This is a genomic window from Halobellus inordinatus (assembly GCF_024464655.1).
GTDB classification, from domain to species: domain Archaea; phylum Halobacteriota; class Halobacteria; order Halobacteriales; family Haloferacaceae; genus Haloquadratum; species Haloquadratum inordinatus.
Genome location: NZ_JANHAV010000013.1, coordinates 1 through 48,282 on the forward strand (window position 1 = coordinate 1; position 48,282 = coordinate 48,282).

Below are 48,282 nucleotides of genomic sequence, written 5' to 3' on the forward strand. Positions count from 1 at the left end.
ATGCAGATCAACGAAGGTGCCAGTCGGCACTGGCACCTTCTGATGGCTGCCTACAGTCTCGTTCGTCTTGATCCTGAGTCGAGCGCCTTGGGGACGGTTCGCTCGAAAGCGTCATCGCTTCGAGCGAGCCTCGAACACTCCCTGAAAGAAACCGTGTACAATCTCCTCTCGTGGGTTCGAGACAACGATGATCGTGGCGTCGATGACCTCATGGAAGAGATCGACCACCTCTTCGTTCACTCAACCGCCGCTAACGTGCAAAGCTGAGATCCTTAACTAAACACGACCATTCAGTAGCGGGCCAAGCTTTTCCGACCACACGGATCGGTTCTTAGACATTGTCGCTGACAGTTCCAACGATGCGAAGCGACGGGATGCGCTGGACAAATTAGCACGTCAGGAGGACGGCGATACGGCGCTGGCGTATTGTGTTGTGGACAAATCCCTCCACGGAGGAGATCATTTCATCCGTGAAGAAGCGATTGAGAAGATGGAATATATGCGAGCCGAAGAAGAGCTGGATAAGCTGCTTGATGACAATATCGACGATCGGTATAAACTTGCAGCAATTGAGGCACTCGGCTCAATCGGGGCTGATGGGAAGTTGGGCGAGATTGCTCACCACTTCGATGGCAAAAACGAGAAGTTGAGTCGCAAAGCCTTCCAGTACCTCTAGCGACACCCCCTGCCTTCCATCCAGCGGTCATTTTTCCAAGCAATAAATGTGTTCTGATGATTAATTTGAAGCTATGGATGAGGTTTTTCCCAATCTCTATGTTGGAACATTGAGTGATGCGGGTGACCGCTCTCTGCTTCAAGAGCATAGTGTTGACAGAGTTGTTTCGTTGACGTACGGGGACCCTGAGTCTGGGTTCCCTGACTTTGTTTCAGTTTTTCAGTGTGCGATGATGGATGGGCCTCGAAACGACGTCGACGTGTTCCGAGAAGCGGTTGACCACGTTGTGTCTGGCCTAGAGTCTGGCGAGACTGTGTTGGTGCATTGTAGTCGTGGTGCTTCTCGTAGTGTTTGTGTTGCTGGTACAGCCGCTGCTATTCATACGGAGATTCAGGTGGAGACTGCTCTGTTGCGGGTGGTTGAACGTCGGAATGGTAGCGAGCCGCATAACGAGCTGGTCCAGAATGCCGTGCAGACCCATCAGGAGTTAGCTGAAATAGACGCTCTACACTCAAAGACTGAACGTCGTCACTGTGAGCGAGTAGAGTAGGGAGGTAGAGTAGGATAGGGTCGGACAGTTCACGGTTTTCGATGTTGTTGAGTGAACACATATCGTCGAAACAACGATACCGACAGCACGACAGTAAATAGATAGCTCTTATGAGTTCCCATCCCCCAGCAGTTGACGCCGTATCCGGAACACCACGAATCGTCCACATTAGCGACCTTCACGGATATCTTACGGACGCTCGCAGTGCCCTCACAACAATCGGTGAAACCGATCAGTACCCTCCGCTTGTAACGAGTGACAACGATGGGCGACTCCACTGGGCAAGGAACGAGTATGTCCTCATCGTTAACGGCGACGTCGTAGACCGAGGGCCAGCAAGCAAGGAGTGTTTGCAACTCGTGTGGCGTCTCCAACGCGAGGCACCACCGGGACGTGTTCGCTACCACCTCGGAAACCATGAGTTAGCGATCTTACTCCCGACGTTCGTCCATTGGCCACGGGCTTATTCAACCACTCTCAGCGACGAGGAACAGAGGGCGTTCCTCACTCGTGTGGCTGAGGGGGATGTGACAGTAGCGTATGAAGGCTATGAGTACACATACAGCCACGCCGGTCGCAACAAAGCGTTCCAAGCCGCTGACGTCAACGCCCAGGCCCAAGCTGCTGCGAGCGAACTCTTAGCCGAGGGGTTCGACCAAGCAACACAAAAGCGGATTGCGTCGCATTACGCCACAGTCTGTCAACTCGGTCGCAACGGCGGTCGAGGAGCCGACGCCGGTCTCTGCTGGATGGACTTCGCGCATCTTGAGCCATCAGCTCCGCCACAGGTCGTCGGCCACTCAAAACGCTTGAAGCCCGTTCGGAAAGGGAACGTCGTCTGCGGGAATGTGATCCGTGCGAATAATGGCACTCCTGGCGGTGAAGGAGTCTTAATCGAAGAGCCAACAGGGCTTACAGCGATTCGACGTTCACCCGATGGCGGAGTACGCGTGGCACATAATATATGAGTAATGAGTAGGTAATGGGGCTCCTCTACAGATACGCAAGGCGGGTGCCTCAGGGCTTGACCTCAAGACGATTCACTGTCGGCGACTATGGTATTCTCCCACGGTGGATCCGTACGAAGGTGTCTTCATTGAGAGGGGTTCGTATTGTTCGGATGGATTATGCTATCCGTCCATATGTATTCGTATACCACTCGATAAATCGCTCAATCCCGGTCTCGAGATCGACACGTGGTGACCAATCAAGCGTCTCATTGGCACGTGTCGTATCTGTGATGTAGACTCGTTGGTCCCCTTGCCTCCAATCCTCGAATGTCACATCGATTTCTCGCCCTTCGATGTCGCTTAATCGTTCAAGAACCTCTAGGAGTGAGACCGAGCGGTTTGGTCCTCCACCAATATTGTATACTGACGGCTTTCCGGCCGGATCAGACAGAAATGCGTCGTAGGCTCGAATAAGATCATCGACAAACAAGACGTCACGTACTTGCTTCCCATCTCCATAGACCGTTATTTGATTATCACGAATGGCGCTGAGAATGAAGTGTGCAAGCCATCCCTGTTCTTCTGTACCAAATTGTCGGGGACCATAGATACAGCTCATCCGAAAGGCAGCAGCGTCAACGATACCACGTTGAGCGTAGTCTTGGATATAGAGATCAGCTGCTAGTTTCGAGGTGCCGTAAGGTGTATGCTTCGTATTATCTACCGGAAACGACTCTGGAATGCCGTCGGCGTATTGGGGACTATCGAATTGATATCGGGTATCAGCTTCTTTGACAGGAATTTCGTTGACGTTTTCGCCGTAGACTTTGTTTGTGGAGGCAAATACGACTGCTGGATTTGTGCTCGCAGCGCGTGCCGCTTCGAGTATATTGAGGGTGCCTCTTGCGTTGATGTCAAAATCACGGCGCGGGTTTCGGAGGCTTTCAGTTACGGCTACCTGACCAGCTGTGTGGATAATAGCATCGTGGCCGTCGACGAGATCGACCATCCGATCAGCGTCTCTGATGTCAGCCTCAACAAGCGCGATGTCGGGACAGTTGTCAGATAAATACTGCCAATTGTGTTTCGTAGTGTTTGCTCGCCCTGGCTCGTCGGCGATCATTTGTTCCCGGGAGCGGGAGTCGACAACAGTGACATCTACCCCTTTCGCATTATAATATGCCGCTGCGTGGCTGCCGACGAACCCTGCGCCCCCTGTGATAAGTACGTGCTCCACCATTTGCTTATTACATCAAATCCTACAGGGGTAGGCGTGAAAATAGTTCGGCGTTGTTGACATCCTCCGTGCAGTGACTGAGGCACCGTCCATCGGTTCCAGTCCCGGAGTATTCGCCTCAACCGCCTGTAAGGACTGGATCATCGAAAGCTAAAAGAATTGTATTTGCTATATCGTTTATACCAACTCAATGAGAGACGAATATGTAGGATCGGCAACGTTCGCGGACGTTGCAGAGCTACGGCGATTCTGTGGCCCCATCGATGAGACCATCCAGCAGGAACTCAACCGGGGAGCGTACAACCTTGACACTGTACTTGATTCCAAAACGAGAGGAGAACTACACCGGGCTGTGAATTCGTCCCTACCTGTCGTAGATTCACTATCAGCAGATCTGACGATTGAGGTTGAAAAAGGGTTATCCAAGCTCACATTTCGGATGGAAGAAACAGAGTTAGAGGTAGATAACCCAGTCGGGATTTGGGCGTGTCGATGTGACGATCCGACCGAGAGTGACTGTCCAATACATACACATCCTCACGGTGATGCTGTTTTTAATACACTCACTGAAGACATCATTCGGGTTCACTACGACGGAATTGATATCTGGTGGGTTGTGACGCCGTCGTTGTTTCCATTATCGAGGGATCCGATCTATGCTTACGAAAATCTGCTTGCCGATGGGATCGCGACAGCGAATATATCGTCAGTTTTAGATATTGGTTGCGGAACCGGATTTCTCGGCACAAGTATCGCAGCGAGTAATCCAAACGTCGAAGCAGTCCGATTTGGAGATCAGCTTCTGATGCCGGTTATGATCAGTAAGCTCAATCAGCAACGCAACAACCCAGATCAGTCGTGTTACCCTGCATTAACGGATGGATTCAACGCTCAAATTGGGTGGGATCACCAACCAACCAAATTGGCGGATGTCTGTGTTTGTAATCCCCCGTATCTTCCCGTAGCAGACGGTGAGGTCAAAACCGAGTTCTCTCCTGGATTCGTCGACTCTGGGCTATTAGAGGAAGTTATTCGTCGTGGCGATGATGTCGCAGACACCGTCTATCTTCATATCTCTGACCTAGCCCGGTCGGAAGCTGCTGAAGCTGCAGCGGAATATAACGCGGAGCTAAACGTTGTTGGTGAAAAACGGACTGTCCCGTTTCGGCTCACTGCCGCACTCGATTCTCCCACCTATGTTGAACACCTACTTGACTGCGGTTTACAAGAGCGCCGCGCCGACAAGTACCAGTACTGGCACGACCTAGCTACCTACCGTATTGACTATAACTGACTTCCTTTTCTACCCTACTCGTTCGCGTTGTTTGATCTGTGAGAAAAAGGGTCTTAGCGCCTCAATTCAGGTAAATCACGGTTGAGAACAATCTGCTATGCTACAGTAGCAGGAGACCCTGGAAAACGGCGGATTTTTTATGTGGACGTAAGTCTGTCAGGGTATGACTTCCACACTCTTTATTCACGTACAAGATGTCCCTCTCACCGAGACAGACGCCGCCACCGAGAGCTTCGATAACAGCCTCTTTGCAGACCTCGTTGGTGCTGACGTGGGGTTCCCCGTGACTATCAACGGAGACACTTTTCTTGAACGTGACCCAGGCGGCAACCCTCCACACCGTGGTCACTACCGTGGTGCGTACTCCCAGATCAGTTCCGCCTACCACGAAAATTTCTGTGTGACCGCCGATGCACTTCTCACGGACCGTGTGAAGTTGCTTGATGATACAGTCGTTTCTATTGAAGATTATGACGCCATCGTCGTCGGCCACTACTGGGCATATAATTACTATATTCTATATTTACTCGAACAGTATCCGGAGAAGTCAATCATTGGAATCCAAGAAGAATCAGTACAAGACGTCTCGCGGTATTCATCACTGCTGTCAGTGTATCACCGCCGAGTCTTAGACAACATAGATGGGTACATCGTGGAAAATGACCAGTTTGAGCAGTACGTCCGACAATTCACCGATGACGTACTCAGGGTTCCGCTGCACGTTCCAGAGGGACAATTCGAGTCTGTCACAGGATCCAATACTCGGACAGGAGAGGTTTGTCTCGGCATCACTTCTTGGAACATCGACTTCTCGAACTTTTATACGAATATCGCAGTTCTCGACCGGCTTCGAGATGATGGCTATCAGCTTAATGGGGAGCTGTTGGGCGTGCAGGATTTCCAAAAACGGATGACGGCAGACTATGATGAAATTGAGTTCGTGACGACGACAGGGTATGTCGAATCTAACTTTTATGAGTACATCTCACAATACGAATTCGGGATCCACTTGACCACAAGAGCAACCTCGGGTCGCGTCTCTGCAGAATTCGCTGGGGTTGGTGTTCCCCTCATTGGGAATAAGAACAATGACTTACAGCAGCGGTGCTGGCCAGACCTCAGTATTGACCCATTTGATATTGATTCCGCAATTGAACTCGGGACTCGGTTGCTAGAAGATGACGCCTTCTACGACCAGTGCGTGCAACGAGCGTCCGAGACGGTCCAAGAACTGCAGAACTATGAAGAGACTGCTACCGAGGTGAATGCCTTTCTTAACAGCGTCGCGAATTAGCCAATGACAGTCAAACAAATCCTCCAAAGTGTGATATAACCAATACGTAGTTTTACTAACCGACGCTCTTACGTGTCAACCGGAAGATGAAGATATTTGCTGACACTGCTGATGTCGAAGCCATTCGAGAGGCCCACGCCTGTGGGTTCATCGACGGGGTAACGACAAATCCTCAGCTCGTTGCAGATACTGACCAAAGTTACGAAGCGGTCGTGCGTGGGATTGACGAATTTCTTGAGGGACCGATCAGCGTACAAGTCACCGCGAGCAGTGAAGCGGGGATGATCGAGCAGGCCCGGGAGTTCGACACGTGGGGAGACGATATCGCAATTAAAATCCCAATGACAAAACCGGGGTTAAAGGCACTGGATACTCTCAGCGATGAGGGATACAAAACGAACGCAACGGTTCTATTCTCTCCAGTCCAAGCGTTATTCGCTGCTAAAAATGGCGCAACCTTTGTCTCTCCGTGGTGGGGGGATGCCAACGACGCTGGTTTCAACGGATTCGATCTTGTTCGGGACGTCATTGAGATATACGACAGCTACGATTTCGATACGGAAGTGCTCGTAGCAAGTATTCGAAACCCACGCTATGTGGCTGAATCCGCAAAAATCGGAGCTGACATCGCAACAATTCCTCCCTTTGTCTTCGATATGTTCTGGGAGAATCCGATGACGGGTGCGTTCATCGATAATATAATGGACCACTGGGGTGACAGAGGCGATCCTGCTGAAGGTGCCTGATAACCTCTACAAATCGTGAACTACCCCTGCCTACTCGCTCGCGCTGACGCGCTCGCTGCTTGAAGAAGGGGTCTTGCCCGCCTGGGTTTAAATAAAATACCAAAGCCGAGTACCCCTCCACCGTGACGGGGTAATCATTCACTCTTGGAAGGAGACAATCGGTGCCTGACCACCATCGACGCGGAGTTCGTGTCCATTGATGTAGTCACTTGCAGGGGCTGCGAGAAATGCAGCGGCTTCAGCGATCTCTTCCGGCTCAGCAAACCTACCTAACGGGTTCTGATCGGTAATGCGTTCTCGCTGGGTAGGAGATAAATCCGCGGTCATTCTCGTTTTTGCATGTCCTGGTGCAACGGCGTTAACTCGAATCCCGAACTGACCAAGTTCGAGAGCGAGGTTTTTAGTCAGTCCGAGAAGTCCGAATTTCGCCACATCATATTGAGGTGTGAATCCCACTCCGTTTTTTGTATGTATTGAGGTGATATTGATGATCTTCCCGTATTCCTGCTCAGTCATCCCACTGAGCACGTGTTTAATACAGTATATCGAACCCCAGAGATGTGTCTCGAGATGGTTCGACCACAACTCGTCATCTGGCTCTGCTATCATTGGGGCCGCACCACTTACTCCAGCGTTATTCACCAGAATATCAACATTCCCGTATTTTTGTTCAGTCTCTTCGACCATCGCTTCAACCGCCGCCTCATCAGTAATGTCTGCTGCGATTGTATGTGCGGAGCCACCGTTCTCAGTAATCGCTGTGACCGTCTCCTCTGCGGGCCCACGTTCAATGTCGTTGACAACTACTTTTGCACCGTTCGCTGCGAGTGTCGTTGCGATCGCACGGCCGTTTCCTCGTCCTGCTCCTGTTACGAGGGCGACCTTCTTGGAAAGATCGACGTCCATCGTACGAAACTATCTGGCATCCAATATAATTTCCCTGAATCGAGGCGCGAAGGCTTATCCTCAACGGACGAGCGAAGCGAGCAGGTCCGCTAGGCTAGTTTACGAGAGTCAACAAGTATGGGGTCACCAGATTCGATCGCTTCGTACAGTGCATCGACAACGTACATATCCACTAACCCGTGTTCTCCATCTGCATATAGAGCCGTTCCAGAGAGCACGTGATCGGCGAAATACGCAAACTCCTCAGTCATTTCGTTGACCCATTCAGAATCGAACGCAGCGCTTGCTCCTCCGCGTTCAACAGTGAGATCTGTTTCCATCTGAAACGCAGGTTCAAAGTTGAGCGAGCCCTCAGTTCCGATAATTTTGAGTTGACTATCGGAGTACGCGTTTTGGCTCGCTATAAAAGAACCCTGTACGCCGTCATCAAACTTAATCATAAATGAAGTTCTCTCATCCGGTAGGTCATCAAATGCTTCATTGGGCGATTTTCCCCAAGCAGTCACCTTAGATGGGCTTGCATCCAGTAAGAACCGGGTTGTGTTTATCAGGTAGACGCCAATATCAGTTAGTGTTGTTCCGGGGCCAACCAAATCCGAATTTAATCGCCACTGGTCTGGGTTTGGGAACGTGTCTAATAGGTCTACAGTAAAATTCCCAACAACTTGAACTGGAGTACCTATAATTCCTTCCTGGAGAAGAGTGCGTGCACGCCGCACACTTGGATTCGTATGCATACGATAGGCAACCATAAGCGGCACATCCTGCTGGCTACAGACATTCACCAACTCTTCAGCACGGTCAACCGTCGCTTCAAGAGGTTTCTCACAGAGAACAGCCTTGCCGTGGACTGCAGCAGTTCGAACGTGTTCTAAATGAGTTCCGTTTGGGGTTGACACATAGACGGCGTCATATAGCTCAGTAGCTTTTCCACTATCATATTCTTGATAATCAATAAATTCGTACTGCTCTGATCCGTTGATGTGCTGCTGAGCCCTTGATTTATCACCCGTGACAATAACAGAAAGTTCACAATGCGGGGCCGACTGAATCCCCGGAAGTGCCTGTGTGCGTGCCCAATCACCAGCACCGACGATAGCAAACCGGAGCGTACCTGATGGATCTGTCTTCCAGTCACGACGGGAGAATCCTTCAAGAACGCTGGCAAGTTCCATATAATAACCAACAAATTCCCGTAGTTTGAATGTTACCCCGCGAACGGTGAGTTGGGGTGTTCGCCTTACCGAACAGTATGAATCTGAATCCCCTCGCTGCAGTTCACCTGGGAAGCACTAATGTTATTTAGGAATTGACAGTGAGTCACTCCTATGGATAACCCAATGGCCCTCAATAACGTGAAGAAGCGACACCTAGTTTCGTGGGACGGGACGTCCTCGCTGTACGTCGTCGTTGAAACCACCGACTCGTGGTTTGAGGTTATGGACCGCAATGAGAACAGATACCGATGTGATCCAGCAGAATCACAGTGTCACAACCTGCAGACGGATACGCAACACTCAATAGATGGTTTTCAGATCCTCGGGGAGGCCTACGATATTATCACGTGGGCTACTGCGTGAAACCTAGACCAACAATACTATCAGATAATAAGTAATATCTCCGTTCAGTGAACGTGTCATAGCGAGTTATGGATGTCACGAAAGCAGTCATTCCGGCAGCGGGATTCGGCACACGGTTTCTACCGGTGACGAAGGCTCAGCCAAAGGAGATGATGCCAGTCTTGGACAAACCGGCAATCCAATATGTAGTTGAGGAAGCAGTTGAGGCTGGGATCGATGATATACTCATTATTACTGGGCGAGGAAAACAAGCTATCGAACGCCACTTCGGGAAGTCATATGAATTGGAAAAAGAGCTTGATGCCGCTGGGAAAACCGATCGGCTAAATCGCGTGCAAGAAATCGCTGACCTCGCTGATATCCATTACGTCCGACAGAAAGAACGCGAAGGTCTTGGCGACGCAGTGCAGTACGCTCAGAAACACGTTGGTAACAATCCATTCGCACTCCTATTAGGAGATACCGTCATCGAAAGTGACACTCCGTGCATTGAGACTCTGATTAAACACTCGGAAGAGCACAAAACATCCGTTATATCTCTAGAACGGGTCCCGTGGGCACAAGTCGCATCATACGGAATCGCTGACGTCGACGCTGACACGACTAGTGGTAGTTTTCCGGTAGCCGATTTTGTTGAGAAACCCTCACGAGATGATGCACCGTCGAACCTTGCGATTACCGGACGGTACATCTTCACACCCGACATCTTCGACGCGCTCGCGGCGACAGAGAAGGGAATAAACGGAGAACTGCAATTGACAGATGCACTCCGGAAGCTCAATGCGATCCGGGGCGTTGAACTCAGGGGAGATCGTTACGACATCGGCAACATCCCGAGCTGGTTGCAGGCAAATGTCGAAATGGCATTACAACATAACGACGGCAAAATGAACGCCGCTGTCGAAGCACTTCTGCAGGATCAGTTCGATTGAGCCGACTTTTGATCATACGATTTCTCGAGTTTTTTGGCTCGCGAACGCCGTTACGCGTCCCGAACCTGTGCAGCTGACCCGATGTGTCACTCGGAGCTGCGGTTTGTTTCAACTGTCTCTACGAGTGTCTTTGCCGCTCGTTTCACGGCCGTAATCGGTCCACGCTGCCGAAGATCTCTGCGGAATCGATAGATTAGGAGTCGAATGAGCCACGGGCGCCAATCGAAAGATTGTATCGAGACCCCTGAGAGTGTCTGATGGAATACCCGCGGGACTCCAGTCTCTTCGTTGAGCCGTTCAGCAACTCGATCCGGATTGGGAACCCGACCATGGAGGATAGCGACGTCTTGTTCGATTACACCAGCGAATGGATACCGACAGTTGTACTCTGTTGGGAGAACTGTCATATTGACAGCTGTTTCGTAGGAGGCTTTCCGAAAGGCCGGCTGGTCACCAGCAATTCCGGGATTTGGCGCTGTTCGGTGTCCTTGAAAATGGTACTGTCCCCACGCATCTATGAGTCGATGGACAGCCTCAGTCTGGCGGTAAGCGAGGACTCCGGTATTATATTCAGGATACGCGTCAGGGACGTCCACTGGCTCTGTCTCTCGGTAGGGGTCTTCAGCGACAGCAAGTTCAAACTCGTCGAGGATATCATAGACTGGATCGAGTTCTCCGCATACAACGGTGTCTGTATCGAGAAACAGTGTCCGATCGTAACTTGAGCGGAGCAAGCAGTGTATTTTATCTCCCCACGTGTACAGTGGGTCCTGAATTACCTCCACGACGTCAAATAAGGTTGATTCTCTCGGTTCGTCGGTCAGCAGTGTGGCTGGAAGCTCTGGGTGATGTCTCTTGAGCGACCGCACAGATCGCTGTGCTTCCTGGAAATAATCTTCGCCGGTGGCGACATAGAGCACCCCTCGCGTCACAGTGCTACAATCCCCCGCGAATCGGGCAATCTCGATTCGTCAACAGGTGTCAGTAGGTCAAAGTGAGGATTGTCAAAGAAGTGAATAACGGGTGAAGCCAAGTGAGAGGCCATTGCTATCGGTACTGATCCCATTCTGGGTGAGTACTTTTCCGCGCCGACGCTTTGTATCCGGTACAGCACTCTCTCGAGTCCAAGGGGAGTTTAGACACAAGCCGTTCGATCAACCGAGTTGAATTATCGTTATACTGGGACTGTGCATCATCAATAAGTGCGAGCGTTACTGGATCAGCGTCCTGCTGACCGATATCACCGATGTCGAAGTCGGTAATCAACGCGAGGTTGAGGAAGCACAGTTCTAGTTCACGAGCGAGGGCGACTTCTGGATACACAGACATATTGATGATATCTGCACTGAACGAGCGGTACATATGACTCTCTGCTCGGGTAGCAAACCGGGGTCCCTCAATTACAATAACGATAGCATCGGTGTGCGGTTCCAAGCCTGCTTCGGGTGCCTCTGCCATCGCGATATCGATCATATCACGGCAGAACGGCGTATCCGAGCTAAAGTGATAGACCGGCTCAGTGTCGAAAAACGTATCTTGCCTATTATCAGTCCAATCGATGTAATCGGTCGGGAAGACGACGCTGCCTGGTTCAATATCCTCATTCAGGCTACCGGCTGCAATTGCACTGACAACGTGGGTAACCCCGAGTGCGTATAAGGCGAAAATGTTCGCACGGTAGTTGACCGAGTGTGACGGTATTTCGTGGTTATTCCCATGACGAGAGACGAAGGCAACGTTCGTTCCTTCAACTTCACCAACGACGAGTGGTCCACTTGGTGACCCAAAGGGCGTCTCAACTTCTATCGTCCGTGTAACGTCAATTGCCGTTGTAATTCCTGCTCCACCAGTAATACCAACACTCGCTGCAGGCGGTTCAGCGAGCAATTGGTCCGTGTGAATGACTTCCGTCATAGCTAATTGATTTGTTGTATGTCGGGTTTAGTAGCTACTCAAGGCTGAACATCTAACTCGGATTCGAACTGGTCAATGTAATACTGTATCGACTCCGTGAGTAAATCCTCTAAACTGTAGCGTGGCTCCCAACCAGCCGATTGGAGTTTATCCGTGTCAGGAATTCGACGCTCACTGTCATCATATCCTTCGCCATAGAATTCTTCACCCGAGATAGTACGCAGTTCTGGGAGGGTCCCATCCGGACTTAACTCCGCATAGATTGTTCTCATTCGGTTAGCAAATTCTTCGATTGTTACCTCGTTGTTTGGGTGTCCGACATTCACGATTTCACGGTCGAATTGGCCACCTTCGTTACGCAGAATGAGCATAATTGCATCGATCGCATCTTCGATGTACGTGAATGTCCGCCTGTTTGTCCCACCATTCACCAAGTACATCGGGTGGTCAAAGAGTAACGCCGACATAAAGCTCGCGAACACTCTCGGCGTTCCTTCATCGGGTGATTCAACAAGATAGTCCATCTGTGGACCAATGAAGTTAAACGGACGGATGATGGTGTACTGAAGCTGATTCTCTTGACCGTGTGCGTGAACCATTCGTTCGAGTAACTGCTTCGCGCAGCTGTAGATCCAGCGCTGATCTTCGATAGGCCCGAGAATTAAATTCGATGAATCCTCAGAGAAGACGATATCATCTCGATTTCCGAGGAGTCCGTACACCTCACACGTTGAGAACTGAATTAGCCTCGTGTCCGTTTCCTCACAAAGGTCGACGATTTTCAGATTTTCAAATAGGTTTAATTCGACAACCTCAAGTGGCTTATCGACGTATTGTTGCGGATTTGCATACGCAATCAGATCGAAGACAACATCTGCCTCTTTAATTACCTCGCGACAAAGCTCATCGTTCTCCTCATCAGTTATATCTGCTTCGTGGAACGTAAATGAGTCCTCACTGAGCAGGTTCGCTATCTTCTCTGAGTCGATATCAACAGCGACAACTGATTTTCCCTGGTCGATTAGTCGTTGACAGAGGTGTGAACCGATAAAGCCACCTCCGCCAAATACAGCAATCACGCCTCTGCTGGCCCCCACTTGACCGGCATATTACTTATTAAAGTGTCAGGACAAAGCATAAAAATTTTCATTGCGCCCGGGATTTCATTTTAATTTATTACATATGTAGGGGCCGGATCCTGCCAACAGCGGCCTTCCTTCAACTCTCGCAGGGAGAAAGCCGAATATAAGCCCCAATCTGTATCTTGTTCCAGAAACGTCACCTAGTGCAGACTAATCAATATACAGGCAAGATTTCACGGCTGATTCGGCTGTGAGATCGTGAAATAAACACCGTGGCAACCCTTCTATGACACCCCAGACCTATACATTCATCCGCTAACAGTTACGTGTATGAGGGTTCTCGTCTGTAACGACCTTCACCTCAAACCTGCAGCGAGTGACTACGACATCGACACAATGGAGATCCCAGATGGCGTTGACGCCGTATTCATCGCCGGAGATCTCACACATCGCGATGGAACCGATGACATTGCACTCGCACGCCGATTCATCGATCAATTTGATATTGACGTCTTGTACGTACCCGGGAACCACGACCATGCTCCAATGCCTGTGCGCGTTGCCGAGGGATTTGAGCACGCGACCAACGGTCACAATGTGACCCGTGAGTATGAGTCGTATTCAGTCGTCGGCTGGGGATGTGAGTCTCGATCGCTTGATAATGCGCTCGATCAAGCAGCGTTTCCTACGCTTGACCCTCGGACTGCTCCACGTGGTGAGCGACGGTATCGGGCGGATCAAACCGCGAATGCCATCGAAAGCGCACTTCATAGTCTCGTCACCAACCAAGTGACCACATCTGCTGCCGCTGATGAACTCGGTATCGCCGACGAGAACATTCCGACGTTCCATCAGAGCGTTCACCGCATTCAGGAGACGTATGATCACCTTTCCGATCTTGTTGGCGACAGGTCGAACGTTGTCATCGTCTCTCATCTGTCCCCATTCAACACGTCTTTCGATCGACACCACTCGACAGGAACGCGTGAAGAGGATCGTGAGGCGTTTCACACCGGCTCTATTGCTCTAAAACTTATCACAAAGACCCACGACGTCTACGCAACAGTTAGTGGGCACTCTCACGCCTTTGGGTACGAGACCGGAGATAGCGAGACAGGTGCCCCTCATATACTTAATCTCGGCTACCGTGGACTCGGTATCGTTGATATCTGTCCCACTACCAACGAGTTCAGCTTTGTTGAGCTGAACACGGGCTGATACAGCTACTCCTGAGCATCAGTCCGATCACGGGAATAGATCAACTACCCGACCCTGCTTCGCTCACCCCGAAGAGTTCGCTTGTGGAGGGTGAGGCCTGTCCGTGAATCGCCTCGGGGTCAAGCCCCGAGACTTCCTGCATCGATGACACGCTTTGCAGACACCTGAGTGGTGTCCGTAGGGAGCGCAGTTTCCACAGGCGTAGATTCGGGCCGTCCCCGCGAACCGGTCACCTGACGACCGGTTCTACCGGTAGTCACTGACTGAACAAGCGTTTTCGCAAGTGGCAACGCTGTCGCGTCGGCGGCTGATCACCGCCGTCAGCAACAGCTTCGCCATCAATCAGCGTTGTTCAACCGCTATCGACGACTCATCACGACAGAACAGGTGGCTCAGGTCAGCCTAACCGGCGATGCTTTGTGAGGTACTGGGTCTGGAAATCGGTGAAATGCGACGACCTCGCGAACTACGTACCCTCCGATCTCGCCGCGCTGAAAGCGCGACTCGATCAGCCGCTCCGAGCAGTGCAAGATCGACCGGAACTACTCAAGTCCGTTGTCAGATGGGCTAGATTCGATCTTGACGAATCGCATTAGAACTGAAAAGACCAAGTGATGGATTTCTTCCACTCTGTTGGTTAAGTTTTTCAGCGCCCGCGGAGGGGCGGAGGCGAATTCTGACCTCCGTCGAATGATGACTGGCCGCTATCTCACGACGGTCCTCGAGGAAGCCGCGCACGTTGCCGAGCAGCACGACCAGGTCGCTCGTACGACAGACAACCAAGCCCACGAGTAGCTCCGATACGCTGTTCTTCGGGTGCTCGAAGGCGAGGCGGACCACCTCCCAGCAGACTGGACGCCGTTCGACGGCGTGACCGTCGGCTACGGGAGCGACGAGGCGATGTTCGATAGCTGGGACCCGAAGGTGGCTGCAAGCATCTGCGTCGCGTCGATCACGAGATTAAACGGGGCCGCGTTCCCCGACCAGACGGCCGGCTCTCAACAACCCCAGGGTGAACCGCCTCGGGGCTTGAGTGGTCTGCATAAGTTCTGAACTAGTCGGGAGAGACGACGAGAGCCACGACGATCCCAACGGGGTCTCCCGGTTTCTCTGTGTCGTGGGCAGCGTCCATCAGCGGGTTCAACAGTTCCGCTGATCACTCGTTACCGACGCGCGCCACTCTCTTGCTGGCGCGAATAGACAGCTACCGGAGAAGACGATGATTCAGAGGCAGTACGGAACAGGCCTCACTCAGAAGGATAGATTCGCTCAGTACAGCGGGCGCATTTATCGGTGCAGGCTGTGTACGTTCTCCTGTATGCCTGAAGAAGTCCTGTTCAAATCAGAGAGCAACCAGAGTCGAGAAGAGATCGCATCGTACCTCCGGAAAGTTGCGGACAACCTCGAAAGCGGAGACCCCATCAACCTGAAAGCAGGCTCCGAATCTGTAACACTAAACCCCCCTGCCCGGCCGACCTTCGAGGTCAAAGCTGAACGCGAAGGTCCGGCTGGCAACATGACTGAACGCAGCATCGAGTTCGAACTCGAATGGGACGAGAACGGCGGTGAAGAGGGTGGCGGAAGTGGTCAGTTAGAAGTCGAGTAGTCACTCCGCACACACGTTCTACCAGTGGTTTCGTATATCTCCACGTCGAAATTAATGATCTTGGGCATTGTTCTATGACACTCTCGGTGGCTGTTCGTACTTCCTCTGGATGTGGTACAGAACAAGTTCATACCTCTTCAACAACAAACACGGTAGTATGGGTCCCGGATACGGAGAGCAGTCCTCTTGGATCACGACACTCGGCCTCCTCGTTGCACTTGTCGCGATCGTGGGAACGCAGTTCTTGGACTGGGAGTGGGGATCTGGGCAACTCGTTCCGACGCTTATCGGTGTGGCCGTGGCCGGAATTGCCGTATTGGCCGTTATCAGAAGAGCCCGCTAAATCTGCTCGAACATTTGCCGATCAATTACCCGCCGGCCCCGTCGCTGAAACCTCTTGTCCGAAAGCGCCACCCGTGTCGGCAGAAAACGAGGTATCGTGACCAGTAGCCCTCTCGCATCTGGTCTCGCCATCGCCATCGGCACATTAATCGGACTCGTCGTCCTCGGCAACTCCTCGGTCAAAGTCGGATTACTGGGCGCAATTAGCGCATTTGTCGTTATGGTCGTTTTAAAATCCTATCACGTCGTTCTCGGTGTCCGAACGGCGCCTTTCTCGCCATCGCAGACCGGCAACGACACCAACGAGGAACAATCCAGCAGCGAGACTCAAGACACCGATCTCTGCTGTCCCCGAGACAGCAGTTGAAACCTGTAACAGGCTGTACGCCAGCCAGAACGAACCCATACACGCCACCATATAGAATTGTTCACGCGACCGATTGCCGCTCGCATATTGATACACGGCGACTCCGAGAAAATTGTTGGTGTGGGGCCGACGCCCGTGTTTAATCGCCATACATCAGGGAGGTAGGGTACTAAATCAAAGGAGTTGACGCGGACTGCTCAATGAAGCCGAGGGATCGAACTTGCTATGGAAATCGACACCCTCGGCTTCACCCTTCTTAACCGGTAAAATCGGCAGCTAAGATCGCTATTCAACACAGCAGAATGGACAACAATTGTGTGCAACCGCACGGTAGACCCACAGTATCACACATCCCATCGTTACCAGTTTCTGAGGCCTTCAATAGAGTCAGCACCGACCATCTCGAAGTGCCTCCGACCAATCAGACAGAGATCTGTTGTGAACGGAAGCACCTCACGTGTCTAGCGGATCGATAAGAGTTCGCAACGATTAGGCGGTGCCCCTTCGAACGCGAGGACATTATGCCCTCCACGACGGACGATGTCGCCATCCAGGCGACTGATCTCAGAAAAACGTATGGTTCCGAGGTCGCCCTCGATGGAGTCTCGCTCTCGATTCCGACGGGAACGGTCTATGGATTTCTCGGACCGAACGGCGCGGGAAAGACCACCACGATGCGACTGTTGACTGGATTGTCCCGTCCGACATCTGGAACAGTCAGCATCCGTGGTGTCCCCGTCGACGACCGACGGGACATCGCGACGCTCGTCGGGTATCTCCCCGAAACCCCGCCGCTGTACGAGGAGTTCAGCGCTCGCGAACAGCTCGAGTACGTCGCCGATCTGCGGGACATTCCACGGTCCACCGCCGGCGAGCGAATCACCGAATATCTCGACCAGTTCGAATTGGTCGACGATGCCGACCGGCGCATCAGCGGCTACTCGAAAGGGATGAAGCAGAAAACGGCGTTCATCCAGAGCGTGCTCCACGAGCCTGACGTCCTGTTCTTGGACGAGCCGACATCGGGACTCGATCCGCGTGCAGCCCGCCGAATTCGTGACTCGATCACCGAGTTCGCTGACGACGGAACGACCGTCTTCCTTTCGACGCACATCCTTCCGGTCGTCGAGGCAGTCGCCGACGAGGTCGGTGTCCTCTTCGATGGACACCTCGTCGCCGAGGGGACGCCTGCGGAGTTGCAATCCCGTGCAGAGACCAGAGAGGGAGGAACACTGGAAGATGCGTTCCTCGCAGTGACCAGCGAGAGTACCACGGAGACGGTGTCGGAGACAGAATGAGCGTCCGATCTGATCTTCGCCATGGAGCGCGTATCGGACGCGCCGAGTTCCTTCGGAGCGTTCGACGACAGCTCAAAAACAAGCGCCGATTGCTCGGGCTGGCCTTTGCAGTCCTCTTTTTCGGCGGCAATCTCCTCTTCATCCTCCCGACGGCGTACATCCTCGGGCAGACCGCACGATCCATCACGACAATTCCGTATCTCGCACCCGCTGCAACGGTATTACCCGCTGGTATTCTCGTACTTGCAATCTTTCGAACGTTGGAACGGATCGGTCGCAGCAACTCGGAAGACCTGTTGTTGACGACAGTGCACCCTCGAGCCGTCGTCGTAGGACTCATCACAGCGGAGATCGGTCGCGTGACGGTATGGTTCGGTCTTCCCCTGGGAGCAGTGTTCCTCACGTTCGCGCTCGGGCTCGGTTCACCCTGGCTTCCTCTCGCGGTTAGCTTCGTTCTGCTCCCGATCGTTTGTTGGGCTGCCGTCTGGGGCTACGCGGGTGGACTGGCTCTCCTGCGCGTGTTCCGACACCTCCCCACCGTTCACCGCACTCTGAAGGTGGGAGGTGTCGTCGCAATGCTCGGCCTGGTCGTCGCATCCCAGTTCGTCGGTCGATACGTCGTCGAGGAAGGCGTCTCGATACGCGCAATTCTCGAGATGCTCACGTTCGCGCCACTGACGGACTACGTTGCGCTGGCATTCGTCGGGACACGACTCGAACAGCCGACGTCAATGGCAGCAGTCGGCGTCCTCAGCGTACTGCTCGCGACGACGCCGCTCGGACTCTCACTCGCGACTCGACAGGCATCGACGCTGTGGTTCACCGACAGGCCACATTCCAGCGAATCGACAGCACAGACGACATCCACCGGCGGATTCCAAGCACCACGACCGTTCGCGTGGCGAAAGTCAGGGCGTATCGCGTGGGGGATTCTGATCCGCGGTGTTCGGAATCCCGGAGAACTCGGTCATCTCGTGATGATTCTGTTTTTCATCGGACCGCTGGGCACGACGGTCGTCCAGTCGTCAGGCGACGCGCTCGGACCGCTCGTTGCCGGAACTGGTGTGGGAATCGGGACGTATCTCGCGGGCGCGACCTTCGGACTGAATCCGCTCGGCGACGACCGGCCGCAACTGCCACTCCTCTTGCTCACCACGACTGAGACCCGGACGGTGGTGCGGGGACGCGTTGTCGCTGGCCTCGCCATCGGAAATCCGGTTGCGGTGCTCGTTTCTCTCGCTTCTATACTACTCGGAACGGCGCTAAAGTATGCGATCGCGTTCGCTGTCGTCGGTGTTGGGATGTGTCTCGCAGCAGCTCTGTTTGCCGTCGGGATCGGAGCCGTGTACCCGATCTACGAAGAGCGCGAATTCTGGGGGACCGAGACAGTCGTCCCCTCAACTCTCGTAATGATCGGATACATGTTTATCGTGGGCGGCGGCACCATCATCGGATTGATTACAACATGGTACACCCTCACCGGGCACGTCACCGTAACACCCGTACTGGGCATCGGCGTGGGTGTGTGTCTCCTGCTGACGATGGGGATGTCGTATGGCTCATATCGGTATGCTCTGCGGCGATATCGTCGATACACCGTTGATTAAGCAATTGTATCATTTAATAGAAGATTCAATAGAGAAATTGGAGAAGGCCAGATCCCCCGTCTAAGTCTTACTATCTATTCCTAGTAAATGCTCCTAGTATTGAATAGGAGTCCTGGAGCACTTTCTGAGTCGGGGAATTGCGCGGCACTTCACTACGGGAAGCGCGACGGAACCGTCCAGATGTTCGCCGTCTATAATCGGGAGCACCATCGGTTCGAAGACGCCGCACTAGCCTGGGAGGAGCAGGATTTCCTCGAGAATCGCCGAGCTGTTGGCCGGTGATTGCTCGCTTCAGGAAGCCGTCGACTGCACCGTCGTTGAGGAGGCTAAGCGCTACACGGTTGCGCAGTGGGCTGCAATCAGAGGGTCACCGAGGACCCCGTTCGCTCGAACATCAACTCGGCTCGCGAGAAGTTGCTTGCCGAAGAAGATCGCGAATCGAGTGAATAATCGCCCGAGGTTGATTTTCGCTTGCCGATTCCCATCGGTATCGACAGAGCAGCGGCCGAAATCACTAATCTGCCGGCCGCGCCTGCTCCGGCGCCGATACATCCGAGAGGCTTGGGACCGAGAGATCGACCCGCCGAAGCAACTGTGCGTTGATCGCAACGATGACAGTACTCAGAGACATCAGGAGCGCACCGATGGCAGGCGATAGGAGAATCCCGATTGGGGCGAGTACGCCCGCAGCTAGAGGGATAGCGAAGACGTTGTATCCCGCGGCCCAGGCGATGTTCTCCTGCATCTTCCGATAACTCGCCTTGCTCAGTTTCACGAGTCGGACGACATCCATCGGATTGCTCTGTACGAGGATGACATCCGCTGACTGGACTGCAACGTCGGTGCCGCTCCCAATAGCGATGCCGACGTCGGCCCGCGTCAGCGCCGGTGCGTCGTTCACACCATCGCCGACCATCCCCACGAGCTTGCCCTGGTCCTGGAGTTCCTGGACTTTCTTGTCCTTATCTTCGGGGAGGACCTCCGCGAATACCGTGTCGATACCCAGCTCCTCGGCGACGGCGTCGGCCACGTCCTGGGAGTCGCCAGTCAGCATCGCCACCTCGATGCCGAGGTCGTGGAGCGCATCGACGACACGGTAACTCTCTTCACGGATCACGTCGGCCATCGCGAAGGCGGCGGTCAACTCTCCCTCACGGACGAGATACACCACGGTCTGAGCGTTCTGGCCAGCCTCGTCAGCGAAGCGTTGGAGATGGTCTGGGATCTCGCTATCGAGTTGGGTCAACAGGTTCGGCCCGCCGACGTACACCTCGTTTCCACCGTCGGACTCGTCCGACGAACCTCCGGCGAAGCCGGAGACGTCGACGTTCGCGCGGACGCCTCGGCCTTTGATCGCCTCGAAGTCGGTCGCGTCAGGTGCGCTAAGATCACGCTCGTCGGCTGCCTCGCGGATAGCTCGTGCGATCATATGCTCTGAATCGCTCTCGACGGCAGCCGCCAGCCGGAGTGCGTCATCCTCGTCGACGCCGTCGACGGTCGCCATATCCACGACGCCGTGCTCGCCTTCGGTGAGCGTCCCCGTCTTGTCGAAGATGATCGCGTCCAGATTCCGCGCGTCCTCCATCGCGATCCGATCGCGAACGAGCATTCCGTTCCGAGCGGCGAGTGACGTGTTGATCGCGACAACGAGGGGGATGGCGAGTCCGAGTGCGTGTGGGCAGGCGATGACGAGCACCGTGACGACGCGCTCGATGACCGTCGCATCGAACGAGACCGCAAGCGTCCACACGATAGCTGTCACGATTGCCGCCGCGAGGGCGACGTAGAACAGCCAACCCGCCGCGCGGTCGGCCAACACCTGCGTCTTGGACTTGCTCTGCTGGGCTTCCTCGACGAGTCGCATGATGCCCGCGAGCGTCGTCTCCTCGCCCGTCGCACCGACACGGACACGGAGACTGCCGTCACCGTTGATCGTCCCACCGATGACCTCGTCGCCGGGTTCCTTCGAGACGGGCTTGGACTCACCCGTGATCATCGACTCGTTGACGTCTGAATCTCCCTCCTCGACGACGCCGTCGGCGGGCACGCTCGCGCCCGGCCGGACGAGCACGAGGTCTCCCTCGGAGAGCTCACTCACGGGGACTTCCTCAGTGTCGCCGTCGTCAGTGATCCGCTCGGCGGTATCGGGCATCAACTTCGCCAGCTCGTCGACCGCGCTCGAGGCCCGTCGCACCGACCGCATCTCGATCCAGTGCCCGAGCAGCATGATGTCGATCAGCGTCACAAGCTCCCAGAAGAACGCCGACTGCGTCGGGAAGACCACGCTTGCGAGACTGTAGATGAACGCGACGGTAATCGCCATCGAGATGAGCGTCATCATCCCCGGTGCCCGGTCTTTCAGCTCCGGCACCGCCATCTGTAGGAACGGAATCCCACCGTACGCGAAGACGATGACCGCGAAGACGGGGTTGATCCATTCGCTCCCCGGGAACACTGGGACGGAGAAGCCGAGCCACTCCTGGAGCATTTCGCTGTACAGGAGGACAGGGATCGACAGGAGTGTCGAGACGAAAAAGCGCCGGCGGAACATCTGCTCGTGGCTTTCGTGCATCCCGCCATGCCCCTCACCGTGGCCCTCGTGGGAACCGTGGTCGTGTCCTTCGTCCTCGTGTCCAGCGTGCTCGTGCTGCTCGTGGGACGCCATCTCACCTGCCGCAGCAGGGTGAGCCTCCTCCTCCAGTAGCTCCTGTTCTACCCTTTCCTCGTCTGATTCAGCGACCGCTTCATCTTGGTCGTCGTGTTCGTGCTGGTGGCTGGTGATATCCTGCTGGTCCTCTCCTCCCGTGGAATTCTCAGTTGTATCTTTGTGGCCGTCCATAGATCATATTCTCTTTAGAGGTGGACCCGCCGGCTCCCTGAATCTTCGCCCCTGAAACCGTACAGCAGGACCAGCGTAGGCAAACTCCGAAGGCAACGGTTTGCCGTTGTCTTGAACTGGTCTGTGCTACCCTCAGGCGTGAGCGGTATATCCTGCGTCTTCGACGGCCTCCACGAGGGCCGTGATCTCTGCCTCACCGTCGACACTTGCTTGTTCGCTCTCCCTGTCGACAGTTACGGAAGTCACGCCAGAGACCTCTTCAAGGGCCTCTTCGACCGTCTGCTCACAGTGACCGCACGACATTCCTTCCACGGTGATGGTCGTCGTCATACAGAGGTACATACGGCTCCCTCTCTTTAGCGGATTTCCCCTTCGATCATACTGGTCTCTTGGGGGTCAAACTTTAGAAGATGGTCACTCTGATTGTTCGAGCTTGTTTCGGCGGGATTCGAACTCTTCGTCCGTGAGATCGCCACGGGCGTACGCCAGACGTAATTCTTCCAACGCGGGATTGTGAGACGTTTGTGTTTCGCTCACCCGCCTGAAGAGGAGGAAGCCACCGCCGAGAAGCACAACGAGGAAGACGAGTGGGACAAGCATTCCGATAACGGGCCACCAGCCGCCGGTACTACCGTACTGGCCCATCATTCCCCCGTATCCCATCATCCCACCGAACCCCATCCCCATGGTGAGCAACGGAAGGAGGATGAACGCTCCGAGGATCAGGAGCAGTATCGTCGTTGTGTTCAGTTGATTTGATGAAGCCATCGACGATCAGGCCTCTGACGCGGGGTCGAACTCGTTTCTAACGGCTGCCAGTACACGATCAAATCGCTCGGTGACCTCGGTTGCGATGGAATCAAGCGCGTCGTTATCAGCAATCCCGACCAACTGCTCCGGATCGACCGCACTTACCACGATGTCGCCGTCATCAGTCTCATAGACGATGACGTTACAGGGCAAGAGCGCACCAAGCTCGATTTCCTCGGTTAACCCTTCGTATGCTAGCGGAGGATTACATGCACCGAGGATGCGATACTGACGGAACTCTTCGCCAAGCTTCTCCTTGAGTGTCGCCTGAATGTCGATATCACAGAGGACACCGAATCCCTCGTCCGTGAGTGCAGCGTTCGTTGCATCAACGACGTCGTCGAATTCGCCAGTGACTGTGGTCTGTATTGTGTATTCCATAGAATGTTATACCCTGTCCGCGGGGTTAACGGTTGGGTGCCCAACAGCGATCGTTGGGGAGGGCAGTGTCTCAGATGGAACAGCAGCCGTTCCGATCATCCAGTCCGTTCGAGCTGTTTTCGCCGCCGTTCGAATTCATCGTCCGAAAGCTCCCCGCGAGCGTATCGCTCGCGGAGAACCGACAACGACTGCTCATCGTCCCCGCCGGATCCTCGGTTGAGGAGCGCATAGACGAGGTAGAGCGGAACGGCGATGAGGAGCCCCATCCAGAGGAGTCCCCAGAGCCCCATCGCCCCGCCGAAGAGGCCCCAGCCGCCGCCCATCATGCCGCCGCCGTAGCTCCCACTACCGCGGGCAGCAGCCGTTCCAGTCGCCGCGACCAGCAGCGGGATGGCGAGGATCGCGAGGCGACGAGCAGTGCGTCCGATGTGAGTGATGGGTTGCGTCATTGTCTTGCGGTGGTGAACTTCGGTGTTCGGTTGAAGCGATCAAAACGGTCAGAGCCGTTAGCAGTGGCCCTGCCCGTACATCCCGCCGTTGTAGTCGTTGTCAGCCATGTCTTGGCCCATCTCGTCGACGGTCACACCCATATGCGACTCCATCCAGTCGACGCTACCAGGGCCCATATGCTCAGTCATCTGCGTCTCCATCCAGGCCGCCCAGTCATCAGCGGTAGCGTTGTCTGTGGGCGCGTCGTCAGCTGTCGTGTCGGTACCGTGTGCGCTGACCACGGGGGCGGCGAACGCGAGTCCGACGAGCGCGAGCGCCACGAGCAGCCAGCCGCCGAGTTTGAAGTTGGTCATTGTCTTTCTCCTCGGTTACTCGTAGGACCGCTCGGGAGTTATGACGATGGGCGTGAACTCACGCAGGAGAACGTTCGAGAACGTGTATACAGCGTTTTAATCGTGTTTCAGAAACAAGAGCGTTCATCCGGCTCGAATTCGCCGGGATGGCACTCAACGCCTCGTTCGGAACGGGACTAAGACCACACGGGCCACAGATTGATCAACCAGAAATCGGGTCTCAACCACTCATTCGACGTATTCCACAACACGCGCCATCCCCGCATCGAGGTGGTACAGATTGTGACAGTGGAACAACCACCGACCGGGGTTATCCGCGTGGAAGTCCAGCGTCACCTGTCCTCGATGTCCCGGGACGATAACCGTGTCTTTGATCGCGTTGCCGACCTGGAAGAAGTGGCCGTGAAGGTGCATCGGATGGACGACCGGGCTCTGATTGGTCATCCGAATTCGGACGTGTTCCCCCGGCTGAATCTGAAGCGGGTCGGCATCCGGATAGGCCTGTCCGTCTATCGTCCACGTGTAGGACTGGTTTCTACCACGTGAGAGCGTCAGGTCGAACGTCCGGTCTGGATCTCTACTCACACCGTCGAGTGAGGTGCGTGCTCGCAGGTCACCGTATTGCAATCTGTTACTCGAAGATGATGGAGGCTGTGGAGTGATCGAACCGTCTGTTGATTCGTACTCGACGACAGCTCTGGCCGGTGGTTCGTTCCCGTCGAGTGCGTTCGCCTGAACGAACCATCGCCCCGGGTTCGTCGCTTCCACGACGACATCGTACCGTTCACCAGCACCGAAGACGAACGAGTCGGCCTCGACCGGTTCGACGGGCTGGCCATCGGCGTGGGTCACCGACATCTCGTGTCCAGCGATTCGCACACCGAAGACTGTCGCACTGCCGGCATTCACGAACCGAAAGCGAACCCGATCGCCCTCCGCTACGTCGAACGTCGGGGGGTTCTCGGGCAGTTGACCGTTGATCAAAAGCCCCTCGTATGGCGGTCGAACGTCTCCCATCATTCCACCCATTCCACCGCCACCCATCCCACCGTCCGACGGAAGACGGGGTTCTCTAGAGAGGTAATCGTCAAGCACGACGACATACTCGCGGTCGTACTCAATATGTGGGTCTCGTTCTTCAACGATCAGGGGACCGAGTAATCCACGATCGAGTTGGAGTCCGACGTGGCTGTGGTAAAAATACGTCCCAGCGGGTTCGGCACGGAACTTGTATGTGAATGTATCACCGGAGGCAACCGGCTCTTGCGTCACGTTCGGTACGCCGTCGACTGGATTCGCAACGGGAATCCCGTGCCAGTGAATCATCGTCTCCTCCTGCAAGTCGTTAGCCAGTTCCACGCTGAGCACGTCACCTTCCTGCACGCGCAACTCTGGGCCCGGGTACTGTCCGTCGTACAGCCAAGTAGTCGTCGAAGCATCCGAATCTGGTCGAATGGTCCCAGACGTCGCAGTGAGGCTAACGGAGGTATCCGGGGCAGCTGTGACAGTCGGACGGAGGGTCACCGCACGACCGCCACCATCGTCGGTGCCCGGTAGCGGACTGGCACACCCCGCAAGCGCTCCGAGAGTTGATATCCCCGATAATTGGAGGAGTCTACGGCGAGAAAGTCCCCAGGAGGTCATTGCCTTCGTTTTCGCGGTCAGCGAGTAAAGGCCTCGCGATGAGAGAAGTTCATACGGCCATCCTCGTTCCGAGTTTAGTCCCGGCGATACGGTGAACGATCCCGGATTCCCGAGACCCCCCGCTAGTTCGCCTGTTTCTGTTCTAAGTCGTCGCTTGGATAGATGCGATACGTTCGCCCTTGTCGCTCACGGTACAGTAAGCCGCGCTTCTCGAGGGCCCTCACCGTCTGACTGACCTTGCTTTTCGAGAAGTTCGAGCGATCCCGGAGTTCGATCTGTGTGATACCGGGCGACGAGAGGACCGGTTCGAGAATTCGGCGTTCGTCGTCCGGCAAGAGATCCAATACGCGAGCCTGTGGCTGGGACTCCGGATTGATCTTTCCCTCAGATTGAACGGCCTCTTCCTGCGATTCGATACTCTCAGAATCGGTTGGATTCGCCATCTCAGTCTGTGAGCGATCGGCTACCTCTGTGCTAGTGAGCTCGTCCCGAACCACGAGATAGCCCCCACCAACGACAGCCGAGACAAGAAGCGTCCCGAGAACGTACAAGAGTGGGTTCGTTCCGTGAACCGCGCCCATCGATGTACCCATCATCGAGCCCATCTGCTCGAAGGCCTGCTGTTGCTGGTACGCTTGCCAAGTGAGCACACCACCGACGATGAGGACGGCAGCGACCAAGGCACCGGCTACGGTATCGGCTCGCCGTCGATTCATCTTCTCCACCTCGATCCTCCGAGACACTTGCTCATACGTGAGAGTTCGTGAGACATTGCTGTACCAGTTTTGATTGGCCAACGCAATCACGGGGCTGGCAGCCCCACAAATTCGATATCTCCAATCGATGTTCAATGGTGGTCATGATCCTGAGACGCTCCCGCCTCTGGGTGTTGATGGGCGAATTCATCTGGGTCCTTTTCGAACGTCTCCTTGCAGGTCTGCGAGCAGAAGTAGTACGTCTCGCCGTCGTGCGTCGCCGATGGCTCGCTGTCGTCAGTCCGCATCCCACAGACGGGGTCGCGGTACTGGCCGGGCGCACCGAGGCCGCGACGATAGACGTACAGCAGGAACCCGGAGAGCGCAAACGCGATGAGGTTGAGATAGAACGTGTAGTTGAGCTCGAAGTACGTCTGCTCGGTCGCCGTCTCGCCGCCCGCCAGATCTGGTACGATTCCCAGCGCGTCGAACAGCAACTCCATGAGGAAGCCGGTGAACGCCATCGTCACGAAAAAGACGCCAAGGATGTACAGCATGATCTTCCATCCGTAGTACTTCCGGTAGACGTTCAGCACGGGAATTGTGATGAGATCGGCGTAGACGAACGCGATGATCCCGGCGAAGCTGACGCCACCGCCCCAGAGCGCGACCGCAAACGGGACGTTGCCCATACTGCCAACGAAACTGAGGACGGCGATGGTGACACCCATAATCGCGTTCTCGGCGGTCACGAGAAGCCCGTCGCCCTGGATGAACAGGGTGTTCCAGACCCACTGGGAGACGAAGACGATGACGAACCCAGAAATAAGGAAGCCAGCGACGATGTCCTTCCAGATCATCGACCACTCCTTGCGGTACTGATTCCCGACTTTGTACCAGCCACCCCACGACAGCAACTCGTCACGCCACCCGCCACGACTCGACGTCTCCTGGCGGTAGGTCTCCATACAGCCCTCCGAGCAGAATTTGAGCGTCTCACCGCCGTCGGTCGTGATCGTGTACTCGTCTTTGCCTTCCATCCCGCAGGTCGGGTCTTCGGTGACGCCCGCCTCACGGTCGCTCTCGTTGAGCGTTTCTCGAACTTCGGCAAAGAGAGTCTCGGGGAGCGTGAGGTGGACGGTCACCGCCATCACGGCGATGAGGATGAGGCCGCCCAGCAGTTCCGCTAGGAGGAACTCCCAGCCGAGCAGAATCAGAATCATCAGCCCGAGTTCGACGATCAGATTCGTCGACGCAAACATGAACGCGAGAAAGTTGACCGCGTGCGCTCCCTTCTTGAACAGACCCTTCCCGATGGCGACAGCGCCGAAACTGCAGCCACTACTGGCCGCGCCGAACGCAGTCGCCTTGGTGAGGCCGCTCAGATCACCGTCGCCCAGCACCTGTGCCATTCGCTCCTTGGAGACATAGACTTGGACCAGACTCGTGATCGTGAGTCCCATAATGATCGCCCACGCCGCCGTCCAGAGGAATCCGACACCGATTCGGAGGGCTTCGAAGATACCCTCGACCATCGTCACCTGCATAGATGTATCATCGTGCGGATCATCTTTTGCAGTTTTCCTTCAGATAGTTCGGGCTAGAGCCGTGATAAGTATGAATTCAAAAGAATAGCGGTGGGAGTAGCACGAAGGTCTAAGGCACAACCGCATTGAATAGTTAGTGCGTAGTAACACTTGAGACCCAAACTCACGGAGGGATCACAATATGGCGACAAATTCAGACGACACGCGACTTGTTACGCTCCTCCTCGTTATCATCGGTTCGTTCGTCATCTTCCCGCTGTTCTTCATGGGCTTCGGGATGATGGGGTTCGGCCCAATGATGGGCGGGACGTGGGGCGGTCACATGTGGGGTGACGGGACGATGCCTGGCTGGATGTTCATCGTCGGCATCGTGATGCAGTTACTGTTCCTCGCTGCCCTCGTCGGCGGTGGCTACCTCATCTACCGTGCGATTACGGGAAGTGAGCGTAGTTCAGACCAAGCCCTCGAGGAGCTCCGACTCGCCTACGCCCGCGGTGAGCTGACCGACGAGGAATACGAACAGCGACGCGAAGCACTCGAACGAGATACCTGATTCCCATCCGGCAAGCTTGAACGATGACCGGCTTCCCCGACCACCGTCAACAGTCGACGCGTCCGGAACTTCCAGCGTGGCTCGACCGATACACGACGCTGGGAGTATACGGACTCCTCGTCGGGACGGGACTCTGTCTGGTCGCGTTCCTCACGAATCCCGTTCCCGACCCCTCGTTCCCGTGGGCGACTCTGCCCGAGTCTCTACGATTACCGATTGTACAGCCCCGAATCGAACACTGGCCGGTGACCTACACTATCGGCATCTGGCTGTGGGTCTTCTGCTTTCCCGCACTCTTCCTCGCTGGATACCGGCGATACGGCGACGGGAATCGTGGAGCAGCGGTGTGGCTCGTCGGGTTGCCGACCGTGGCGATGCTGGGCTGGACCACGTACTGTCGGTTCTTCTGGCCGAAGCTCAATCCACCAACCTGGAACGCCCCGGCCTACACGTTCGTTTGCTGGCTGTACTGTTCGACCTACAACGTGCTCTGGAGCAACACCGCATACGTCATTGCGCTATTCGGCATCGTCACGACCATCCTCGTCATGCGACACCAAGATAGAGACCGATATGCCCTTCTCGGGTTTGGATTCCTCGCACTTCCTCTTGGGTTACCAGCCCTGTACGAAGGATATCGACGGACGACGCGAACCGGAACCTGAGGATTTGTAACAGGTGACTGTTTTCAACGCTGTTCGAAAAAGTGGTGGGAAGACTGCTAATTCGAGGAGGAGAGGGTGACCAAGACTCCTTCACTGATCACAGCCCGAAGAAACGTTTTCTGTGGGCAGCTCCTCAACACGAGTATGTCGACGACTGTCTCAACACCCGAAACAGACGAGATATGTGCGTACTGTGAATCCAGGATCTTCGACCACGATCCAATCTGCGTCCGCGATTGCGAGAACGAGTGTGGCTCACCCACGTATTTCTGTAACTACGCCTGTCTGTCCGCATATATCGACGAGAACGGCCTCACTACCGGGAATGCGTGCGAGTGGACTCCCAACGACACTAGTTGTTGCTGATCGGCGCTATCGGTCCATTCGTCGCCTTCAGCGACCGATTATTTGCGGAAGCCGAGTAATCGAAGCCCGTTCAGGGACACGAGGACCGTCGATCCCTCGTGGCCGACCACGGCCAGCGGTAAGGGGATACCGCGTAACAGAATCGTGCCAACCATCAGCGCAATCGCACCAAAGGCGATTGCGAGGTTGACTGTCAGCGTCCGGCGCGTCCGGCGACCGAGTCCGAGCACGTAGGGAATCTTCCCGATGTCGTCGCCCATCAACACGACGTCAGCCGTCTCTAGGGCAACGTCGGTCCCGGCGCCACCCATGGCGATCCCGAGAGTCGCCGTCGCCAGTGCCGGTGCGTCGTTCACTCCGTCACCCACCATCGCCACGTTCTCGTATCGCTTGACCAGCTCTTCGATGGTCGCCACTTTCTCTTCCGGCAGCAGTTCCGCCTGCACCTCGTCGATACCGACTTCGTCGGCGATCTGCTGGGCGACGCGTTCGTTGTCGCCGGTCAACATAACGATGTGCTCCACCCCGAGCGACCGGAGGTCCTCGATCATTTCTGCAGCCCCGGGGCGGACCGTGTCGGTGAACGCAAGCCATCCCAGTACCGTGGCGTTGCCGGCGTGCTCGCGGGCGACGAGAACGCTGGTCTTCCCCTCCGCCTCCAGGGTCCGAAGCCGATCGAGACCAGGTTCGAGCCCCTCGATCGCAGCGTCTTCGAGAACCGTCTCGACGTAACTCCGATTCCCGATGTGGATGGTTCTGTCGTCGACATCGGCGCGAACGCCTTTCCCGGCCTCCGACTGAAACCGTCGCGCGTCGGGAACGTCGAGAGCGCGGTCTTCGGCTTCCGAGACGGTCGCACGAGCCAAGTGATGCTCCGAGCGGGCCTGTACGGCGGCCGCGAGCGAGAGCAGTTCGTCCGGCGTCAGTGACTCGTCCGCGAGGCCGTCACGGACGAACACGTCCGTCAGCTGTGTCTCACCTCGCGTGAGCGTACCGGTCTTGTCGAACGCGACCGCGTCGATATTCGCTGCCGCCTCGACGTGTTCGCCGCCCTTGAACAGGACGCCCTGCCTGCCGCCGGAGGCGATCGCCGACAACACCGCCGCCGGCGTGGAGATGATGACCGCACACGGCGACGCGGCGACCATCAGGGTCATCGCGCGGTAGAACGTACTGGTGAACTCACTCCCGAGTGCGAGTGGGATACCGATAGCCGCTATCGTGAGGGCGAACACGCCGATGACGTACGGTTGTTCGAGGCGGTCGATGAGCCGCTGTGTCGGGGCCTTCTCACTTTGGGCGCGTTCGACCATATGGATGAGGCGACTGATCGCCGATTCGTGGGCCTGCCGCGTGACTTCGATTTCGAGGCTACCACTCTCGTTGATCGTTCCACCGAACACCTCGTCCTCGGGTTCCTTCGGCACGGGCACTGACTCGCCGGTGAGCGACGCCTGATCGACCGTCCCCTCGCCGGACGTGACGACGCCGTCGAGCGGGATTCTGTCGCCGGGACGAACGACGAACACGTCACCGACGGCGACGTCGTCGATGGGAACGGTGATTTCCTCGCCGTCGCGTAGCACCTGGGCTTCGTCCGGTCGCATCTCGACGAGGGACTTGATCGCTCGGCGTGAACGGCCGATCGCGTAGTGCTGGAGCGTGTTCGACAGCGAGAACAGGAACAACAGCATCGCGCCCTCGAACGGTGCGCCGATCGAGAGCGCGCCGAGCGCGGCGACGATCATCAGGAGGTCGATGTCGACTGCACGGTGGCGCAGCGTCTCGATGGCCCCCTTGAGCCCGTACCAGCCGCCGAAGACGTATGCGACGGCGTAGCCGGCCCACCTGAGCAGTTGTGGTCCCTCGAGGTACCCGGTCACGAGACCGGTCACCATCCCGAGCAGCGTCAGGCCGACGAACACTGCCTCCCGCCTGAGTTCCGAGCGGGTACTCACGTCATCCGCTGCCGTATCGGTGTCGTCCTGGATCGAGACGTTACGGTCGCGGACTGCGTCTCGAATCGTTTCTTCCGAGGTGACGCTCCCGTCGTAGGTGATCCGCGCGCTCCCCGTTCGAAACGAGACGTCGACGTCGTGGACGCCGGAGAGACGCTGCAGGTGTCGTTCGAGTGCCCGCGCTCCCGCTTCACCACGACCACCCCGCCGTTCAATTCGAACAGAACACGTCGAGAGAGACGGAGATTCAGTAACGGCCACGTTCTCGGTACCTATGGTTTGTGTTGATTTCACGTTTTAGATACTCCAGCAAGCATTCGTCGGACTACATAGATCGACCCACAGCACCCTCAGAACGCTCTTGGGTGGCAGCCCATTAATAGAAGAGATCATCCAATGATCGTCACCGGGATCTGTGCCCGGCGGGTAACTGTTTCGGCGACACTTCCGAGGAGCGTCCGGTCGATCCCTGACCGTCCGTGGCTACCCAGAACGATCTGGTCGATCCCGTGATCGCTGGCATATTCGAGGATCGTACGCGCCGGCCGACCGACTTCTGTGACAGTCTGGAGGTCAATCCCGTGCTCTGCCGCGAGCTTCGTAGCCGCCGTATGAATGTTGGTGGCGCGTTCTTGGGCGTTGTCATACCAATCCTCAGCGACTGGCAAGCCACCAGCCTCCACGTCGATTACCGAGTCGACCGGATTGATGACGTACAGTGTGGTGATGGTCGCGTCCGGGAAGTTCTCAAGAGCGTAGGTGAGCGCACGCTCGGCAAGCGGCGAGCCGTCGAAGGCGACGAGAACAGTGTCGGGCATACGAATGGATTTGAGACGAGTTGAGAAGAGTCTAGTGCCGGGAACACGGCGGCCGGGAGTACCGTTAACTACGATGTGGCCACAAAAGTTGGTGTGTCTAGTATCAGCACGTGGATCGATCAGCACCGCCTCCTGAGTTTCGTTGTAATCGCGTACGCTTTCACTTGGACGATCCAGGGCGCGCTCGCGTATTCGGGCATAGAAGCCTCCTGGACGCACTCGATCCTGATCGGATTCGGCGGGTTCGGTCCACCAATTGGTGCCGCAGTCGTCATCTGGGCCTCCGGTGGGAGCCTCCGAACCTGGGTCGGACAGATGTTCAAATGGCGAATCGGTGTGAAATGGTGGGCGCTCGCGATTGGACTCCCGTTCATCATCCTCTCACTTGGTGTCCTGCTGTTCGTCCTAGCCGGTGGCCCGATCGACCTTACCGAGTTCGAGTCACCGTTCATCTACCTGTTCGCGATGACGTGGGGGACCGTCTGGGGTGGCGGCCAGGAGGATCTCGGCTGGCGTGGCTTCATGCTGCCCATACTCCAGAACTCCTACAGCGCGCTGGTGTCGAGTGCGATCGTGGGCGTCACGTGGGCCGCCTGGCACCTCCCGCTGTTCCTGAACGCCACGACCACCCACGGCGGCTGGCCGCTCTCCCAGCAACTCCTCTGGATGGTCTCCATCCTTGCAGGCTCGATTCTCTGGACGTGGATGTACAACAGCACCGGGGGGAGCGTCCTCGCCGTCGCGGTATTCCATGCGGGCGTCAATGCGATGGGAATCTTCCATCCCGCCGATCCGGAAGCGCTCATTCCGAACGGTGTGCCAGATCCCTGGTTGAACCTGCTCGCCGAAGTCACCGGCGCCGTTCCACTCGTGCTGATCGCGATCTTGCTGGTCTTCGTCTACGGCGCTGACCGCCTCGCGAACCGCGACCCACCAACTCCCCAAGACGCCGGCCTCCCACCGGAGACCGAGTCAGAAGACCTTGGGTGAGCACACCCACCAACAATGGACTCCTATAGTAGCGTTTGCAAGTCTTCACTCACCGAATCGCACGCAGTCGTGCGATTGGCTGTGTAATCAGTTGCAAACGCTACTATATTACGAGTTCGCAGTTGCTCCAGTTCGAACCAACACCTCCGTCGCGCCGTGACTGGGCTGGAAGTTCGGGGCCGACTAGAATTTATTGAGTGCCGCAGCGAAGGAGTGTGCAGAGGTGTGAGAACACGTGAGTTCCTTTCTGATACTCTACGGGACGGGCGAAGGCCAAACGGCGAAGATCGCAGAGCGGATCGCGACCACAGTCAGCGAGCGCGGCCACGAGGTGAGCGCGATAGACGTGCATGACCGACCGGACCCGTTCACACTGGAAGAGTACGATGCTGTCGTCGTGGGCGCGTCGATCCACGTCGGCAAACATCAGGACGAGGTCCGTGACTTCGTCACCGAGAACCGGGGCGCCCTATCGGGGATACCGACTGCGTTCTTCCAGGTGTCGCTGTCCTCGGCAAACGAGGAGAAGCGCGAAGAGGCTGCGGGATACGTCGAATCGTTCGTCACGGAAACCGGATGGCATCCGGATCGAATCGGGCAATTTGGCGGCGCGCTTCGGTTCTCCGAGTACGGGTTTCTCAAACGCCTGATGATGAAGCAAATCGCTAAAGACCTACTCGCCGAGGACCGGAAACCGAAGGGTGATATCGAGTTCACCGACTGGGACGCTGTCGACGCCTTCGCAGCGGATATCGCCGCGTTCGTCGAAGGCCGTCTCGGCGTTGCCTCGGATACCACCGAGGATCCAGCGGTATGACGGCCTCGAAACCGCCCCGACGCCTCACTCGGCCCTATCTTGCTGCGTCGACGCTTACCCTCCTGCTCGCGATTATGGGGACTAGCGTTGGCCTATTCGTTCCCGAGTTCTACCGAGACGCCGAGGTTCTCCTCCCACAGTTGTACGGACAGGACCTGCTGACGCTCGGCATCGCCGTCCCTACACTTGCCGGCGCCCTCTATTACGCGCACCAGGGGTCACTACGGGGCTATGTCGTTTGGCTCGGTGTCACCGGCTACCTTCTCTATACGTACGCTTCGTATGCATTACTCACAGCGTTCAACGAGCTTTATCTTGTCTACGTCGCGCTGTTCGGACTGACATTGTTCACGCTCATCGGCGGGATCGCTCGCATCGATCCGACAGACTTGGAAGAGGCATTCGACGATCACCCGGTTCGTGGCTACGTCGCGTTCCAGCTTCTCGTCGCCGGCCTCGTGGCACTGATGTGGCTCGCCGAGGTCGGTCCGGCGAGCCTCACCGGAACCAGACCCCCAAGCATAGCCGAAACGACGCTCCCGGTTCCCGTTATCCAGTCACTTGATCTCGGCGTCGTCGTCCCGTCGTTCGCCCTCTCGGCGGCTTTTCTCTGGAAGCGACGAGCGTGGGGATACGTCTTTACCGGCGTCCTCCTGGTGAAGGGTACCACCCTCGGCCTCGCAGTCCTCGCCATGATTGTATTCATGCTCCAGAACGGCCAATCCGTCCCGCTTCCTCAGATCGTATCGTTCGCTCTCCTGAGTCTCGCTGGTCTCACCCTTGTGGCCCGTTTCATCCGAGCCATCCCTTCTAGTGCTTCTATAACCCATCCTCCCACCGGAGGTGGTACACAAACAGACTGACCAGAGAACAGACCGATCCAACGCCGACCACAGAGCGAGTGATTACCGCGTGAGAAAAACTCGGGGGATGACGGTTAATTCTGCTCCGACGTGACAAGGCAAAGCTTCAACACGTTCGAAGCGGGTACCTCCCCTGCAATCTACGTGGACGGCCGGCAGGGATGGGCCCAGATCGATGGCCATCTCCACGCCGGAATGGGGCGATACGACGGTCCATCTCGGTGAGAATCCACAACACTGGCGCGTGAGCGACGACAGTGAAACCACTTTTTTCGTTGCACTGAGATTCAGCATCGTATGTCTCCAACCGAGCATGCCTCCTCCTCCTTCGCAAAGCCGTTCGGCGTGACGCTGCTAGCCGGTACGCCTGGAATCGTCGCCCTCAGTGGGTACATTTATCTCACGACGCCGACGACGGCCATCCCGGCCGGTCTATCGCTTCCACTCTTCGCTGTGTCTGCCGGGGTCAACTCACTTCTTCTGCTCGCCGTCGCGTGTCTAATCGGTACGTACACGGCTCCGCGAGTAGAGCTGCCATCGTACCTTATTGACTGGGCAAGGACAGGCGACGACGTCTGGCGACGCCTCCGGCCCGAGATTCGACTTGCCGTCGGCCTCGGCGTTATCGGGGGACTACTGATTCTACTTCTCGATGTCGCGCTGGCACCGTTCATCGCTCAGAACCTGCCCCAGTCAGCGATCGAGGCGACCGACGCGACTGTGGTGAACGTCCTCGCGTATGCACCGGTCAGGTTCCTCTATGGTGGCATCACGGAGGAGCTACTGCTCCGCTACGGACTCATGTCGGCGCTCACATTCATCGGCTGGGTGCTCACCGGCCGTCGGTCGGACGGCCCCGGATCGGGAGTCATGTGGGTCGCGATCGTCATCTCTGCAGTGCTGTTCGGGATCGGCCATCTCCCGGCGCTCGCACAGTCCGTCGGCCTAACCCCAGCACTCGTCGCCCGGACAATTCTTCTGAACGCGATCGCAGGCGTCCTCTTTGGGTGGCTGTACTGGCAACGGAGCCTCGAAGCGGCGATGGTGGCCCACGCCGCCTTCCACGTCCCCTTGGTAGCACTCTCGCTCGTACAAGTCGCGCTACCCTGACTGTAGTGAATCCCGCCCCTCCACCTATCACGGTGGCCCCAATTTATCAGAGGTGCAGTCTCACAACATATCAAGAACATCGGAATGGAGCTGAGAGCATACATCCGAGAACAACGGTGGACGACAGTAGCCGGCTACGGCCTCTTCGTCGCGCTGATGGTCGCCGGTTACTACTACAACATCACGTTCGTCCAGCTCGGACTCATCGACCTCGGGACACGCCTCGTTGGGCTGTCCGAGACGGCCGTCTCGATGTGGATGGCGGCGCTCGCGCTCGTGACGCTCGCCGTCGCCATCGCGACCGGTATGACGATGGACCGCCGCGGGTGGAGCACGGACCTCCGCACGAAACTCCGACTCCTGCTCGGCGTGGTCTGCCTCCAGTTCGCACTCACGCTCGTTGCCCCGATGGTTCGGACCGTTCCCGCCTTCGGTGCATAGATAATCTTGGCGTCGCTTGGGCTCGGTATCGGATTTCCAGTCTCGTTCTCACTCGCAATCGATCTCATTCCCGTTCCGGACCGGGGCTACGTCGCCGTCGGCTCGCTCACGAGGGCGCGGTCGGCGATCTCGGCGGCTGACTGCCCGTCGTGGGTCTGTTCGACGATTTCGTACACTCGCTCAAACGGCGTGGTGTCGTCTCTCCAGTCCGCTTTGACCTGCTTGTTGACGTCGTCCCACGTCTCGGTCATACTGGAGCTACGCCATTCAGAAACAAATAGTTCCCTACAAAAAATTATGTTTTGGTGCATCCGTACGGGAGCGTTGTCAGGGGCCGCTGGATGGCAAATATCGTAAACGCCCGCATAATGGTTGGCGTAACATCCCCGGACTCGGCGATACAGATTACCGTCCCGAGCATCTATCGATCGTAATGACACAACGATCCGTTCTGGTTCGTGCGCTATGGTTCGTGTTCGTCGGCTGGTGGGTGACACCGATCGTCGTCAACACTGCGTGGCTGCTGAACGTCACGGTCGTCCTGCTCCCGATCGGGATCAAACTGATCAACCTCGTGCCAACGGTGCTCACTCTCGCGGAGCCGCGGTCCCTGTCGGAACCCGACTCGACGCGAGGGCAACGCTCGCTCGCCGTCCGGGCGATTTACTTCGTCTTCGTCGGCTGGTGGCTCAGCCTGCTGTGGGCGAACGTGGCGTCGTTCCTCGCACTCACGGTCGTGGGACTCCCAGTCACAATCTGGATGCTCAACCGACTGCCATACGTCACGTCGCTGTACCGATTTCACGGCTGATCCGGACATCCCTGATCGGTCGAATCCTGATTCAGACGATTTGTACTTCGAGCGTGTTGCGGTGGATCCTGACGATCGCCGTCGACGTGTTAGACACCTTGGCGATATCAGTCTGGGTCAGCCAGCGACCCGACTCCTGTCCGGACTTGTAGAGGCAGGCTGCAGCGAAGCCAGCGGGATGGAAGCTGTCGTCACCCCCGCGTCCTCAGCCGCTTCGGCAAGTGCTCGCGCCCGGCGTCGGATCCGCTCCGGACAGTCGAGGTCGGATGCGAGCCGCAGAATGTATATCGTCGGGGTCACAGGTGTGGCCAAGAGTCCCAGCTCTTCGTTCAGCGTTTTGTACGCGTTCGTAACCCGTGACTCAGCGACGCGGGCCATCTCGCTGACGTCGTCCACCAACTGCGAGCGGCCGTTGCACCGGCAGGCGCCGTACACGCTGGCCGCGGCGATGGCTTCGATAGATCTGCCACGAAGCAGGTCCTCGTTCTGGGCACTCCGGAAGGGCTGGCACGCTTGGTCACGGACCGAATCGGAGATCTCGAGGACGCTCGCTAACCGGCTGACTTTGCCCAGCCCGTGTGCGAGATTTCGGTCGGCTTTCGACTGGAACCGACCACGAGTCTGTTCACGCCGCATTCGGTATAGCCGCTGACGCTTTCGTCCGGAGAGTTCGTTCCCGTTTGCATCTTTCCAGCGACCGATCTCGGTCGACAACCCTCGGTCGTGACGTGCCGCAGTCAGTGGAGCGCCCGTCCGCTTTCGCTGGTCCTGATCGTGAGTTCTCCATTCAGGACCGTGGTCGATTCGTTGTTCGTGAATAACGAGTCCGCAGTCCTCACAGCTTGTTTCAACGCTGTTCGTTCTCACTTGGCCGCTGCATTTGGGACACGGCGTATTGTCGTTCGATACGTCTTCGTCGAAGCCGGTTTCGTAGACATTCTTTGTTACCATCTTGGACAGCGAGGCACTCTACACGCACCTCGCACACCTCTCAGGGGACAATAAACAACCGCAGACGTGGCGGTGTGTGGATGTGTACCGAGCTACTTGGGGAAGCTTCGGCGATCAGCGCATACACACTCCGAGCAGGGAAAGTCGGCGGCTAGGCCCTCATTATCGCACTGTGTTGTGTCTGTGTCGCTGGATTGGCCTGCCAGTCGATCACCATCGGTTACAACGCCGCCATAGGCGACAGCCCGCATCTTCGTTGCAATATCAAGGATTCGAGGTCGGATGGCGACAGCGACCCGGTGCTTACACGGACCACCGTATGCTGCGTCAGCGGGACACTCACAAGCTGCTGGAACACCGTCGACGACAGTGACGCGGTATTCGTGCTCCGAAGGATTTTGATGACTATTGTTGCGAACGCAAACGTCGCCATCGAGAAGCGAAAATTCGAAGGCTTCGTACTGGGCACGTTTGAGTACACGAGTCGTTGGTTCGAGACTATCGAGTAGTGTTTTGGGCATTATGGGACACGGCGACTGGTGTGCGCCGCACCCCTCCAAGGCTGGATAAAACCTGTCAAATCGCACACTGATTTCTAGGATAACTGTTTAGACCAGTACTCGAGGTTGTGGCTGCGCGCGCAGCGACCTCTAGGAGCGAGCACGGAGCGGAGGGTGGGGCGGTGGGGCTTGGGTCGGTCCGGCACGTGACAAAAAAGGAGGGTACGACAACCGGCTATTCCCACCACCGTCCGCGCTCTGGGAACATAACGGTGCTCCACCCAGTGACGGCCAGTGAGACGCGTCCTTCGTACCAATTTCTCGCCGCTCACCTTCTTCGATCCAGGGGGCATTCGACTTCTCCCAGATCGTCACCTTCGTTTTCCCGCTTTCGTCTGCTATCAGGCCGACTTGTGCAATCGCTGGCGACGTCGCATCCCAGAGTTCCTCAACACACCCTTCGATGCTCACCTCTTTGCGATTGACGTCCTCGAGCTTCCCGATGGGAACTACCTGTCCCGGCGCCGTCTGCAACTCCTCGAACACCCCGACGACCGCACTCATCATGTCTTTCCCACCGACCACGGCTTCACCTAACCGCCGACCAATCGCTGCTCGCGACCAGCCATCCAGCTTCTTCGCCAGCCGCATCGACTGCGTGTTCACCGCCGCCAACTGCTCCTGCGTGAGTTCTGCACGAGGATCGTCTCGCTCTGGGTCCGCCATCGGGTTTACGCTTGCCGCCCGCTTCTGGAACTCTGCTCGTCGCTCAGCGCTCCGCTTCGCCGCGATGTCTCGCGTCCGTTTCTCCCGACCGTCTTGCGTCCCCAGCTCTGCCTGGGCACTGATGCGCTCCAGCTCGGCTTCCCGCGCCCGAATGCGCTCTTCCTGTTCGAGGGTCGCACCGTAAATCCGCTCGTCACTGGTGTCGACCATCCCGTCCGGGTGGTTTGCATCGACCTTTGCTTGCACCTCCATCTGCACCGTCGCCTGGAACTCCGGCGTCTCATCGACGACCTCGAAGCCGTCTTCGTCGACTGCCGCTTCGTCCGCGTTTTCGAATGCCTGTTCATCGACCGAAACTACATTACTGGCTGCGTTGTTACTTGACATTGGATCTCACTGATCCGAAGGCGCTCAGCTCCCGACACCGCGATGCTCCAACATCGCGGTTCTTCGACGACAACGCCCGACAGAACCATCTACGCGCTCTCGCTCGCGCCTTCGTGAGCGCCCCCTGGGGCGCGAGCGAGAGCGCCAAAGGAAGGTCACTCAACCAGAACCGCGCGCCGTCCTGCCGAGCGCAGCGAGGCAGGGCTTGGAAGACGAACGGAGTGAGTCTTCCAGCGACCCGCCCGGAGCGAGCGGCCAGCTTTAAGCCGTTTCTCGTGTCCGGCCCGCGAGGGGCGCAACCGAAAACGCGCTTAATGCTGGCGTCGAGACCAGATTCAATTTAGCCCGGAACGGGCGCTCGCGGTGCGGAGAGCGCCCGCACGCCCGGAATGGTCGGTCGCGAGCGACGCGGAGGGCGGAAGCGGCGAGCGGGGCGGGCCGTAACAAAGAACCTGTTCAACCGGGCTCGACGCTCAGTCACACAGATGACATCCTGGTGGACTCAGAAAGGGCGAGGGCGTCTCGGTCGTCCCCCGACCCCGCAAGCACCACAGGCACGAGGAGCGCAGTGTGGGTCGGGGGATGCCGAGCGGCCGAGGGCTTTCGAGACGGTAACGGCCATCGCTGGCGGGCCGATATCGAATTTTGTTCCGCAGTGATCGGTGTGCGGACCCAACGAGGAGCGGCCTACTCGAGAAGATCTTCCACGAAGCGGAAGCCGTTCACGTACGTGACTGAATCTCCGTAGCCCTCACTGGCGAAGACATTCTCAGCCCCTTCTCCAGCGAGGGTATCTGTCGTGTAGATGTAAGCGTGGTCAGCGGTCTCGTCGACGAACGCTTGAGCGGCGACCCCTGCCAGCGCTGGATCCGCACGTTCGATCTCGTCGGCAGGGCGGTCATCAGCGTTCGCGATGTATCGCTGCACGCCGTCCATCGTCCGGGAAACTAGTGCGTTCGTGTATTCCAACGGGGCTGCGACTCGGGCCCACCCTTCGTCGATTGCCGTGTCGATTGGCGGTGTTTCGACGTCGGGTGCGTTGACGGTCAGTTCGTCGTAGACACGTTCCGGGAGGACGAACGTCATGTCGTTCCGGCGTGCAAACGTCCGGACGACCTGATACCGACGGTTCGACGGTTGCCCCATCGCGACGAACAGACCGGTATCAGCGATATAGATGGCGCTCACGCGTCGTCGCCGGCGATGTCCCGGTCGACACCCTCGATATCCGCGACCGACGCGCCTGCCTCCTCGATATCGAAGTGCTCGTGGACGACGGGGCGGAGCGCCTGCAGGATGATTTCGGCGGCGAGCGGCGAGATGTCGAGATCACGGGCCATTAGCCGGTGGGTGACCTCGCCACGTTCCCGGTCGACGGTGTAGGTGAGTGCCGTTGCGAGTCCGGCGATGCCGTGGCGGTCGATGTAGGTATCGATGTCGTCGTCGGTCGTGCGACGGGCGATGGCGTCGATGAGCACGGGCGTGATTGTGTACTCGCGAGCGCCATCAGCTGCTGTGACGGTCAGATTGATGTCGCGGGCGACGTACACCCGGGGTTGCTCGTCGGTGGTCGCCTCGATGACGCCGGCGTCGACCAGCCGGTTCACATAGGTGTAGGCCGTGCCCTGCGCGAGGTCGAGCTCGTTCATGAGTTCCTGGACGGTTGCTTCCTCCTCTCGGGCGAGATACGCGTACAGTTTGGCGAGCTGTGGCTCCTCAAGGAGGTCCGCGACCGAGAGGAAGTCGCGGATAACGTCGCCGTTGGTTCGGTTTGACGTGCGTGACATGAGCAATTGGGCGTTTACAGTTTACAGGGAATCAGTAAAGAGTGTTGCGGTCAATCTATCCGGACTAGGTGCGAGCGACGCGAAAGGGTGGCCGCGGCGAGCGGAGCGGACCGTAGAGAAACACGGTTCAACCGGACTTGACACACACAGCGACTCAGCCGCTATACTCTTGGTACGGTGCCACCAGCGAAATTCTGAGCAGGGTCAACAAGGGGGATCAACGGGTGCGACGCTGTAAGAGGTCACGCGTCAGTCACTTCGTTAATGAAGTCCTCGTCCAACTGCTGTTTCAACACCCGGAGGCTCGCCGCCGTTTCGGCGCCGACGAGCTCTGTGAGCTGGTCGATGGTTATTTCGTCATCGTAGTAAGCGGCCGCGATCTCCTGGATGCCCGCGTCCTCGTCGGTCATCGGCCACGCACCCGACTGCGAGCGGCCGCGAACCGAACCGGATCGGTGTCGCTAGCCGCATCCATCTCGTTTGCCGACTGGAGCTGCGAGTCGATGAGCCGATTCTGCTGACGTGACCACTCACTATCATCGTGCGTCCGAACGTACTGGGCCCACTGTTTAATCATCACACGGCGTTGCTCGATATTCTGGCGTTGATCGCCTTCAAATTCATGTGAATTCAGCATCGTAGTCCTCCACTCCAAGCTCATTGACGTATACTGGCTGCTCCGTCGATAGCCACGGAAGCACTGAGTAAGCGTGACGAATTACTCGTCTTCAAGTGCTGCATAGATCTCCGCGTGGCGGCGTCCATCAAGCTCCCCCATTTCGAGGGTGATCCCGCGACGTTCGGCGTCGCTCTCGGCCGCCTGATACCGCTCGTAGAGCTGGCGGACCTCGTCGTCGACCGCCGTCGAGGAATCGGTGCTGGACGCCATTGTTCTATTGCGCATACTCTGTGTGTCCCTTTATCAGTTGTGACGAGCACAGGCCCGGAACTAGATGACTGCAGTCTCTGTGTCGACTGCGGCTTCGTCAGTTGCGAAGCGGTACAAAAGGGCCCGAATTTCATCACTGTACTCGAACGTGTACCCGTCCATCATATAGAAAACGACCACCGTTCGGAGCGCTGTTTGTTTGTTTCCGTCGACGAATGGACGTTCCGCAACGAGCAGTCACCTCAAGACGATATGTAGTCGATCAACTGGCTCGCCACATCCTCAGTTCGTTCGTCGACGAGAGAGGTCAGATAGTGCTCTACGTCCGCAGCACTGTTGAGGGTCGCGAGCGACCACGGGAGGACGTGACTTCGTTCTCCGAGTGGGTCGCCCTCGTAGTCGTCGTCTCGGAGTGGGAGTGCCTCCTCGTGGTAGGTCTTCGTGGAGAGCAGGATCGTGATGAGTTGGGTACCGTGGTTCGGGAGTTGAGGCGCTCCCAGAATGAGCATCGGGCGACCTTTATCCGAGAGTGGGTCACTCGCCCAGACGATGTCGCCACGTTCCAAGTCCTCGAACGCAGTCACTGTACTTTTTCCATCTCGTCGGTCTGGAGTTCCTCAAGACGCTCCTCACTGTATTGTTCGTCTGCAGTCTCGTAGTGTCGGTGTAGCCGGTAGGCAGATTGGAGCAGTTCCTCGTCGTCCGTGATCGCCCAGTACGGGCGCTTGTGCCGCACGAGACCGCGCTCCTTCAATCGCGAGAGAATCGCACTGACGGCGTCTCTCTCCAGCCCGAGGTGCTCGGCGATCGTTGCCGCCTTCCACGCCCTGTCGTTATTCTTGTCGAGGAACAGCACGATCCGCTCGGTATCATTCCGTTCCTCGAATTCGTCGGCGTCAGCGTTCTCGAACTCGTCGATATCGATGGTGCCGCTCGACATAGACTAGTGTTGGGACTGTTGGAGCATAGTTGTTTGGCATGTTTGCTACCGTGGATAAGTGTTTCCATGCCCAGAAATGTGGGAGGGGGTTACTCCGCTGGTGTCGAGACGAGATGTTTCTCGAGGTCGCGCGTCCAGTACGTCGCGAGCCCACCGGGGCTACACCGCTCGCAGAGCTGCAACGGGCCTTCGAGATGGCCAACTTCCACTCGGAACCGCGTCAGCGCCGCGATCGTGTCGACGACGAGGCCACAGCCGTCACAGGCGTGGTGATCGCGCTCGCCGGGATCCGACCGCGTCTGGATAGCGCAGTCGACGCAGATCGGGTGGGTGACCCGCTCGTCTTGGCCCCAGGTGTGCGCCTCGCCAGTCTCGGTGCCAGGCGGGGCGTCGCAGAAGGCACAACCAACGAGCGTTTGCTGCATCACTCGTCCTCCTCGCCGGCGTCGCTGGCGGCCGTCCAACCACGGTGGAAGACAGCCAACTGCGTGGCTGAATCGAACGCGGCGCCGCTCGGCTCGTGAACGAGGACGCTGTCCTCGGGAACGGGTGTGACGACGTCCCCGTCGACGAGATCGCCGACCACGCTGCGGGCCATCGTGTCGTCGATGTCCGCCGTGTCGATCCTGGCGGCGTCGTGGTCTTGGGCGAGCAACTCTTTCTCGAACTGTTCGTAGTCAGCACTCGTGTCGTCGTGCGGATCGGGAGTAACCATAGTGAGTCACGCCGCGCACGCTGTCGCGCGCTGCACGCCTTCTGGCGTTAACGAGACGCCTCGCGTCTCGTTCGCACACCAGAACGCTCCGCGTTCTGGGGACGCCGACAAACAGCCCACGTGAGACCGTAGCCCTTACTCGCTCCAGAGGGCCGTGATTCGGTCTTTGATCTCCTCGAGGACGAGCGCAACGACGTCACGATGGTCGTCTGGCCACGATGCATCCTCACCGGGCCTCGGGGCAGTGGGCGGGGGATGGAAATGGTCCCGCGTGTTGTGCGGATTCGGGTGCCGGTCCCACCGGCACTCCCAGGCGTTGTCCGCGTGCTGCTCTCGATAATGAAGTTTGAAGTCGTCGTTCGTGTACCAACGGACCGTTAACTGCGCCTCGTCGACAGCTTTTGGGTAGTACGACGGCGCAAAGACGACGTGGAGTTCCAGATGGCCGCTGGCGTCCGTGACGGTCGCTCGGGAGACCTGCCTCGTCGCTTGGAGCCGCGTCTGGAGGAACTCGAGGATTGGACGATCGATGGGGGCAGGGCTCCCGCCATCGCCTGTCGGTGGCACCATCGAGCAGGCTACCCAGACGCCTGTTCGCGCTCGCCACCCGCGAGTTGCTGGCGCGCGCGTTCGTAACGGCCACGCTCCTCACGGGCGGTCGCCCAGTCGGCGAGGTCGCTGTACACGTCGTCGATGGTCCGCTCGTCGCTGGCCTCCGCGGCGTCGACGGCGTCGACTGCGGCCGGTGACGCGGCGTCGTACGTCGCCTCGTACTCGGTGATGCGCGTCGTCAGCTCACGAACGCGATCCTGCAGGTCCTCGACGGAATGGTCGGCCGCGAGCTGGTTGATGCGTCGCCACTCAAAATACGCGTCATTCCGTTCGTAGGTGGCTGGATGGCCATCGTGCCGGGTGACGATTCCCAAATCGTCGAACCAGCCAAGGTACTTCCGGGCGGTCTTGGGGTCACAGTCGGCGCTGTCGGCGATCGCGCTCGCCGTCGTCGGCTTGCGGGTCTGTAAGATGGTGCCGTAGACGCGCTGTTCGACGTCGTCGCTGCTGAACGCGTCCTCGAAGGGGGGCGGACCATCGGCGGCGTCTGTTTCGGACATACTCGGAATTGCAGGTCGAAGGATATAGTTCTTACATCGGGGAATAGTTTCCTGATTAGAGTAGCGTACAGGGTGCCGCCTGATTGGCTTCAAAAGGTGCACGATGTTAACTAATAACAAGTCGTGACTCAGGGAGTTGTTGGTTAACCCACGCAGGTCAGTGCATCCGGAGCTTTCGCGCAGGTTTGACGCTGAACGTATCTGGGTTGTCGACCGGCACGTCGTGACTGCGATCAGTTGCCTGTGACGACGACCGGGTGAGCCGAGTGATGAGATCCTCACGAACAGCCCGCCGACTGACTGTTGACTCGTGCCATCCAAGTCGCTCGTCGTAGTGCCGTTTCCGGAATATCTCGCCGTTTTCGTCGATGGGGATGAACTGTGTTCGCTTCGCTCCCCACCACGTTCGTAGAGGCCAGTTGTCGGGACCTGCACAACGAGGCGGTCATCGAGTGCGATTCCGCACCGTTCTCGATAGCGGTCGCAGAGCCGAGGAGATCTTGCAGTTCATCGTCCTAATCAGCGTTGTCGGACGGTGCTTTGTAGGTCATATCCCCTCGATGCTCGCTGGGTCAACTCGACGAGTGCCCATTCGGGCTCTTCGTCGGCTTCCGAGGTCCCATCAGAGTTGACAATGCACTCGCCGTTTGCGAGGCAGTTAGCTCGCCCTTGGCCGGCTGCAGCGGCCGCTGCAGCTGGCTGAACTTGGTTTCGGGGGTGTTTGCACCAGTGTCGATCAGATCGAGTTCGTTGAGGTACGCCTCAGATTTCGTGCAGCGCGTCACTCGTCATCCGCGAAAAAGCGCTTTGTTCGCGTCCACACCGTTTGTGTGGCTGATTCGCTCTCTTCGACGTCGCCGCTGGCAGCGTCGCCGGCGTCGCCGATGTCTCCCTGATCACTGCGCTGCTCTCCGGATTCACGCTCAGCAAGCGTTTCCTGAAGCTCACGAACTGTCGATTCCAACGTGTTGATGCGGTCGTTCTTCTGCGCAAGCAGCCCCTCGAGTTCAGTGACGCGCTCTTTGAGGAGTTGATTCTTCTCGCTCAGGTACGGCTGCGCTCGCTGTCCTCTCGATGGTGCACTGGCACCGTTATGGCCTTGGACGTCATCTTCCGTCTCTTGGCTCTGTGCGGCAGCGGGTTCATAGAACTCCGAGGTGCCGGCAATCGCCCGTTCGATGGTCTTCTCGCCGTAGGTCGAGCCCTCAGCGTAGTGGACGTCGTCCCATTTCTCGCGCATCAGCCCTGACTGCCGGAAGAGATGATCCATTTGTTTGGCATCGCCGCCGGTCCAGAAGGCAAGCAGAGCACAGAGCGCCATATCCGCCTCGGAGTGGCTCTCATAGCCCAGCGTATTCCCATTCCAGAGCCGCTCGAATTTCTCCCCGTTTCTCGCATTTTTCGCCTTCTCGAGGAGTTCCTGATCATCGAGCGCACTGTCTTGCGCTGACTCGCGGGCAGGGGCATCACCTCCAGTTTTGTGTGTTTGCTCAACGGGGTCTTCTTGGACGTACTCACGATGGAGTGCGTCGAGCGCATCCTGTCGCGTCGCGATCCTCGATGGTGTTTCGGTGACGTGCTCGCCGGTCACCGTGAAGAATCGCGCGGTATCGTACATCTCGATTGTCCCTTTCCGGTTTCGCCCATCAGGGAGTTCACCCCGTATGAGCACGTGAAATCCGGTTCCCGACGGCGAGCGTTCTGTGTAGGAGTCAAGCCGGTCGGTGATATCTGCTGCTGTCTCCGCGACGGCGCCAGTGTCCCGATCGCGACAGTCATCCAGATCCACGCCGACGAAGGGATCATCCTCAGTGAAGACGAAGCCAATTCCATCAGCGTCTCTTGACTCGGCGCCTGCAAGCGCGTCCTCGAAGGATGTCCACGTTTGCGCATCCGTTGCGGAGGCGAACTCGCCCCGGCCGGGCGTGATGGGAACTTTCGTCGGCTTTCCGTCGCGCTCCTGTTCGCGCCAGCAGATCCACTGGTCGTATTCGATGAGTGCCGTCGGAAGGACCGACGTCTCAAGTGTATATTGGGTAAGTCATATTTCTAGAGTGTCCTCTTCAGCGACCTCGATCCCTTTCGGGGTCGAGGATAAACTCTCACCTGCTGTGGGCCATCGATTCAAAACCGCGGTTCCAACGGGGTACCCCCTGTCTATACTACTCAGCTTTGCACGTTGAAGTAGGAGCGTGACGTAGGCGGTGGCAAGGACGGATGATGCCGATTACGGACTTCTTGTCGTGTACGCGCGTGTTCGACGAGTTCGAGTCGCTGTCACCAGCACAACGTCATCACGCGAAAACCTACGCCACCCGTCTTGTTGCGGCCAGCAACAAGACCGTGGCGGGTATCGCACGCGAAGTCCTTCCAGCTCAGGGGAAACGCGCCCTCAACAAGTTCCTCACCCAGTACGACTGGGACGAACAGGAGTTCAACCACGAATGCCTCGAAGAGCTTCAGAAACACGGTGAAACGCGCTGGTCACAGGATGGCTACATCATCCTCGACGATACGATCACCGAGAAAGCCGGGGACGAAGTCCCCGGCGTCGGCCGATTCTAC

General features: G+C 57.1%; 53 protein-coding genes and 8 pseudogenes. 26 read left to right on the forward strand and 35 right to left on the reverse strand.

The genetic code is table 11. The annotated features are described in order from the left end of the window. From NO347_RS16500 to NO347_RS16510, 4 genes and pseudogenes are all read left to right on the forward strand, one after another. Positions 1-267: pseudogene (locus NO347_RS16500) on the forward strand (IS701 family transposase); the annotation flags it as partial. A 166-nt stretch (positions 268-433) separates the two neighbouring features. Beyond that, the gene (locus NO347_RS16505; protein ID WP_256290798.1) at positions 434-676 is read left to right on the forward strand and encodes a hypothetical protein; all 243 of its coding nucleotides are present in this window, start codon (positions 434-436) and stop codon (positions 674-676) included. A gap of 73 nt (positions 677-749) precedes the next feature. Further along, on the forward strand, positions 750-1,226 hold the full coding sequence (locus tag NO347_RS17430) for a dual specificity protein phosphatase family protein (protein ID WP_425492406.1): 477 nt from the start codon (positions 750-752) through the stop codon (positions 1,224-1,226). Positions 1,227-1,336: 110 nt separating this feature from the next. Next, positions 1,337-2,194, forward strand: a complete 858-nt coding sequence (locus tag NO347_RS16510) for a metallophosphoesterase (RefSeq protein ID WP_256290799.1) — start codon at positions 1,337-1,339, stop codon at positions 2,192-2,194. Between the two features lie 157 nt (positions 2,195-2,351). Here NO347_RS16510 and NO347_RS16515 read toward each other — a convergent pair whose 3' ends face one another. After that, positions 2,352-3,416 (reverse strand): NAD-dependent epimerase/dehydratase family protein, encoded by a 1,065-nt coding sequence (locus NO347_RS16515; RefSeq protein ID WP_256290800.1) that lies wholly within the window; start codon positions 3,414-3,416, stop codon positions 2,352-2,354. Between the two features lie 436 nt (positions 3,417-3,852). Here NO347_RS16515 and NO347_RS16520 point away from each other — a divergent pair, with 436 nt between their 5' ends. The 3 genes from NO347_RS16520 to NO347_RS16530 all read left to right on the forward strand — a co-directional run bounded on the left by NO347_RS16520 (position 3,853) and on the right by NO347_RS16530 (position 6,747). Then, positions 3,853-4,707: a methyltransferase gene (locus NO347_RS16520; protein WP_256290801.1), complete on the forward strand. Its 855-nt coding sequence runs from the start codon at positions 3,853-3,855 to the stop codon at positions 4,705-4,707. Between the two features lie 163 nt (positions 4,708-4,870). Then, on the forward strand, positions 4,871-6,001 hold the full coding sequence (locus NO347_RS16525) for a hypothetical protein (RefSeq protein WP_256290802.1): 1,131 nt from the start codon (positions 4,871-4,873) through the stop codon (positions 5,999-6,001). An 86-nt stretch (positions 6,002-6,087) separates the two neighbouring features. Next, complete coding sequence (locus NO347_RS16530) at positions 6,088-6,747, forward strand: transaldolase family protein (protein ID WP_256290803.1); 660 nt, start codon at positions 6,088-6,090, stop codon at positions 6,745-6,747. A 138-nt stretch (positions 6,748-6,885) separates the two neighbouring features. On the opposite strand, the gene NO347_RS16535 is transcribed toward NO347_RS16530, so the two are convergent. Together NO347_RS16535 and gfo6 are read right to left on the reverse strand one after the other, a co-directional pair. Beyond that, positions 6,886-7,653 carry an SDR family NAD(P)-dependent oxidoreductase gene (locus NO347_RS16535; protein WP_256290804.1) on the reverse strand — a complete coding sequence of 256 codons (768 nt, stop codon included), beginning with the start codon at positions 7,651-7,653 and terminating at the stop codon, positions 6,886-6,888. An 89-nt stretch (positions 7,654-7,742) separates the two neighbouring features. Then, positions 7,743-8,828 carry a D-xylose 1-dehydrogenase Gfo6 gene (gfo6, locus tag NO347_RS16540; RefSeq protein ID WP_256290805.1) on the reverse strand — a complete coding sequence of 362 codons (1,086 nt, stop codon included), beginning with the start codon at positions 8,826-8,828 and terminating at the stop codon, positions 7,743-7,745. Positions 8,829-8,981: 153 nt separating this feature from the next. Here gfo6 and NO347_RS16545 point away from each other — a divergent pair, with 153 nt between their 5' ends. The 3 genes from NO347_RS16545 to NO347_RS16555 all read left to right on the forward strand — a co-directional run bounded on the left by NO347_RS16545 (position 8,982) and on the right by NO347_RS16555 (position 10,890). Continuing rightward, positions 8,982-9,233 carry a hypothetical protein gene (locus tag NO347_RS16545; RefSeq protein WP_256290806.1) on the forward strand — a complete coding sequence of 84 codons (252 nt, stop codon included), beginning with the start codon at positions 8,982-8,984 and terminating at the stop codon, positions 9,231-9,233. A 68-nt stretch (positions 9,234-9,301) separates the two neighbouring features. Beyond that, entirely contained in the window at positions 9,302-10,165 is an 864-nt protein-coding gene (galU, locus tag NO347_RS16550) for a UTP--glucose-1-phosphate uridylyltransferase GalU (RefSeq protein WP_256290807.1), read from the forward strand. Positions 10,166-10,422: 257 nt separating this feature from the next. Further along, a complete protein-coding gene (locus NO347_RS16555) occupies positions 10,423-10,890 on the forward strand; it encodes a hypothetical protein (protein WP_256290809.1) in 468 nt (155 codons plus the stop codon). Positions 10,891-11,212: 322 nt separating this feature from the next. Here the strand turns inward: NO347_RS16555 and NO347_RS16560 are convergent, their stop codons facing one another. Then, the gene (locus tag NO347_RS16560; RefSeq protein WP_256290810.1) at positions 11,213-12,079 is read right to left on the reverse strand and encodes an MTAP family purine nucleoside phosphorylase; all 867 of its coding nucleotides are present in this window, start codon (positions 12,077-12,079) and stop codon (positions 11,213-11,215) included. Positions 12,080-12,117: 38 nt separating this feature from the next. Further along, positions 12,118-13,176 carry a bifunctional UDP-4-keto-pentose/UDP-xylose synthase gene (locus tag NO347_RS16565; protein WP_256290811.1) on the reverse strand — a complete coding sequence of 353 codons (1,059 nt, stop codon included), beginning with the start codon at positions 13,174-13,176 and terminating at the stop codon, positions 12,118-12,120. 315 nt (positions 13,177-13,491) lie between these two features. On the opposite strand from NO347_RS16565, the gene NO347_RS16570 reads away from it, so the two are divergent. Next, positions 13,492-14,379 carry a metallophosphoesterase gene (locus NO347_RS16570; RefSeq protein ID WP_256290812.1) on the forward strand — a complete coding sequence of 296 codons (888 nt, stop codon included), beginning with the start codon at positions 13,492-13,494 and terminating at the stop codon, positions 14,377-14,379. Between the two features lie 119 nt (positions 14,380-14,498). Here NO347_RS16570 and NO347_RS17435 read toward each other — a convergent pair. Then, positions 14,499-14,597 (reverse strand): annotated as a pseudogene (locus NO347_RS17435) (RNA-guided endonuclease InsQ/TnpB family protein); the annotation flags it as partial. Positions 14,598-15,072: 475 nt separating this feature from the next. Between NO347_RS17435 and NO347_RS17300 the strand changes: the two are divergent. The 5 genes and pseudogenes from NO347_RS17300 to NO347_RS16590 form a co-directional block, all read left to right on the forward strand. Further along, positions 15,073-15,294: pseudogene (locus tag NO347_RS17300) on the forward strand (hypothetical protein); the annotation flags it as partial. A 403-nt stretch (positions 15,295-15,697) separates the two neighbouring features. Continuing rightward, entirely contained in the window at positions 15,698-15,985 is a 288-nt protein-coding gene (locus tag NO347_RS16580; RefSeq protein WP_256290814.1) for an amphi-Trp domain-containing protein, read from the forward strand. Between the two features lie 157 nt (positions 15,986-16,142). Next, entirely contained in the window at positions 16,143-16,328 is a 186-nt protein-coding gene (locus tag NO347_RS17440; protein WP_425492407.1) for a multidrug transporter, read from the forward strand. Positions 16,329-17,215: 887 nt separating this feature from the next. Then, entirely contained in the window at positions 17,216-17,992 is a 777-nt protein-coding gene (locus NO347_RS16585) for an ABC transporter ATP-binding protein (RefSeq protein WP_256290815.1), read from the forward strand. Further along, positions 17,989-19,599 carry a hypothetical protein gene (locus tag NO347_RS16590; protein ID WP_256290816.1) on the forward strand — a complete coding sequence of 537 codons (1,611 nt, stop codon included), beginning with the start codon at positions 17,989-17,991 and terminating at the stop codon, positions 19,597-19,599. Before NO347_RS16585 ends, NO347_RS16590 begins: the two co-directional genes overlap by 4 nt. Before the next feature lie 514 nt (positions 19,600-20,113). Here NO347_RS16590 and NO347_RS16595 read toward each other — a convergent pair. The 9 genes from NO347_RS16595 to NO347_RS16635 form a co-directional block, all read right to left on the reverse strand. Beyond that, positions 20,114-22,438, reverse strand: coding sequence for a heavy metal translocating P-type ATPase (locus tag NO347_RS16595; protein WP_256290818.1), 2,325 nt, complete (start codon positions 22,436-22,438; stop codon positions 20,114-20,116). Positions 22,439-22,570: 132 nt separating this feature from the next. Further along, positions 22,571-22,768, reverse strand: coding sequence for a heavy-metal-associated domain-containing protein (locus NO347_RS16600; RefSeq protein ID WP_256290819.1), 198 nt, complete (start codon positions 22,766-22,768; stop codon positions 22,571-22,573). Positions 22,769-22,852: 84 nt separating this feature from the next. Next, the gene (locus NO347_RS16605; protein ID WP_256290820.1) at positions 22,853-23,206 is read right to left on the reverse strand and encodes an SHOCT domain-containing protein; all 354 of its coding nucleotides are present in this window, start codon (positions 23,204-23,206) and stop codon (positions 22,853-22,855) included. A gap of 6 nt (positions 23,207-23,212) precedes the next feature. Further along, on the reverse strand, positions 23,213-23,629 hold the full coding sequence (locus tag NO347_RS16610) for a DUF302 domain-containing protein (RefSeq protein ID WP_256290821.1): 417 nt from the start codon (positions 23,627-23,629) through the stop codon (positions 23,213-23,215). Between the two features lie 95 nt (positions 23,630-23,724). Then, positions 23,725-24,078, reverse strand: a complete 354-nt coding sequence (locus tag NO347_RS16615; RefSeq protein WP_256290822.1) for an SHOCT domain-containing protein — start codon at positions 24,076-24,078, stop codon at positions 23,725-23,727. Between the two features lie 57 nt (positions 24,079-24,135). Continuing rightward, entirely contained in the window at positions 24,136-24,432 is a 297-nt protein-coding gene (locus tag NO347_RS16620; protein WP_256290823.1) for a hypothetical protein, read from the reverse strand. A gap of 228 nt (positions 24,433-24,660) precedes the next feature. Further along, entirely contained in the window at positions 24,661-26,076 is a 1,416-nt protein-coding gene (locus tag NO347_RS16625; protein WP_305148924.1) for a multicopper oxidase family protein, read from the reverse strand. Positions 26,077-26,198: 122 nt separating this feature from the next. Next, a complete protein-coding gene (locus NO347_RS16630) occupies positions 26,199-26,792 on the reverse strand; it encodes a helix-turn-helix transcriptional regulator (RefSeq protein WP_256290826.1) in 594 nt (197 codons plus the stop codon). Between the two features lie 131 nt (positions 26,793-26,923). Then, entirely contained in the window at positions 26,924-28,318 is a 1,395-nt protein-coding gene (locus NO347_RS16635; RefSeq protein WP_256290828.1) for a permease, read from the reverse strand. Between the two features lie 181 nt (positions 28,319-28,499). Here NO347_RS16635 and NO347_RS16640 point away from each other — a divergent pair, with 181 nt between their 5' ends. From NO347_RS16640 to NO347_RS16650, 3 genes are all read left to right on the forward strand, one after another. Then, a complete protein-coding gene (locus NO347_RS16640) occupies positions 28,500-28,871 on the forward strand; it encodes an SHOCT domain-containing protein (RefSeq protein WP_256290829.1) in 372 nt (123 codons plus the stop codon). A 23-nt stretch (positions 28,872-28,894) separates the two neighbouring features. Beyond that, positions 28,895-29,536 (forward strand): hypothetical protein, encoded by a 642-nt coding sequence (locus NO347_RS16645; RefSeq protein ID WP_256290830.1) that lies wholly within the window; start codon positions 28,895-28,897, stop codon positions 29,534-29,536. Between the two features lie 144 nt (positions 29,537-29,680). Further along, positions 29,681-29,902 (forward strand): hypothetical protein, encoded by a 222-nt coding sequence (locus tag NO347_RS16650; protein WP_256290831.1) that lies wholly within the window; start codon positions 29,681-29,683, stop codon positions 29,900-29,902. Between the two features lie 38 nt (positions 29,903-29,940). Here the strand turns inward: NO347_RS16650 and NO347_RS16655 are convergent, their stop codons facing one another. Then, complete coding sequence (locus tag NO347_RS16655) at positions 29,941-32,121, reverse strand: heavy metal translocating P-type ATPase (RefSeq protein ID WP_343217989.1); 2,181 nt, start codon at positions 32,119-32,121, stop codon at positions 29,941-29,943. A gap of 128 nt (positions 32,122-32,249) precedes the next feature. Next, positions 32,250-32,678 carry a universal stress protein gene (locus NO347_RS16660; RefSeq protein ID WP_256290833.1) on the reverse strand — a complete coding sequence of 143 codons (429 nt, stop codon included), beginning with the start codon at positions 32,676-32,678 and terminating at the stop codon, positions 32,250-32,252. 93 nt (positions 32,679-32,771) lie between these two features. On the opposite strand from NO347_RS16660, the gene NO347_RS17305 reads away from it, so the two are divergent. The 5 genes from NO347_RS17305 to NO347_RS16685 all read left to right on the forward strand — a co-directional run bounded on the left by NO347_RS17305 (position 32,772) and on the right by NO347_RS16685 (position 36,899). Further along, positions 32,772-33,668, forward strand: coding sequence for a CPBP family intramembrane glutamic endopeptidase (locus NO347_RS17305; RefSeq protein WP_256290834.1), 897 nt, complete (start codon positions 32,772-32,774; stop codon positions 33,666-33,668). Positions 33,669-33,903: 235 nt separating this feature from the next. Continuing rightward, complete coding sequence (locus NO347_RS16670; RefSeq protein ID WP_256290835.1) at positions 33,904-34,485, forward strand: flavodoxin domain-containing protein; 582 nt, start codon at positions 33,904-33,906, stop codon at positions 34,483-34,485. Next, positions 34,482-35,348 carry a hypothetical protein gene (locus NO347_RS16675; protein WP_256290836.1) on the forward strand — a complete coding sequence of 289 codons (867 nt, stop codon included), beginning with the start codon at positions 34,482-34,484 and terminating at the stop codon, positions 35,346-35,348. Before NO347_RS16670 ends, NO347_RS16675 begins: the two co-directional genes overlap by 4 nt. A 297-nt stretch (positions 35,349-35,645) precedes the next feature. Beyond that, entirely contained in the window at positions 35,646-36,458 is an 813-nt protein-coding gene (locus tag NO347_RS16680) for a CPBP family intramembrane glutamic endopeptidase (RefSeq protein WP_256290837.1), read from the forward strand. Between the two features lie 84 nt (positions 36,459-36,542). After that, on the forward strand, positions 36,543-36,899 hold the full coding sequence (locus tag NO347_RS16685; protein WP_256290838.1) for a hypothetical protein: 357 nt from the start codon (positions 36,543-36,545) through the stop codon (positions 36,897-36,899). A gap of 92 nt (positions 36,900-36,991) precedes the next feature. Here the strand turns inward: NO347_RS16685 and NO347_RS16690 are convergent. Continuing rightward, positions 36,992-37,150, reverse strand: a pseudogene (locus NO347_RS16690) (DUF7342 family protein); the annotation flags it as partial. Between the two features lie 182 nt (positions 37,151-37,332). On the opposite strand from NO347_RS16690, the gene NO347_RS16695 reads away from it, so the two are divergent. Next, positions 37,333-37,710 (forward strand): YccF domain-containing protein, encoded by a 378-nt coding sequence (locus tag NO347_RS16695; RefSeq protein ID WP_256290840.1) that lies wholly within the window; start codon positions 37,333-37,335, stop codon positions 37,708-37,710. Between the two features lie 31 nt (positions 37,711-37,741). On the opposite strand, the pseudogene NO347_RS16700 reads toward NO347_RS16695, so the two are convergent. The 17 genes and pseudogenes from NO347_RS16700 to NO347_RS17310 all read right to left on the reverse strand — a co-directional run bounded on the left by NO347_RS16700 (position 37,742) and on the right by NO347_RS17310 (position 47,713). Next, positions 37,742-38,661: pseudogene (locus tag NO347_RS16700) on the reverse strand (transcription initiation factor IIB). Positions 38,662-38,753: 92 nt separating this feature from the next. Beyond that, positions 38,754-39,182, reverse strand: coding sequence for an SWIM zinc finger family protein (locus tag NO347_RS16705; protein WP_256290841.1), 429 nt, complete (start codon positions 39,180-39,182; stop codon positions 38,754-38,756). A gap of 214 nt (positions 39,183-39,396) precedes the next feature. Further along, a pseudogene (locus tag NO347_RS16710) lies at positions 39,397-40,274 on the reverse strand (DNA-binding protein). A gap of 687 nt (positions 40,275-40,961) precedes the next feature. Further along, positions 40,962-41,462, reverse strand: a complete 501-nt coding sequence (locus NO347_RS16715) for a PIN domain-containing protein (protein WP_256290842.1) — start codon at positions 41,460-41,462, stop codon at positions 40,962-40,964. After that, a complete protein-coding gene (locus NO347_RS16720) occupies positions 41,459-42,061 on the reverse strand; it encodes a DUF7437 domain-containing protein (RefSeq protein WP_256290844.1) in 603 nt (200 codons plus the stop codon). The genes NO347_RS16715 and NO347_RS16720 overlap by 4 nt, the downstream gene beginning before the upstream one ends. A gap of 242 nt (positions 42,062-42,303) precedes the next feature. After that, positions 42,304-42,471: a hypothetical protein gene (locus NO347_RS16725; protein ID WP_256290846.1), complete on the reverse strand. Its 168-nt coding sequence runs from the start codon at positions 42,469-42,471 to the stop codon at positions 42,304-42,306. Next, positions 42,468-42,722, reverse strand: a complete 255-nt coding sequence (locus NO347_RS17500; RefSeq protein WP_484494537.1) for a DUF8150 family protein — start codon at positions 42,720-42,722, stop codon at positions 42,468-42,470. Before NO347_RS17500 ends, NO347_RS16725 begins: the two co-directional genes overlap by 4 nt. 57 nt (positions 42,723-42,779) lie before the next feature. Continuing rightward, a complete protein-coding gene (locus NO347_RS16730) occupies positions 42,780-42,950 on the reverse strand; it encodes a hypothetical protein (protein WP_484494538.1) in 171 nt (56 codons plus the stop codon). Positions 42,951-43,010: 60 nt separating this feature from the next. After that, positions 43,011-43,187: pseudogene (locus NO347_RS17445) on the reverse strand (type II toxin-antitoxin system death-on-curing family toxin); the annotation flags it as partial. A gap of 5 nt (positions 43,188-43,192) precedes the next feature. Further along, a complete protein-coding gene (locus NO347_RS16735; RefSeq protein WP_256290848.1) occupies positions 43,193-43,534 on the reverse strand; it encodes a type II toxin-antitoxin system PemK/MazF family toxin in 342 nt (113 codons plus the stop codon). Beyond that, positions 43,531-43,890 carry a MarR family transcriptional regulator gene (locus tag NO347_RS16740; protein WP_256290849.1) on the reverse strand — a complete coding sequence of 120 codons (360 nt, stop codon included), beginning with the start codon at positions 43,888-43,890 and terminating at the stop codon, positions 43,531-43,533. Before NO347_RS16740 ends, NO347_RS16735 begins: the two co-directional genes overlap by 4 nt. 89 nt (positions 43,891-43,979) lie before the next feature. Beyond that, on the reverse strand, positions 43,980-44,315 hold the full coding sequence (locus tag NO347_RS16745; protein WP_256290850.1) for a DUF7558 family protein: 336 nt from the start codon (positions 44,313-44,315) through the stop codon (positions 43,980-43,982). Further along, positions 44,315-44,605 (reverse strand): DUF8069 family protein, encoded by a 291-nt coding sequence (locus tag NO347_RS16750; RefSeq protein WP_256290851.1) that lies wholly within the window; start codon positions 44,603-44,605, stop codon positions 44,315-44,317. The genes NO347_RS16745 and NO347_RS16750 overlap by 1 nt, the downstream gene beginning before the upstream one ends. Before the next feature lie 135 nt (positions 44,606-44,740). Beyond that, positions 44,741-45,175 carry a toxin-antitoxin system TumE family protein gene (locus tag NO347_RS16755; RefSeq protein WP_256290852.1) on the reverse strand — a complete coding sequence of 145 codons (435 nt, stop codon included), beginning with the start codon at positions 45,173-45,175 and terminating at the stop codon, positions 44,741-44,743. Between the two features lie 8 nt (positions 45,176-45,183). Next, positions 45,184-45,717, reverse strand: coding sequence for a DUF7342 family protein (locus NO347_RS16760; protein ID WP_256290853.1), 534 nt, complete (start codon positions 45,715-45,717; stop codon positions 45,184-45,186). A 157-nt stretch (positions 45,718-45,874) separates the two neighbouring features. Continuing rightward, positions 45,875-46,108: pseudogene (locus tag NO347_RS17505) on the reverse strand (DUF8030 family protein); the annotation flags it as partial. A gap of 390 nt (positions 46,109-46,498) precedes the next feature. Beyond that, positions 46,499-47,713 carry a phage NrS-1 polymerase family protein gene (locus NO347_RS17310; RefSeq protein WP_425492408.1) on the reverse strand — a complete coding sequence of 405 codons (1,215 nt, stop codon included), beginning with the start codon at positions 47,711-47,713 and terminating at the stop codon, positions 46,499-46,501. Between the two features lie 221 nt (positions 47,714-47,934). Here NO347_RS17310 and NO347_RS16770 point away from each other — a divergent pair. After that, on the forward strand, positions 47,935-48,282 hold a 348-nt coding region (locus NO347_RS16770; RefSeq protein WP_256290854.1), incomplete at its 3' end, for a transposase.

Bases quoted from the DNA above. Each gene is read 5' to 3' on its own strand.
- NO347_RS16520 (WP_256290801.1), top strand. From the start codon at position 3,853: ATGGAAGAAACAGAGTTAGAGGTAGATAACCCAGTCGGGATTTGGGCG.
- NO347_RS17440 (WP_425492407.1), top strand. From the start codon at position 16,143: ATGGGTCCCGGATACGGAGAGCAGTCCTCTTGGATCACGACACTCGGC.
- NO347_RS16755 (WP_256290852.1), bottom strand. From the start codon at position 45,175: ATGGTGCCACCGACAGGCGATGGCGGGAGCCCTGCCCCCATCGATCGT.
- NO347_RS16725 (WP_256290846.1), bottom strand. From the start codon at position 42,471: ATGACCGACGAGGACGCGGGCATCCAGGAGATCGCGGCCGCTTACTAC.
- NO347_RS16630 (WP_256290826.1), bottom strand. From the start codon at position 26,792: ATGAATCGACGGCGAGCCGATACCGTAGCCGGTGCCTTGGTCGCTGCC.
- NO347_RS16515 (WP_256290800.1), bottom strand. From the start codon at position 3,416: ATGGTGGAGCACGTACTTATCACAGGGGGCGCAGGGTTCGTCGGCAGC.
- NO347_RS16705 (WP_256290841.1), bottom strand. From the start codon at position 39,182: ATGCCCAAAACACTACTCGATAGTCTCGAACCAACGACTCGTGTACTC.
- NO347_RS16685 (WP_256290838.1), top strand. From the start codon at position 36,543: ATGGAGCTGAGAGCATACATCCGAGAACAACGGTGGACGACAGTAGCC.
- NO347_RS16750 (WP_256290851.1), bottom strand. From the start codon at position 44,605: ATGGTTACTCCCGATCCGCACGACGACACGAGTGCTGACTACGAACAG.
- NO347_RS16650 (WP_256290831.1), top strand. From the start codon at position 29,681: ATGTCGACGACTGTCTCAACACCCGAAACAGACGAGATATGTGCGTAC.
- NO347_RS16535 (WP_256290804.1), bottom strand. From the start codon at position 7,653: ATGGACGTCGATCTTTCCAAGAAGGTCGCCCTCGTAACAGGAGCAGGA.
- NO347_RS16620 (WP_256290823.1), bottom strand. From the start codon at position 24,432: ATGACCAACTTCAAACTCGGCGGCTGGCTGCTCGTGGCGCTCGCGCTC.
- NO347_RS16675 (WP_256290836.1), top strand. From the start codon at position 34,482: ATGACGGCCTCGAAACCGCCCCGACGCCTCACTCGGCCCTATCTTGCT.
- NO347_RS16745 (WP_256290850.1), bottom strand. From the start codon at position 44,315: ATGCAGCAAACGCTCGTTGGTTGTGCCTTCTGCGACGCCCCGCCTGGC.
- gfo6 (WP_256290805.1), bottom strand. From the start codon at position 8,828: ATGGAACTTGCCAGCGTTCTTGAAGGATTCTCCCGTCGTGACTGGAAG.
- NO347_RS16605 (WP_256290820.1), bottom strand. From the start codon at position 23,206: ATGGCTTCATCAAATCAACTGAACACAACGACGATACTGCTCCTGATC.
- NO347_RS16525 (WP_256290802.1), top strand. From the start codon at position 4,871: ATGACTTCCACACTCTTTATTCACGTACAAGATGTCCCTCTCACCGAG.
- NO347_RS16545 (WP_256290806.1), top strand. From the start codon at position 8,982: ATGGATAACCCAATGGCCCTCAATAACGTGAAGAAGCGACACCTAGTT.
- NO347_RS16510 (WP_256290799.1), top strand. From the start codon at position 1,337: ATGAGTTCCCATCCCCCAGCAGTTGACGCCGTATCCGGAACACCACGA.
- NO347_RS16615 (WP_256290822.1), bottom strand. From the start codon at position 24,078: ATGACGCAACCCATCACTCACATCGGACGCACTGCTCGTCGCCTCGCG.
- NO347_RS16625 (WP_305148924.1), bottom strand. From the start codon at position 26,076: ATGACCTCCTGGGGACTTTCTCGCCGTAGACTCCTCCAATTATCGGGG.
- NO347_RS16640 (WP_256290829.1), top strand. From the start codon at position 28,500: ATGGCGACAAATTCAGACGACACGCGACTTGTTACGCTCCTCCTCGTT.
- NO347_RS16610 (WP_256290821.1), bottom strand. From the start codon at position 23,629: ATGGAATACACAATACAGACCACAGTCACTGGCGAATTCGACGACGTC.
- NO347_RS16590 (WP_256290816.1), top strand. From the start codon at position 17,989: ATGAGCGTCCGATCTGATCTTCGCCATGGAGCGCGTATCGGACGCGCC.
- NO347_RS17500 (WP_484494537.1), bottom strand. From the start codon at position 42,722: ATGAGCTTGGAGTGGAGGACTACGATGCTGAATTCACATGAATTTGAA.
- NO347_RS16635 (WP_256290828.1), bottom strand. From the start codon at position 28,318: ATGCAGGTGACGATGGTCGAGGGTATCTTCGAAGCCCTCCGAATCGGT.
- NO347_RS16530 (WP_256290803.1), top strand. From the start codon at position 6,088: ATGAAGATATTTGCTGACACTGCTGATGTCGAAGCCATTCGAGAGGCC.
- NO347_RS16730 (WP_484494538.1), bottom strand. From the start codon at position 42,950: ATGGCGTCCAGCACCGATTCCTCGACGGCGGTCGACGACGAGGTCCGC.
- galU (WP_256290807.1), top strand. From the start codon at position 9,302: ATGGATGTCACGAAAGCAGTCATTCCGGCAGCGGGATTCGGCACACGG.
- NO347_RS16585 (WP_256290815.1), top strand. From the start codon at position 17,216: ATGCCCTCCACGACGGACGATGTCGCCATCCAGGCGACTGATCTCAGA.
- NO347_RS16740 (WP_256290849.1), bottom strand. From the start codon at position 43,890: ATGTCGAGCGGCACCATCGATATCGACGAGTTCGAGAACGCTGACGCC.
- NO347_RS16560 (WP_256290810.1), bottom strand. From the start codon at position 12,079: ATGACGGAAGTCATTCACACGGACCAATTGCTCGCTGAACCGCCTGCA.
- NO347_RS16695 (WP_256290840.1), top strand. From the start codon at position 37,333: ATGACACAACGATCCGTTCTGGTTCGTGCGCTATGGTTCGTGTTCGTC.
- NO347_RS16680 (WP_256290837.1), top strand. From the start codon at position 35,646: ATGTCTCCAACCGAGCATGCCTCCTCCTCCTTCGCAAAGCCGTTCGGC.
- NO347_RS17430 (WP_425492406.1), top strand. From the start codon at position 750: ATGGATGAGGTTTTTCCCAATCTCTATGTTGGAACATTGAGTGATGCG.
- NO347_RS16645 (WP_256290830.1), top strand. From the start codon at position 28,895: ATGACCGGCTTCCCCGACCACCGTCAACAGTCGACGCGTCCGGAACTT.
- NO347_RS16555 (WP_256290809.1), top strand. From the start codon at position 10,423: ATGGAATACCCGCGGGACTCCAGTCTCTTCGTTGAGCCGTTCAGCAAC.
- NO347_RS16570 (WP_256290812.1), top strand. From the start codon at position 13,492: ATGAGGGTTCTCGTCTGTAACGACCTTCACCTCAAACCTGCAGCGAGT.
- NO347_RS16720 (WP_256290844.1), bottom strand. From the start codon at position 42,061: ATGTCACGCACGTCAAACCGAACCAACGGCGACGTTATCCGCGACTTC.
- NO347_RS16660 (WP_256290833.1), bottom strand. From the start codon at position 32,678: ATGCCCGACACTGTTCTCGTCGCCTTCGACGGCTCGCCGCTTGCCGAG.
- NO347_RS16595 (WP_256290818.1), bottom strand. From the start codon at position 22,438: ATGGACGGCCACAAAGATACAACTGAGAATTCCACGGGAGGAGAGGAC.
- NO347_RS16760 (WP_256290853.1), bottom strand. From the start codon at position 45,717: ATGTCCGAAACAGACGCCGCCGATGGTCCGCCCCCCTTCGAGGACGCG.
- NO347_RS16600 (WP_256290819.1), bottom strand. From the start codon at position 22,768: ATGACGACGACCATCACCGTGGAAGGAATGTCGTGCGGTCACTGTGAG.
- NO347_RS16580 (WP_256290814.1), top strand. From the start codon at position 15,698: ATGCCTGAAGAAGTCCTGTTCAAATCAGAGAGCAACCAGAGTCGAGAA.